The sequence below is a fragment of the Bifidobacterium sp. B4142 genome, assembly GCF_026537325.1.
GTDB lineage: Bacteria > Actinomycetota > Actinomycetes > Actinomycetales > Bifidobacteriaceae > Bombiscardovia.
The window spans coordinates 1-57,671 of sequence record NZ_JAFNMJ010000001.1; the positions used below are offsets into that span (position 1 = coordinate 1).

The following is a 57,671-nucleotide window of genomic DNA, read 5'->3' on the forward strand; positions in this document are numbered from 1 at the left end:
CACCATCATCCCCCTGGTCATCGCCTTCCTCCTCCTGCAGAAATACTGGCAATCCGGCCTCGCCGCAGGAGCCGTCAAAGAATAAACCAAAAATTCTATGGAATCGTTATATTGGATTCGTCACATGTAATCGTGCATCAATAGGGTGGACTGGAATGCTTGTCTGCCTGCTATTGGACGGTGGTGTGACGTTCAACCAGCCGATAGCCAGTTGTTAGTACGTGGACTTTTTCGCTGGAACCTTCGATGCGTGCGATGAGTTGTTGGACCGCTAGTTGGGCGTATTGCATGACATGAGGGTCAACCGTGCTCAGTGGCGGCGAGGAGTAATGGGACTCGCGTGTATTGTCAAAACCGATTACCTGTATTTGTTCCGGTACGGAAATATGGTGTTTGGACAAAGTAGACAGGGCGCCCAGCGCTAAGGCATCGTTGGCGCATATAATGCCTGACGGCATATCTCCTGTTTGTAGCAGCATCTCTGTAGCTCTTTCGCCTTCTGCTTCGATCAATTTACGGACGGGACGAATAATCGTCCAATCAGGTTGTATAGCGTGATCTTGCAGGGCTAATAGATATCCGTGCAGTCTCATATCTGTGTTTCTATCCCGCGTATGACGAAGTCGTTGGGGTATCGGATCAGGATCTTTGGCATCCTGTTCGTATGTTTCGAAAGATGCGCCAATCATTCCTACATGGCCATCAGAATGTTCGATAAGCCAATTCGTGGCGTAACGTGATGCGTCAACATTGGGCATCATAACTGCATCCAATTCACCGTCGCCCAAATAGTCGCCTGCCAATACGACAGGATAGTCCTGCTTAAGGTGACGGATGCGTCGCAAAATAGTGGCATCAGCGAAGAAAATCCACCCATCTGCGTTGAGTTGGTAGGTTTCTTTGATGGTCTCTTCAAAATTGTCGCCGAATACGCTTACGACCAGGCCGTACCCTTCTTGATGGGCATATTGTGCTACACAGTCACAGAATAAACTGCAGAACGGCTGATCAAACCGAGGAACAGTGATGCCGATCATCCGGCTATGCCCCGTTCTCAGCATCTGAGCGGGCCGATTGGAATGATATCCCAAGGTAGTTATGACAGACTGCACCCTTTTCTTGGTTTGTTCGCTCATTCGACCGGTTCCGTTAATTACATTGGAAACTGTCTGTTGAGATACCTGTGCTTTGTGAGCTACTTCGCGGATAGTCACCCGGTGCTTCGTCACTTCGTCTTCTCCCTACATGGTTGATGATTCGGTGATACTTCCACATTATCTAGAAAGTTCTTGAGGCGAATGATGTGTTGTTCAGAGTATAAGCACACGGGTTTTGTGTTCAAGGACAAAGCGCATTGCGGCAGATAATCTGACCGTCGTACTCGCGTCTGGACTGCTCAATCGATCAGGCCCTCGAGCTGGCGGCGGTTGATCAGAGAGGGAATGACGCCTTCGCGGGCGACGCTGAAGCCGGCGGCCAGATTGGCGATATGGGCGGCTTTGTCCAGGGAACATCCGTTGCACAGATAGGAGGCCAGAGCACTGATGAAGGCATCGCTGGCGCCGGTGTCGTCGATTGCTCGGGTTTCGTGGGCTGGGAAGTCCTTGTGTCCGCTGGCAGTGACCAGGGTGCAGCCGTGCTCGCCCAGGGTGATGATAACCTTGCCCACCCCGCCGTCGATGAACTGTTTCGCCTTATCAACCACGGGTTCTGGTCCATGTATCAGGGTGTTCAACTCGTTGAAATTCGGGATCAGGATGTCGATCGAAGACAGGAGGTCCTCGGGCAGGTGGTCGCAGGATGATGGCTTGACGATGGTGACAGCCTGGTGGCGCTTGGCTGTTCTGCAGGCCTCGGCGACAGTATCCATGGGGATCTCTGTCTGGATCAGGCAGTAGCCGGTGTTTCTGAAGATCTGGTCACGCTCGGTGATGTCACCCGGGGTCAGGGATTCGTTGGCGCCCGCCACCAAGGAGATCATCGACTCGCCCTTGCTGTCGACAAAGATGTAGGCTTTGCCCGTGTCCGCCCCGCTGATTCTGCGCACACCAGTGGTATCCACGTGGGCTTGCCTCATAGCTTTGTAAATGTAGTCTGCAGCGGGATCACTGCCGACATTGCCAATAAGGGAAACTTGATGCCGCAGCCTGGCCACGCCTACCGCCTGGTTGGTGGCCTTGCCCCCCGGTGTAGAGGCGAAATTTCTGGTCGTGGTGGTCATGCCCGCCTTAGGCAGACTAGGAGCGGTCAGGTAGGTGTCCACGTTGATGCTGCCCACCACCACGATCTTCTTGCATCGCTGGTCCGGGGGTCGGCCAATAGTCTTCTCGCCGTCCAGGGCAAAAACATGCTCGAAGGTCTCGCTCGAATCAGACTCATGCTCGATGGCGCGGATGATCCGTCGACACAGATAGGCGCCGAAATCGGCATTGCGCATGACGTAGGACGATATCTCTGGGCTGCCTGGGTAGCGCAGATGCACGTTGGTGTCGTTCATCAGGGAGACCAGGGAGAGATCCTGGGGCAGGTGGTAATGCATGGATTCAGCGAACTGGAGGAATTCCAGGGCATGGTGGTAGTGGGATGCCACGATTCCGGTGACGTGCCGGTTCTCCAGGACTTGGGTCAGGTCCTCGCCGATGGTTTCCAGGACCATGTCGGTGTGGTACTGGAGGTTATGGTCGAACAAGCAGCGTCGGTAGCCGTGCAGGAAGCTCTGGGTCCGCCTGCCTGGCGAGAGCAGGCAAGCGATGCTGGTGTGGTGGCGATTGATCAGCTCTTCAGTAAGACTGTAAGCAGCCTCCTCGTAGGGCATGAGCGCGGCCCGATCGTCCCCCAGGGGTCCAATGGTGAGTTCGGGGATCCTGCGTTCCTCGATTTTGCTTTTCAAGGCCAAGCTTGCGCGGTCGATCGGCTCCCATACCATGCCATCCACTCGATGTTCCAGAGCGGCCAGGATGTTTCGTTCCTCCTGGTCGTGATCGCCGTAGCTGTTGAAGACCAGGGTGCCGTACCCCGACTTTTGTGCCTGCTGGATGATCCCATCCAAGGTGGAATCCATGGAGATGGATGAGCTCAGCAGGACTCCGATTCTCCAGGTGGTGGTGTTGGGCTTGGAGGATCCGTAGGGCGTGTAGTGGTACTTCCTGACCAGTTCAAGGACCCTGTCGCGCGTGGCGGCGGTAATGCTCGCGTCCCTGTGATTTACGATCTTGGAGACCGTCGATGTGGATACGCCGGCAAGCTCAGCAATGTCCTTGATATTCATGGGGTTCCTGCCCTCCTCATCTCTGATGCTCCGGCGAATGGCTTCGTTGGCCTGTTGGGTCTAGCGAATCAAGCTTACCTGAGAGATCGTCGTCAGAGGTTTCGCATTTGACACCCCATGCAGCTGTTGATAGTCTCTGTCAATGAAAGTTGTTTACGAAAGTGGTTTCTCAAAGCGGTGATGCGGATCTGGCTGTGAGCGACGGCCGTCTGCAGAAATCGACATTCAAGGACCAAAGGCGGTACGAATTATGAGCGCGCGATCGTTGTGGAGAGGAATCACTGCTCAATTCTCGACAAAATCCTTGGTGCTGATACCCATTGCGGTGGGCATCAACCTCATCGGTGGGAGCCTGAGCTCCACCCTCAAACTGCCGCTCTTCCTGGATATGATTGGCACCACGGTTATCGCCTGCCTGTCCGGGCCTTGGGTGGCTGCCCTGTGCGGACTGCTGACTAATGTCTTCCTCGCCTTGGTAGCTAATCCGGTTTACCTGCCCTATGCGCTCTCCAGCGTTTTGTGCGGCCTGGTGATCGGATACATGGTCAAGGCCGGGCTCTTCAAACGGATATGGGGAGTCGTCCTGGTCTGGCTGGCCTGCGCCCTGGTCAACACGGTAACCGCCTCTCTGATCACCGTGCTCGTCTACGGGGGCGCCACCGGAGTCAATGGCACTTCGGTCCTCACAGCTGCGCTGGTGGTGGCTGTGAAGAACATCGTCATTTCAGTGCTCTCCTCCTCCATGCTGGAGAATCTGATCGACAAGGGCATCACCGTCCTGATCGCTTATGTGATTGTGCGTCGAATCCCCAAGCGCTTCCTGAGCCAGTACGCCTTGGACGGCAGCGATGACCAGTCCGATCTGGACGATTTGGATGACTTGGATGAGGATGAAGACGAGGATGAACGCGAAGCGACTGGAGCGTCCAGTCTGGCGAGTTCAGCACGGCCGGGGAAGATCGACGGCGCAGCAGAAGCTGATGGTGGCACATCGACAGGCGACTCAGTGGCCTTGGACTATGAACGCACCCAAAGGTCTGAACGCTGATGCCTGGTCCTGCATCGAACGGGATTCCTGATTCTCCCCTGGCCCGCATGCATCCCATGGCCAAGATTGCTGGAGTGTGTTCCTTGGGCCTTGCGACTTTGGTTTGGCCGGACTTTACCATGGGTCTGGGAATCGTCGTCATACTTTTCGTAGCAGCGGCTCTGGCCCGGGTGCTCAGGCCCTTCACTGGGGTTATGTTTGGGTTCGGCATTCCCATCACGCTCATGCTGCTGTTTATTCAGGGATGCTACAGCCCAAAAAACACCAAGGTCATTCTTGATCTGGGATTTGCCGAGCTGGGTCTTGAAGGCAGCCTCTACGCAGCCAAAATCGTAGTAACCCTTTTGGTTTTCCTAGGGTCTTTCTATCTGACCAATAAAACTACCTACATGGGTCGCCTGGTTGCGGCTCTGACACAAATAGGCGTGCCATCCAAGATCGGCTACCTGATCCTGGCCAGTCTGAATGTGGTTCCCCAGATGCAGCGCAGGATTGCGGTCATCGAGCAGTCGCAGCACGCGCGTGGCTTGGAGACCGGCGGCGGCTTGATTTCCCGGACGCGGGCCTTCCTGCCCCTGCTCGGACCGGTTGTTCTTTCCTCCCTGACGGATTCGCAGGAGCGCGGGATGACCTTGGAGACCCGCGGATTCGGTATCCGTAGGGTGCGGCAGACCAGCTATCTTGAGGTGGTTTGGCGGCGCAGCGACACCGTGATGACCATCCTGTTCACCGTTTTTCTGGTGCTTGCCCTGGTGCTCGGCTGCCTTTCTCGCACAGGTCTGGTCACCTTCGCAATCCAGTGGGGAGGTCGGGCATGACCGAGGTCATACGAGTGGAGGACTTCTCTTTCAGATACCGTGATGCCAATCGGACCGCTTTGAAGCGGGTGAGCTTCAGCGTGGAGCAGGGCAGCTTCTTCTGCATCGTCGGAGCCAACGGATCGGGAAAGTCGACCCTGTGCAACGCCCTGGTCGGTCTGATTCCTCACTATTTCGTAGGTAAATCCAAGGGGAGTGTCCAGATCGAGGACATCGACGTAGCTGCTTCGAGCATTGCCGATCTGTCCAGACATGTGGGCTTGGTCTTTCAGAACCCCTTCAATCAGCTCTCCTATACGGCCGGGACCGTAGCCGAGGAACTGGCCTTCGGGCTGGGCAACCATGGGGTTCCACGTGAAACCATGCATGCCAAGGTGGCTCGGGTGGCGGCCCTTATGCATATCGAGGATCTGCTCGACAAGAACCCTCTGGAACTCTCCGGTGGACAGGTGCAGCGGGTGGCCTTGGGCTCGACCTTGATCATGGAACCGGACATCCTGGTTCTGGATGAATGCACAGCCCAGCTGGACCCGCTAGGCAGCGAGGAGATCTTCGACATTGTCAAGCGGCTCAACCAGGAGGGGATCACCGTAGTCATGGTCGATCACGATATGGAGCGGGTCGCTCGATGCGCCGATCAGGTCATGGTTCTGGGGGCAGGCCGGGTTCGCTCCATAGGTACTCCCGGGGAGGTCTTCACTGATCCCGAGACCGCGAAGTGGGGGATTGACATACCGGATTACGTCAAACTCGGCAGGGGTTTGCAGGACGCTGGATTCGACCTGCCGGATCTGCCCGTACGCGAGGACCAGGCGGTACGCATGATTCGGGAGGCGTTGCGGTGAAGATCGATCTGGAGCATCTGGAGTACGTCTACCCGCATGGCCATCGTGCCCTGGACGGAGTGAATCTGACCCTCGAAGGTGATCAGCCTGTAGCGCTGATCGGTCAGAACGGCGCTGGCAAGACCACCCTGGCCAAACATCTGAACGGCATCCTTAGACCAACCAAGGGTCGCATCTTGATTGACGGCGTCGATCTGGCTACAGCGAACACGGCCCAGTGGGCCCGGAAGGTGGGGTACGTCTTTCAGAATCCCGACGATCAGCTCTTTCTGGACAGTGTGCGCAAGGAATTCGCGTTCGGTCCCCGGCAGCTTGGTTTCGATCAGGATCTGATAGCGCGACGTATGGAGCAGGTTGCTGGGTTGGTGGGTCTGGCGGACCGGTTGGACGATCATCCTTTCGATCTGAGCCCTACCGAGAAGAAATTCTGTGCCATCGGCTCCGTCCTCATGATGGATACGGGTACCGTAGTCTTCGACGAGCCCACATGCGGACAGGACAAGGCGGGCGATGATCGGCTGGCGGCCATCATCGCCCGTCTTCGGGGCCAAGGCAGACTCTGCATCACCATTTCCCACGACATGAAGTTTGTCGCCCGCAACTTCCCCAGGGTTGTGCTCATGCAGCATGGCCGGGTCCTGCTGGATGGCAGTCGCGAGGAGGTCTTCGCCCGGGACGATGTGCTTGAGCAGGCCTATGTGACGCCTCCGCCCATCACTCGGGTGGCCCGGCAAATCGGCTTGGATGGCCCGGTCTTCACCGTCTCTGCCTTTGTCGATGCAGCCTGGCGGGCCAAATCGGGGAGCAGGAATTTGAGTTTGGATACGACAAGAGCAAAAGGAGTGAAGCAATGACCAGACCACTGATCATCGACACGGACCCTGGCATCGATGATGCTGCGGCCATTACGATGCTGGTCGACGAGCCCAGCTTCGACATCAGGCTGATAGCCTCGGTGTCAGGCAATGTGGGCATCGGCCACACCACCAACAATGCCCTGAAGCTGCTGACCTTCCTGGGCAGGCGCATCCCCGTGGCCCGTGGCGCTGCGGCCCCGCTCATGCGTGACAACAGGTTCGCCACCGAAGCCCATGGCAAGTCAGGGATGGGGTCATTCGTCTTCCCTGAGCCTGACGCCAGCCTGCTGACCGAGAACAATGCGGTCCTGGAGGAGCGGCGGGTGCTTCTGGAGAGCGATGAGCCAGTCACCATCCTGACCCTGGGCCCTCTGACCAACATCGCCCTGCTGCTGGCCACCTTCCCGGAGGTCAAGGACCACATCGACCGGATCGTCATGATGGGAGGTTCCACCGGGCGCGGCAACATCGGAGTCTATGGCGAGTTCAACATCTCCGTCGATCCTGAAGCTGCCAAGATGGTCTTCCGCAGCGGGCTGCCTGTGACCATGGTTGGTCTGGACATCGGTCGCAAGGCCCATCTGGTCGCCGGAGATCTGGACGATCTGGACGCAGCCGGCGAAGTGGGCGGCATGGTCGCATCCCTCTTCCGGTCGTACGACGGTGGACACATCGAAGAGGGGATCAAGATGTACGACCCTTCGGCCGCCATGGTCCTGCTCCAGCCAGACCTGTTCACCATGCGCGAGGCCTTAGTAGACGTCGAAATCTCCAGCCCGCTCACCCTGGGCGCCACGGTGGTCGATTACGACGGCATCTTGAGCGACAAGGCCAACGCCAGCGTCTGCGTGGACGTGGATGTGGACGGATTCCGCTCCGCCTTTGTCGACAGGGTCGGCCGAGTTCGCCGTCAGTAGCTTCCGCATTGAGAAGAACCGAAAGGAAATTAAAGAAAAAATGAGCGAGTCAACTGTCTCCGAGGAGCAGAAGAACGGTATACCCGTTCCCGAGGAGGGGACTCCGGAGTTCGCGAAAATGAACAAGATGGCCCGAGTGGCCATCCCGGTGGTCCTGATCATCTTCACCCTGGGCGTGCTTCAGCAGCAGGCCTTCGGCATGATCTACGTGAACATCGGCAAGCAGCTGAACCAGACTAATCTGGCTCCGCTGATCACCTCGCTGCCGGGCATCATTCTGGGAATCGTCTGCGTCATCTACGGCTCCCTGGGCGATTTTGTCTCCCTGAAGAAGATGATGATCCTGGGTACGATCGTCTTCGTGCTGGGTTCGATTCTGGGGTGCTTCGGCACCTTCAGCATCTGGATCGTCATCGCGGCCCGCGTGGTGCAGTCGGCCGGCTGGCAGGTCTCCGGCTCCATCTTCCTGGTTCTGGTCTCCAAGTACGTGGAGAAGAAAAAGCGCGTCATCTGGTACGGCGTCTTTGTAGCGGTCTTCCGCTTCGCTGCCGCCCTGGGAGTCTTCCTTGCTGGCTACATGACCCTGCTTGACTGGCGCTGGCTCTTCGGCGTGGGCGTTGTGGCCGTCTTCTTCATTCCCGTTCTGGCCAAGAACCTGCCCGACCAGCATGCAGCTGGCGTCAAGATCGACGGAATCGGTTTTACGCTGATCGGACTGTTCGCCGCTTCGGTGACCATGTTCTTCACGGACATCAACTGGGGTTGGGGCATTGCCTGCATCGTGACCCTGGTGGCTTTCCTGGTCTATGTCAACAAGGCCAGCAATCCCTTCATCACTCCGAAGATGCTGACCAACCCGGCCTTCGCCATGACTATGACCGTCATCTTCGTCGGCTACTTCTTCAGCTACACCCTGAACGCGGGCGTCAATGCCATTGGTCTGAACGTGTACGGCATCGACTCCTCTAAGGTTTCCAACCTGCTGGTCTGGTCCATCATCCTGGCTGGCATCATGGGATTTGCTGCCGGTCCGATCATCCAGAAGATCGGACGCAAGGCTTCGGTCATCCTGGCTCTGGCCTGCATGGGCGGCGGCCTGATCGCCATCGCCTTCCTGATCCCCGCCGGCAAGATCTGGGCCCTGGCTGTGGCGCCCTGCATCTACTACTTCGGCACCTCCTTCTTCTACCAGCCCATCGTTGACACCGCGACCCTGACCGTGGCTCCTGAGGAGTCCGGCCGTGTGCTCGGCTTCAATGACCTGCTCCAGGCCATCACCGGCTCTATTGGCGTCGCCCTCTTCGGCCAGCTCATGGCCAACGGATCCATGGGTTCGGGCAGCTTGGCCGGCACTGCGCAAGGTCTGGCATCGACCTACGCCAACGTCTTCATGATCGGCGGCGTGATCATCCTGCTGGGCTTGGTGCTCTTCATCTGCTCAATGAAGATGATCTATAGCCACTCCCGCGTGGCCGCGGACGAGGATTGATCCCTCGAGCTGCTGATTGAGAGAGCCGGGTCTGGGGTTTGCCCCCCTGGGCCTGGCCTTTGTCGATATGGTGCAGAATCGAAGAAGATTCAACAAGGCGCATCGGCGGTTATCGATTAACGGCTCAAGCGGACTTGCCAGAAAGGACTGGCGATTGCTGAGTATGTAGTCGCAATCGTGTATAACGGTCTCATGGGACAGTCAGGCATGGCGGTGCCGACGGCACTATTTGACAAGGGCATTCGGTCCTTTGCCATGCCCTCCCATAATCAATTGAAAAAGCTGACGGACCATGGTCAAAGGGCCACGGACGGTCTTGCACAGAGGCTGCATCTGCATACCCCGGTCCATCATCATCACCATCATCATTTTGCCAGCCATATGGCTGTCCTGGAGCCTGCACATATCTGAATCTGAGGCCTGAATCTGAATGGCGGCTTCCGATTAACCGCAAAGGCCAAGCACCAGAACCATCACAGTCAGCAGTAAGAGCAGAATCCTTTATCTATCCGGCAGAATACAGGCTTCAGGCAGGTCCTGAACACGAAAGGAGAGACAGGCACATGAACGATACCGAAGGTTGGCGGACCAGATGAGCCCTGAACCGATCATTATCGATTGCGATCCCGGCTGCGATGATGCTCTGGCCATCATCCTCGCCTTGCATTCGCAGGAGTGCGACCTTAAGGCCCTATGCACGGTGGCGGGCAATGGGGCGATTGACAATACCACGCGCAATGCCTTGAACATTCTTGCCTTGTGTGATCGGTCGGACATCCCGGTATATCGGGGCTGCTCAAGGGCTTTGGACGATAGGCAGCCCGCGACCGTCGAGGCTTTCGGGGATGACGGATTGGGTGGGTATGCCCAGTCCATTGCCTCCGACAGCCATGAGCAGCCAAAAGATGCTGTCGCTTCTCTGGTGGAATATGTCAACAGCCATCCTGGTGAGATAACGCTCTTTGCTACAGGGCCCTGCACTAATATCGCCTGTGCCATCCGCAGCAGCGCCGAATTTGCCTCCAACCTCAAGCGCCTCATCATCATGGGCGGTGCGAAATATACAGGGAATGTAAGTCCTGTGGCGGAATACAATTTCTGGGCCGACCCGCAAGCAGCCCATGAAGTTCTGCAGGCAGGGACCGCGGATGTGACTGTAATCGGCCTTGACGTCACCAATAAGATTGCGCTCACCTGCGAGATGCGGGAGAGAATCCGTCTGGTCGGCACCAGATTGTCCCGGTTCCTGTATGACATCACCCGCGAGGGCTTGGATGATAACTGGCGGTCCAGGCATAAGGCTGTGGCGCCCATGCATGACGTGCTGACGGTCGCCTATATGCTTGATCCAAGCATACTTGAAGTAAGGCCGGCGAATATCGATGTCGTTGTCGATGGTTTGGCCAGAGGACAGTCGATTACCGATATCGATGGGCATTGGCATGAAGGTGAATGCAACGCGGGATATGCGGCCAGCGTTGATGCCGACCGGTTCTATCGTCTGCTGTTCACCACGATTTTTGACGAAGAGATTGAGTAAGCGAGGAAGGGAAAATTATGAAGAAAGCCAACAAGCGAAGCAAATTATCCTTGATGGTCCTGCTGCTGATACCAGTGGCCATCGCCATCAATATCGTCGGCGGCCAGCTTACTTCGGTGCTGAAGCTGCCACTGGACATGGATACCATCGGCGTCATACTGGTGGGGGCTCTGGTCGGGCCTATTCCAGCTGCAATAACGGGAGTCCTGACCAATCTGATAAACGGGATTTTCGATCCCACCCTGATCCCTTATGCAATCTGCGCCTTCTTCATCGGGCTGGCTGCCGGTCTTCTGGCCAAGTACAACATGATGACCAAGGTATGGAAGCTGATTGTTTCAGGCATCGTTCTCGGACTTGTCGGCACTATCACGGCTACGCCCATCACTGTCTTCTTCTTTGGCGGCGCATCAGGAGGTGGCGCCTCCATGATCGCTGCTGGGCTTATGGCGACTGGGCAGAAAATACTGACATCCGTATTGTCCGTATACATCGTCACCGAAAGCGCCGGTAAGATTCTATCGGTCTTCATCGCCTGGCTGATCGTCAAGGCTATTCCGGCCCGTTCCCTGATCAAGTATCCCTTTGGCGACAAATACATAAAGAAGAAGGTTGCAAAGACCATTGGGCAGGGGCCTTCCCAGGATTCCGCTGCTGATGCGCCTGCTTCCGCTGGTCTGCCGTCTTCGGAGGACTGAGTTGCATGCCTGGTCATAACGTCATTGCCAATCTGTATCCGCTTACGAAGTTTTACATGGCTGTGGTGCTCATGGCTGTGTCTTTCATGCTGCCAGGAATAGCGAGCAAGCTCATCTGCTTCTTGTTCATCAATGCTCTGGCAGCCGCGAGCGGAGTCTGGTCTGTTTTCATCAGAAGGGAGCTGGAAACGGTGGGCGTGCTTTTCCTCATCCTCTTTGTCATTCAAACGCTTTTCTACCCGGATGCAAGACGCATACTGTTCACCTTCTGGATCTTCAGCGTAAAGTACGAGGGCATCATGTTCGCCTTGAACCTGGGACTCATGCTCCTGTGCGCCGGTGGAAGCCTGATATGGTTCTTTGCCGTCACCAAGCAGAAGGATTTTGTGCTTTCTCTTGAAAAGGCGGGAATGAGTCCAAAGGCTTCCTACGTGGTGCTTTCCACCTTGCAGATAGTGCCAGTGCTCAGGAGGAAATCCAAGACCATCATGAATGCTCAGAGGGCCCGAGGAGTCGAGACTGAAGGCGGTGTGTTGACCCGCGCCAAGGTGTTTCTCCCGACCATGATTCCGCTGGTCCTCAGCTCGATCGCCGGTACTGAGGAACGCGCGCTCACGCTGGAGGCACGGGGGTTCTCGTCGAGCAGGACTCCTACTCATCTGGAGGACATTAAAGCCACTCCTGCAGATAAGGTGGCAGTGATCCTTATTACGGTTGCATTCGTCGCATTGATCGCCGGAAGGATGGCGCTTTGGCTTATATAGAACTCAAGGATGTGACCTATACCTACCCCTTGGCCGACCGCCCGAGTCTGAGCCATGTTGATCTGAAGATTGAAAAGGGCAGGTTCTATGCGGTCATCGGCGCGAACGGCTCCGGCAAGACCACGCTGTGCAACTTGATTCGTGGGTTCATTCCAGAGTTCTACCAGGGTGAGCTGCTTGGAGAAGTTATTTTCGATGGCAAGCCCTTGTCTGAGTATGACAGTGGAGACCTGGCCTGGCGCATCGGGTATATATTCCAGAATCCCTTCAATCAGATCACGGGGGCTCGTGACACCGTATTCGCAGAGATCGCCTACGGCTTGGAAAACATGGGACTGCCTGTCTGCCAAATCCGGGAACGCGTGAACTCGGTCATGGAGACCACTGGCATCGCCGATCTCAAAGATAAAAACCCCTTTGAGCTTTCCGGAGGCCAGCAGCAGAGGGTTGCCTTCGCCTCTGTGCTGGTTCTGGAGCCTGATGTTTTCGTGATCGATGAGCCGACTTCGCAGTTGGACCCCCGTGAGACCAAGCGTGTGTTTGACATCATCGACGGAATGAAGGCGATGGGGAAAACCATCATACTGGTCGAGCACAAGATGGAACTGGTCGCCAGATACTGCGACGAGGTCATAGTCCTGTCCAATGGCAAATTGGTATGCACTGGTGAAAAGCATGACATCCTGTCGCGTGTCGAACTGCTTGACGACGGTGTGATGTTGCCGCAAGCGGTTCTCCTGGCGGATACTCTGCGCAAGCAAGGCAGGCCAATCCAGGGCAATCCGATCACGTTGTCGGAAATACTGCCCCTGCTGTCCAAGCAAATCGGCTTTGCCGGAAAGGAGGGCTGAGCATTGCCCATTATTGAATTCCGAAATGTGACATTCGCCTATCCCAATGGGTACTCGGCTGTCGAGAACCTCAGCTTCTCCGTGGAAGCAGGTGCCAGGATCGCGATCCTAGGGCAGAACGGAGCCGGGAAGACTACCACAGTCAAAATGATGGACGGCCTCCTGCGCCCCTCATCCGGGAAGGTGCTGATTGACGGGGAAGATACCAGGGAGCACACTACGGCCCAGATGTCCAAAATCGCCGGGTACGTCTTTCAGAATCCCGATGATCAGATCTTCCACAACACTGTTGGCGAGGAGATAGCCTTCGGTCCGAAAATGCTCAAGCTTGATGCGGATACGGTGGAGGAGCAGAGCAAATGGGCCGCGACCATATGCGGGTTGGACGGGCAGATGGAAGAGAACCCCTATGATCTACCCCTGTCGGCCAGAAAGATCGTGACCATTGCCTCCGTTCTTGCCATGCGCACGAGAATCGTGATTTTAGATGAGCCTACCGCAGGGCAGGATTATCGGGGCCTGAACAGACTCGGTGCCATTCTGGAGGAATTGACCAATCGCGGTGTGACAGTGATCACCATTACCCATGACATGCAATTTGCAGCCGAGCATTTCAGCACCTTCTTCGTCATGGCGCATAAGAAGCTGCTGAGGACAGGTACGGCTAAGGAGATATTCCAGGATCAGGCCCTGCTTGATGAAAGCATGCTTGAGCGGCCTTTTGCCAGCGAGCTTGCCTTGCAGCTCGGTCTTGGAGCGGACATTTGTACTCGGGAAGAGCTGGCAAAGCGTCTGCTGGCTGGCGGTGGCATGAAACCGTAGGCGACTGAATTTTGGCTGTAGCCGCACTTATGCCGACCTGTCGCTTTCAGGGCGAGTTCCATCGATGTGGACAGATTGTGTCCGAATTATGGATAATAGTTGGTCGTATGCATATGGGTGCTCTAGCATCGTGGCCATGGAGAAAACGACATCACTGAAGCCTTGGCTGCCCAAGGGTGTCTTTTTCTATGTCGATGCCCGATGGCGTTGATGTTTTAGCCGGTTCTTCTTCTGATTCATATATTTACCTCAGTGTTTGAGGTTGCTCTTTTATCATCTGCGGACATGCTGCCATAGGAAATCCATATCCATGGCGTACTGAATTGGCACCAGGTGGGGTTTTGTTGCCGTTTTCAATCCGCAGTATTTGACCTAGGACGTGCCCTAATGACTATCAACGTAACTATGGAATCTCGCCGGTTCTCCAGCGACCTCGATGCCCTGGCCATCTACAGGCGGCTGTGCACCAGTTATCGGGAGGATCAGCTCTTCCTTCTGGAGTCTTTGAGCGGCCCCGATAAGGACCGGAATCGCTCAGTTATCGGGTTCGAGCCCCTGCTGACCCTGAGCGTGACGGACCATGTCATGACCATTGATCCTTCGGGCAATGCTCAGCTGACTGGGATGCTGGAGCCCTTTGGCCGGACTGAGCAGGGGGTGGTTCATCATCCGGCCCCCGACATCCAGGAGGTCTTTGCAGTGCTGCGGCGGCTGGAATCCTCCTTTGTCATCAGCGGCGACCACGAAGGCCCCTTCGGGATGGGCTGGTTTGGCTACTTCGGGTATGACACCATCTTCATGATCGAGGATCTGGAGGAGCGCATACCTAGGGACGCGGCCTTGCCAGTCATCTCGTTGACGCTTTATCGGGGAATCATCACTTTGGATCTGAAGGCCGGCGACCACTGCGCCACTTTGATTCATGTCGAAGGGGATACTGCCGAGTGTGACATTCCAGAGCGAGGATCTTCTGTATGGTCTGATGCACAGGCCCGGAATGCGGCAATGGAGAGCGATGAACCCGGGCATGGATCCGCGTCCTTGGAAAATGTCCTGGGGTTGCTCCAATCCGACGCATCGCCGGGGAAATCTCCTGAATCGGATGCTGCCCAGACCGGCATCCAGGGTGGCATTGGGCCGGACTATCCATACGAGGCCCGCGACACGATCGATCGGGACCGTTTCTATCAGTGGTTTGCCAAGGGCAAGGAGCACATAGCCCAGGGCGATGTCTATCAGCTCCAGCTCGGGCATGAGATCCAAGTGGATTCTCGTATCCCGCCCTTCCAGGTCTATCAGCGGTTGCGTCTGCAGGATCCGTCCCCCTATATGTACTACTTCGTGACTCCCCAGGGGGTGCATGTCATCGGCGCTAGCCCCGAGCTCTTTATCGGGCTGACTCCTGATGGTGACATAACCCTGCGGCCCATCGCCGGAACGGTCGGCAATCCCAGAGAGGGAGAGGCCCGCCAGGCGGCCATCAGGCAGCTGACTGGCGACTCCAAGGAACGGGCCGAGCACCTGATGCTGGTGGACCTGGGCCGCAACGACGTAGCCAGGTGCTGCACTCCTGAATCCTTGGAGGTGGACCGGCTGATGACTATCGAGGTCTACTCCCACGTCATTCACATGGTCTCGGATGTGGTCGGCCGGATCCGGCCTGGCTTGGACAAGTACGATGTCTTCTCGGCCGCCTTCCCTGCCGGCACCATGACGGGTACCCCCAAGGTGCGCGCCGTGGAGATCATTGAGGAGACCGAGGTCAGTTCGCGCGGGGTATATGCCGGAGCTGTGGGCTTCCTCGGATTTGACGGTCAGGTCCTGACCGCACTGTGCATACGGACAGCCTCCTACCATTCCGGCAGCTATCACCTGCGCGCCTCGGCCGGGATCGTCGAGGACTCCCAGCCTGAGAGCGAGTGGCAGGAGACCATGAAGAAAATGAGTTCGGCCTACCTGGCCATTACCGGAAAGGAGCTGGCCCATGAAAGTCTTGCTGGTTGATGCCTTCGACAGTTTCGTCTACGTGGTCAAGAATTACGTGGACTTGTTGGGCGCCGATACGACCATCGTCCGGGTGAACCATCTTGCGCACGTGGATCCGCTCGCCTTTGATGCAGTCATTCTGGGCCCCGGACCAGGGCGCCCGGAGGACTGCGGTTACCTAGAGCTTCTTGACCAGGTGGCAGGACGGAAGCCGGTCTTCGGCATCTGTCTGGGCATGCAGGCCATCGCGGTACACGCTGGAGCCCGTGTGGTCAGGGCCTCCAGTCGTCAGCATGGCAAGGTGAGCGGGATAAGCAACGACGGGAAAGGCTGCTTCAAGGGTCTGCCTGATACCTTCGATGTGACTAGATACCATTCCCTGGTTGCTGACGAGGCCTCGGTCAGTCAGGTCGCCGATCTGGAGATCAGCGCGCGCTCGCTTCTGGATGGCTATGTGATGGGTCTGAGGCGGGACAGGTCGCTCATGGAGGGCGTCCAGTTCCACCCCGAGAGCATCGGCAGTCAGTATGGTCACCAGGTGATCGCTAATTTCTTCCAGGAGTATTGCGGCTGATTTGACAGGGACTGTTTCATCAGGACCGAACCGGGTTGTTTTCTCCCGCAATCCGCCATTCAGCAAGCAAGGCCAGTGACCTCTCTGCGTAAGTCCGGCAAGATGCTGCGGCGGAGTCGATTCGGCAGCTCATGACTTGATGCTCACACGGTCAGGGAAACTTGTGCGACCGCTCTCTAAACTCACAGGTCAGGGAGGACAAAGGTGGATAGCCGCCCGAGTGTGAGGTTCGGCGGTCAGGACATCTCGCTGCGGCCCTGGCGCCAATAACCCATGAAAGAGACGTTGCGCCGGTCCATTCCTCGGTCTCTGACCAGCATGCGTCTCAGCTCGCGGACGGTGGCCGCCTCTCCGGCGATCCAGGCGTACAGGTCGTCGGCCCGAATGGAGGTATCGGCTTGGGCGGCATCGGCAGTCTCCCAGAGCAATTCTTTGTCGATATCGACCTCTGTGAATTCCTTGGAGGATTCAGCGGCTGCGGCCGTAGGCGGATGGATTGGCAGGTCCTCCAGTAGGTTGCGCATGGCTTCAGTGAGGGCGTGCCCATGCCCGGATTCGTCGCAGGTCGTCCAAATTATGCGGATTCCTTCATGCTCGGGCAGTGGAAGACGATCCTCTTCGGTCGGGACTTCAATCACTGCCGCCCCCTCTCCCTGCCAGTGGTCACGGATCAGGCTGTCCATTATGGCGGCGATGGCTGGTACCGCTGTCTCGTCGCCCACCAGGAGGAGATGTCTGGATTGGCCTGGGTGAAAGTCCATCCCAGCGACCGGTCCCCCGGCCTGTGAATTGGGGCCGATGATGATGGTCTGGTCGCCAGGTTTTGCAGCCTCTGCAAAGGCTCCAGCCGGTCCGGCATGGTCGTGGATGACGAAGTCTACATCGATTTGCTCGCTCTCGGGTCTGACCTCGCGAACCGTATAGGTGCGCAGGGGATTGCGGCGCTCTGCGGGCAGGGTCCTCCACTTTCGGTACCAAGCAAGCGGATCTTCAGGGGTCGCCTCGAAGAAGGAAGGGGACGGCACGGATCCGTCGGGAAGGGGCAGAAGGATTTTGATTCGCTCATCGTAGCCAGCGTCTGCAAAAATCCTCAGATCCGGTCCTTGGAAGACGATCCGCTTGAAGTGTGGCGAGAGCGTTTCCGCTCTAGCTACGGAGACACGGAAGGGGATCAAGGGTACAGGATGATTGTTGGCTTGGTGTTCCATGGCTGGTTCTCTTTCGGTTGGGATTTATGGGTTGGCCTTGGTGTCGGGTTGTCGTCGTTCAGGTTGTAGCGGTTTGAGACTTTGTGGTTTAAGGCTTTGCGGTTTGGGACGTCGGGGTAAGCGATGTGGGGGCGGGACGAGGGGCTTTACATCTTCGGATTGTTTGGTGTCGTCCTGCCGAGTCATCTCAGTGTACGTGTGCATTACAAGCCCCGCCAGAGTGAGCTGAAAGACTATGGAGGGGCGCTGGTGTCATCAACGGGGTGCCGGTGGATTCATCCTTCACCATGGTGGATGCGATGTCGAATACTTCCGTGACCAGGCTCTCGGTCATGACCTCGTCTGGAGCGCCCAAAGCGATTCTCCTGCCATCCTTGATGGCCAGGATCCAATCCGAATATCTGGCGGCCATGTTCAGGTCGTGGAGAACCATGACCACCGTGACGCCCTCCTGCCTGTTCAGGGTGCTCAGCAAGTCAAGTACCTCAAGCTGGTAGGCGATGTCGAGATAAGTGGTCGGTTCGTCTAGAAGGAGTATGTTGGTCTGCTGGGCGAGGGTCAAGGCAATCCAGGCGCGCTGGCGTTGGCCTCCGGACAGGCGGTCGATTGGGCACCCCGCCATATCGGTCAGTCCGGTCAGGGCGAGGGCCCGTTCCACCGCCTTTTCGTCCTTGGTCGTCCACCGCTCGACGAAGTGGTGGTGGGGGTATCGGCCGCGAGCGACCAGGTCGGCGATGGTGATGCCTGCGGGTGCCGACGGGTTCTGCGGCAGTAACCCCAGAATCGTTGCAACCTTGCGGGTGGGCATGCTGGTGATGGGTTCTCCGTCCAGCATGACGGTCCCCGAGGCTGGTTTCAGTATCCTGGCCATGGCCTTGAGGAAGGTTGATTTTCCGCACCCGTTGGGTCCGATGATGGACCCCATCGTGTGTGGGGGTATATCCAGACTCAGGTCCTCGATGACCGTACGTCCGCCATAGGTGAGGCGAAGGTGCGAGGCGGTCAGCCTATGCGTGCTGCTCCAAGCGTCGTATGCCGGAGATGATGTCATGATGGTCAGAGCTCCTGTCTGCGGGTCATGAGGACCATGATCAGGATGAAGACGGGTCCGCCCACAATGCTGGTGATGATGCCGACCGGCACCTGGGTTGTGGGCAGATGTTGGGCGACGATGTCCGACCCCAGAACCAGGCAACCTCCCACCAAGGCCGACTGGATAAGGGCCGATGCTCCCCGCCCAACCAGGACTGCGGCGATTGGGCCGGAGAGGAACGAAACAAAGGAGATGGGACCGGTGGTCGCCGTTGCGACAGCCAGGAGCAGCACACCCACGATAATCACCTCGAACTGGACACGGCTTACCCTGACTCCCAGTCCGGCGGCCATCTCCGGTCCCAGCTGCAGTGTGCTGACATTCCTGTCGAGTGCCAGCAGGAGCATGGCGCCGACCAGGGTTGTTGTTGCCAATATGGGTAGATCAGACCACTGGGCATCGGCCAGGCTGCCCGTCAACCATCGGGTTGCTGCCTGGATGTCCCATTGGTTGCTGCGAACCATCAGCCAGGAACCCAGAGCATTGAACCCTGCGGCCACTCCGATTCCGATCAGTATCAGCCGGGTCGGGTCGAACGAACCGCGCCAGGCCAGGGCCATGACCAGGAGGGCTGTCAGGAGACCGCCCATGACCGCCAGGCAGGCCAGGGGCATGCCCGACAGACCCAATACGACAATGCCGAAGATGGCGGCCGTGTTGGCTCCTGCCGTGATGCCGATGATATCCGGGCTGGCCATCATGTTGCGCAGGAGGTGTTGGAAACCAATTCCGGCCATGCCGAATGCGATGCCGGCGGCGCAGCCGATCAGTGCTCTGGGCATGCGGAGTTGGAGAATTACGAACCTGGTCCCTTCGTCTCCCTGCCCCAGAAGTGCTCCAATCAGGTCGTTCATGGAGTATGTGCGGTGCCCGAGAACCAGGTCAGACAGCGCGAGAGCAACCAGGAGCATCACAAGCAGGATGGTGACTGCCAGTGAACGAACGGTATGGGTCCGTCGTATCCGTTGCAGGTCGGTCATCGCATCGGGTCTATGCGAGTCATGAAGAAGGCAAGCATCCATGCCTATACCTCCGCGGTTCTTCTGCGCCCGGCCAGAATCACGAATACGGGAGCCCCAATCAGTGCCGTGACGATGCCGACCTCCACATCGGATGGACGGGTGATTATCCTGCCCACCACGTCGGCGCCAACCACCAGAAGGGGGCCGATGAGGATGCTCAGGGCCATGATCCGCCTGTAGTCGGGTCCTATGAGCAGTCGTGCCACATGGGGGACCACCAACCCGACGAAGCCAATCGGACCCGCCAGTGCCGTACAGGAGGCGCAGAGGAGTATCGCCGCAAGCCAGGCCAGGCTGCGGACACGTCCGACGTGCATACCCAGTCCTTCGGCCATCTGATCACCCAGGGTCAAGGCGTTGATTCCGGGCGTCAGGCAGAAGGCGAGTATCAGTCCAAGAGCGAGAAGAGGCAGGACCGGCATCATGAGGTCGAACCGGGCGCCGGAGATTCCGCCCACCTGCCAGAAGCGATAAGAGCTGATGACATTGACGCGCGGCAAAAGGATGGCGGAGGTAAGAGACCCCAGTACCGAACTGATCACGATACCGGCCAGGGTCAGCCGTAGCGGAGATGGACCGGATGGCCCCAGGGAGCCTATGGCCCAGACGACCAGTGCGGTCGTCGCACTGCCCAGCAGTCCCACCCAGACATACTCTGGGCCGGGGTCGATAGGGAGAAGAAGACTATGGAGCAGACGATCGCCAGGGCCGCCCCCGTATTGAAACCCAGAATCGACGGGTCCGCCAGTGGATTGCGTGATATGCCCTGCATCAGGGTCCCGGCCACCCCGAGCCCGGCACCGACCAGGAGGCCGAGGACGGTGCGGGGGATTCTCAGGCGGATGGCCGAGACTGCGATGTCATCCGAGGAGGCGGACAGTGCGTGGAGGATGTCGGAGGGGCTGACGGAACGGGATCCGAAAACCAGGGACAGGGCGCAGACCATGACCAGGCAGACCGCCAGAATCAGCCCGGACAAGACCATGGGTCCGTTTCCATTGCGATGCATGGTTGCTCGTCGACCGCATATATGCGCCACCTCTCCCTCTTTCATCCCCTCACCTGCGGCTTGATCAGACCTTGGCGGCAGCCTCGCCCAGGAGTTGGGCGTATGCGTCGGTCGTTTTCTGGATGGACAGGGCCGAGGGGTCAAGGGCATTGGCCATCTCGCTGTCATTGTCGATGACCACGACGGATCCGCGCTCAACTGCGGGAATCTTGGAGAGGAGGGGGTCCTTGCGCATCGCTTCAAGCAGGTCCGGGGTGCCGTAGGTAACGATGATGTCGACATCCTTGTACCTGTCGGCATGCTCGGAGGAGATCTCCTTGTAGAAGTTCTTGGTGCTCTTGGAGTCCTCCTTGATGGACTCCGGAGTCTCCATACCGAGGTCGTTCAGGAACTGAGGCCGGGCGTCGGAGGTGGTGTAGACGCTGAACTTAGAGAGCTTGGAGGCATCGAAATACATAACTGCCGCGGTCTTGCCCTTGATGGCCGGTTGGGTCTCTCCGGCCTTTGAGATGCGCTCCTCCAGGTCGGATATCAGCTGCTTGCCCTTTTCGGGTTCTCCGATGGCCTTGGCCGTGGACGTGATGACCTTGCGCCAGGGGTCGCCCCAGGCAACCTCTTGATAGGCGATTGTCGGCGCGATCTTGCTCAAGGTGTCATACTGTTTCTTGGTCATGCCGGAGAGCAGGCCGATGATCAGATCGGGCTTGGACGCGGCGATGGCCTCGACATCGATGCCGTCCGATTCGTCATGCAGCTTGGGGATATCCGCCTTGGCCACATGCATCTCATCCAGGGCATCCTTGGTCCAGGGCAGATACCCTCCATCCACGGTCTTGCCGAAGGAGTTTTTCTGGATGCTGACCGGCACGACCCCCAAAGCGATGAGGTTGTCGGGAGTGGCCCATCCGACGGTGGCGATGCGCTTGGGCTTGGAAGGGATCGAGGTGGTGCCGTAAACATGATCGATCTTGACGGGGAAGGAGCCCTGCCCTTCCGAGGCCTTTGACTGGCTGGACTGGTCTGTCTGCGAGCCCGATCCGCAGGCGCCCAGGAAGAAGAGGGCGCTTGCCAGCACCAGGATTACTGCGATAGCGCGCTTGAATCGAGCGAGGGAAAGAGTGGTCGAATGTGCATGTGGTTCCTTTGATCGTGCTGTCGAATTGGCATGGTGCACCAGAGCCAGCTACCAGATGTAGCATCGGCGCGACGGGAAGAAAAGAGTTGATTTCCCTGGTTGCGTGTGTTAAATGGCACACTGCGAAAACGATGAGAAAGCGAGGGTTGGGTCCAATCGGCCTCTCATGGCCTTCGGTGGAACCATCTAGCAAAGCCCTTGCTCTACGGATCCTGTCGGATATCAAGGTTCGGCAGACGCAGAATTTTGACTGTTCTAGGTCTCTCAGGACTTCGTCTTTCACGATGCCTTCCTTGGCAGCAGAAGGGCTCTGCTCGTTCCTTTATCTTTCTTTATTTTCGGTCTTTAGTCTGGCTCCTGCCACACGGAAATGAATAGGAGCTGACCATGCGTTACATATTGCGGACCGAGGGGCTGACCAAGGTCTTCGGCCACGGACAGCGGGCCGTCGATCAGGTGTCCCTGCATGTCCCCGAGGGCGGAGTCTACGGGCTCTTGGGGCCAAATGGGGCTGGTAAATCCACTACCTTGAAGATGGTCACAGGCATGCTGCACCCCACTGGCGGATCCATGATTCTTGACGGACATCCCTGGTCGCGCCGGGACCTCTACGACATCGGCGCCCTGATCGAGCAGCCGCCCATCTACCCCAATCTGACGGCCCGTCAGAACCTCAAGGTGCGCACAACCCTGTTTGGCCTGCCTGATGAGCGGATCGACCAGGCGCTCTCCATTGCCGGACTGAGCGACACAGGCTCCAAGAAAGCTGGGCAGTTCTCACTAGGCATGAAGCAGCGCCTGGGGATAGCCAACGCCATTCTGACCAAACCTCGTCTGCTGATCCTGGACGAGCCCACCAACGGGCTGGATCCGCTGGGCATCGAGGAGCTGAGGGGGATGATCCGCAGCTTCCCGCAGCAGGGGATGAGCGTGATCGTCTCAAGCCATATCCTCTCCGAGGTGTCGATCCTGGCGGATCATATCGGCATCATCGCGGACGGTCGCCTGGCCTACGAGAATGAGCTGCACGCCGGGGAGGACCTGGAGGGGCTGTTCATGGACGTGCTCAGGAGGTCACGATGAGCAACATGAATGCCAACCAATTCGTCCAGCAGGATACGGCTGAAAGAGTCAGAACCAGGGGCAACGGCATCCCCTTTGGCAGGATCCTGGCAGCGGAGATCATGAAGGGCCGGTCGGCTGCGCCCAGGCGGATGGCCTTGGCTTTCCCTCTGGTGCTCATTGTCATCGTGGCTTGCTTCGCGTTCGGGCTGCATGTCTGGATGCCCTCCTGGGTCAACTACTGGTATGTCCTGCTCCTCCCAGCCATGACTGCTCTGATAAGCGTCGCCGTGGCCAACATTGACAGCAAACAGCGGTGGAGGACCATTCTGGCCCTGCCTGCTGCGCCCGCTCTGATCTGGTGGGCCAAGATTGTCTACTGTCTGCTTCTGGTCGGCATCGCCACCCTGCTGGCTCTGGGTCTGTCAGCACTTATAGTCGCCGTTTCCGGGGTCGGGGGACCGTCTGTAGTCGACTTCGTAGTCAGTGCCCTGATGCTGGTCCTGGCCTGCTCCTGGATGATACCGGCGGGACTGGCGCTGACCGCCCGATTCGGCGTTCTGATCGGGTTCGGCCTGCCTTACATGGCGGACCTGCTGGTCTCGATCACCTTCTGGGGAAGTCAACGGCTATGGCCCTTCTTGCCGTCCGCCGCCATGATCAACCTGCCGGTGCCTTTCATGAAGGTCATGCCTGATGGCGTGCCCCTGGAGGCCGAAGACAACAGCCCGATCAAGGCTGCGCTGTCTGTCTTTGGCGGGCAGAGCCTGACGGCTTTGGTCGCCTGTCTGGTCTGGTTCCTGCTCCTGTCCGTCCTGACGGGAATCTGGTTCTCGCGGAAGGAGACCAACTGACATGACTGGAATGACAGTCGGCCGGGTCGCGGCCTCGGAAATCGTGCGATTGCATGGATCTGTGCTTATCGCCATCCATGTCGTCTGCGGACTGGCGGCTGGGTTCGTCTGTGGTGCCTACTTCGCTGCAACCCCCTATGATCCTGGTCTGGAGACCGATGCCTTCTTCCAGGTTCTGGGTGCCTTCATGCCCCTGATGGCCGCCATTGTTGTTGCCATAAACATCGAAACCGAGCGAGAGGCCGGCGACATGGCCAACCTTCTGGGGATTCCCAGCCGCCGTCTGGGCCTAGCAGCCAAGATCTTGGTGCTCTGGTTTCTGGGTCTGCTGGCTCTTGCCTTGGCGGCTCTGGCATACTGCCTACCCATGGCTCTGGTCGGCGGACTGGGCGCGCCAATCTCGGCTTTCGCGCTCGCCACCCTGGGCATGGCAGGTGGTTCCCTCTGCCTCTACCTTTTCTTCATCGCTCTGGCCCTGCGCTTCGGCAGAAACACGACCATCGCCATTGGGGTCCTCGGCACCGGAATATCCATCAGTTCCCTCGGTGGGCTCTTCAATGGCCTTTACGGCCGTACTTTATCCGGTGTCGAGAGCACTCCTGGAATCAGCCAGTGGATACCCTTCACCTGGCCTACCAGGTTCGGTTCCTTGGGGATCGAGCAGGCCCTGGCCTTGGCTATGCCGGGAGGGGAGGGTCTGCGTGCCTCAATCGGCGTGACGGCTCTGGACAATCTGGTCTCCTGCCTGGTCCTCACCCTGACCTTGGGCCTGGCCCTCCTGCTCTGGATCGGCAGGTTCGAGGATCGGCGCAAGGTCAGCGATTAGACTGGATTGCAGGGCATCCGGTCCGCGAGAAATCTGTCCTAGGAATCAGGCTTGCAAGACACCTGGCCCACAAGGCGTTCATTCTCGAAAGCGCCTGGGCCGAGTCGGCAAGCGCAGAAAAGGAGCCAATCGTGGTTGACGTGCACGCCGAAGGTTCCCCCGTGGACGATCAGCATCGGGCATCCATCCTGGTGGTGGACGACGATCCAAGGATCACCACCCTGCTGATGGCTGCCCTGTCCAAGGACGGCTATGCCGTGACCGTGGTCAACGAGTCGCGGAAGGTCATAAGCATGGACCTGTCCTCGGTCGACCTGATTCTCTGCGATGTCATGATGCCACACTTGGACGGCTTCGCCCTTTTGACTTCCATCAGGGAACGGGTATCCTGCCCGATCATCTTCCTGACGGCCAAGACCGACGAAGACAGCGCAGTCCTGGCCTATGGCCTGGGCGCCGACGATTACATACGCAAGCCTTTCGGCATTGCCGAACTTCGAGCCAAGGTCAGGGCGCGGCTGTCTCAAGGCAGTCGTCGCGGCCGCCTGCTCCTACATTTCGGCGCCTTGGACATGGACCTTCAGGCGCGGCAGATCAAGGTGGACGGGCGCAACGCCAATCTGACGGATGCGGAATACCGCATATGCGCCCTGCTGGCAGAGCATCCAGGTCGGGCCTACGCGCCCATGCAGATATGGGAGGCCTGCCTGGCTGCAGAGGATGACCCAGCCGCCGATGACACGGACAGCGATGCCACGGCTGCGGTCAGAGTGCATTTGAGCAATGCCCGGCGCAAGCTCAAGGCCCTGGGGGTGGACCCCATCAGGACCATCTGGTCGGTGGGTTACCAATGGGTGGCCTGACCGACGGCGTGCCCGAATCGCCCAGGGAGCAGAGCGTCGACGACAAGGGCCGGCCGAGCCGCAAGGGAATGCCCATCGTTGTGCTGATCATCAGATATTTTCTCTATGTGCTGCTGATTCTGGCTCTGTTGTTCGCCGGCATTTATATGGTCTGGATAAACCTGGGGGCTAGGGGTGACTTCTTCTGGGCCAACTATGGCGAGCAGCATCTGGAGAAGGTCGGGCAATCCATCGGCCGCTCAACCACTATTGACGAATCTGTGATTCCCTCCGCTTACTGGTATCGGACTTATGACCATCAGGGGCATCCTACGGGGGGAGATATGAAGGGCGGCATGGCCAGCGAGGCCGACCAGCTGGCGGCCGACCGTTGGAAGCACAGGGCATCTAAGTCATCGGAAGAGCAGATAAAGAAGACAGGAAGGCCCCTAGCTACTCGCGCGAAGTCGGATGCGACCTACGTCGTCTATGCCACAGCCGATGGGAGGCCATGCGTCCTGGCCTATCGGGTTCAGCCGCAGTGGGCATCCAGGCAGGACCGGGACCGCTATCCCAATCCCCAGAACCTTCTGCTCGCGTCTTGCGGGATGGCTTTGCTGCTCACCCTCTTGTTAGTCGGGCTGCGGGCGGCCCATGTCATATCGTCCAAGCTCAAGGTCTTCAACCAGGTGGCTGACGATATAGGGCGGCAGGATCTGGATGCCTCGCTGCCCCGCAGCAACGTGATGGAGATCAACCGGGTGCTGGGGTCCTTCGACAGGATGCGCGCCACACTGAAGGAATCCCTGGAGAAGACCTGGACGGCCCAGGAGTCCCAGCGTCGGCAGGTGGCGGCTCTGGCTCACGATCTGAAGACTCCGCTGACCATCATGCGAGGCAACGCAGACCTGCTGGGGGAGACCGGACTCAGCCAGGAGCAGCAGTCCTACCTGGACTCCATCGAGGATGCCATCCGCGAGATGGCCGACTATGCCCAGGCCATCAGTCAGGGCTCTGTGGGTACCGCTTCGGGGCGATCCGGGGTCACGACGGTCGCCTTGAGGGATATGGTCGACAACCAGGCCCAGGGTTACCTGAATGCCCGGGGTCTGCGGCTTGAGAGGGATGATCACCTAGGTTCCGCCACTGGTCAGATTTCTGGTGATGCTGCTGGTCTTGCCCGCGCGATTATGAACATCGTTGCCAACGCAGCTGACTATTCTCCGGACCAAGGCCTGGTGACGCTGACCTGGAGGCTGGAGAATGGACAGGAGGGCAGGCGAGCCTTGGTGGTGACCGTGCGTGACCAGGGTCCAGGATTCAGCAGCCGGGCTCTAGCCCATGCCACAGAATGGCTCTATCAGGCTGATAGCAGCCGGCACGGCTTTGGTGGTCACCATGGCATCGGCCTGGCTGCGGCCCGGTCAGCTGTGGAGAGTGCAGGGGGGCGCCTGACCTTCGGAAATGCTACCGATGGCGATGGCGCAGTAGTCACGGTATCTTTGCCGGTGCAGTGAATGAGGCGGGGGGTGAATATCGGTCACTGCAAACTCGATGTCGGACTAAAAATTGAACAGTGATAAAGATCTGGAAATAGTGTTAATCATGGATTGATAATTATAAAAACATCAATTTTTAGCGATTATTTTAGTAATCAATTACTAAAGTTTGCCATTCTTTAGTAAATCTGTATGATAAAGATAACAGAGATTATCAATTTATAGGGGCCTGCATGCAAAAATCAGATGGCGCTGAACAGAGCGATCTGTCTCTTGAGGAGGTTGTGCGTTCGATTCAGCGCAAGGGTTGCGAAGGCCAATCGATAGAAGTCAAAGCCGCCAGCCAGGGGACTCCGAAGGTGTATGACTCGCTGTCGTCGTTTTCCAACCAAAACGAGGGCGGCATCATCGTATTCGGGCTGGATGAAAGCCTTGGATTCGAGGTTGTTGGCGTCCACGACGCGCAGGAGCTGGAAAAGGCGGTAACGGCACAGGGCAAAGAGATGTATCCCGAGGTCAGACCAGTCTATAGCGAAAGCCTGATTGACGGTAAGACAGTGGTTTCGGCTTACGTCAATGGCAAACCTATGGGCGAGAGGCCTGTCTACCGCAAGACAGCAGGCATCAGCGCAGGCAGCTACACTCGGATCGGGGATGCTGATGCCCGCATGACGCCTACGCAGCTGTATGAGATCGAGACTTTCAAGGACGGTCGGCGCGACGATGTATCGGTAGACCCTCAGGCCGATTCCGATATGTTGAACTCAGAAAAACGTCATGATTTCATTAGTCGCGCACAGCGGGAACGCCCGCTCCTAGCCAGAAGGAATGAGGACGAGATCCTGGAGCTATCGGGTGTCTGCCGTCGTGGATCTCCTACTCTCGCAGGTTTGATGACCCTTGGCGAATATCCGCAGCAGGTGTATCCGAACCTCTGTATTACCGCCGTGGTTGTGCCGGGAGCCAAGGTCGGAACTGGTCTTGGGGGAGAGCGGTTCCTTGACAATCAGCGCTTTGAAGGGACCATTGACCGCATGCTTGAGGATGCTATGGCCTTTGTGCGGCGTAACAGCAGAACCAGGACGGTGATCAGGGATGGGGTGCGCACTGATATTCCTGAGTATCCAGAAACCGCAGTCAGGGAAATCCTGACCAATGCACTGATGCATCGTGACTATGGCCCATACTGCAACGGAACGCCGGTCAGATTGACGCTCTTTACTGATCGTCTTGAATGCTGGAATCCTGGTGGTGTATATGGCGGTCAGAGCATCAACGACTTGGGCTTTGCCAACAGTCAGACCAGGAACCCTACCCTGGTCAGTCTGCTGGAGATTGAGGGGGTTGCGGAGAATCGGCACTCAGGAATTCCGGCTATCCGCGAGGAGGCCAAACAGTGTGGATATAAGCCTGTAGAGTTTCAGGATCGGCAGGCTTCCTTCACTGTGCGCTTCTACTCTGTGCCGGAGCGTGCTGGTGCGGCGGAAGCAACCGTTCATTGGACTGGGGCCGCAGTATCTGATTCGGCGAAACGCGTCCAAGTCCATGCACTTGGTGGTTCTGATGCCTCGGGAGCAGCAAAGACGGGCAAGGGAATACGCGACAGGATTCTCGGTTTTTGTAAGGAACCCCGTTCGCTCGAGGATATCGCGCATGCGCTTGGGCTGGGCAAGTACTATGTCCGCAGGCGGTACATCGAGCCATTGCTCGAAGAAGATGCGCTCTCCATGACGCTTCCCGATAAGCCCCGGAGCAAGTACCAACGATATGTGTCCAGCGATGCCTCAGCTGAGATGTCTTTGTAAAAGAAGCCGTGAATGGCACTACCGTAAGAGCAGGTATTTCCGGGTGGTCATGATGAAGCATGGTTATAGCATGCTGATTGTTTTCTCAGTGCGAGTACGCTGACCTGCTTGAATCCCGCTCTACCAGGGTCGGCTCAATCAACACGGAGCCGTGCGCATGCCGGGAGTTGCTGAACTCGTCCATCAAAAGGGTAGCGGCCTTGCGGCCCATGTCGACTCCTGGCGCGGCGACTACTGATAAGGGGACCTTGGGATAGCTGTCCGTGCGGGCGCCTTCGGTGCCGATAACTTTAATGTCGTCGGGTACGCGATATCTGTGCTTCTCCTGCAGGGCATTGATGATTCCCGCCCCAAGAACATCGCTGCCGGTGACGATGCCGTCAGGGACTGTCGTCGACGGGAGCTGGCTGATTTCATCGCCGACCGCATAGCCGTCTTCTATCATGATTCCGTGCGAATCGATGATTGACAACTTGGCCTGGGACTGCTCTCGCATGGCCCGCTGAACCCCCGTATAGCGGTCGTATATGGACTGGTAGTCGAAGGAGTGAGAGACGAAGGCGATGTGTTGGCATCCAGCTTCCAACAAATGCCTGGTCGCCATCTGCCCTACGGCGAGGTTGTCCTCCATGACGCTGCAGTTTTTGGTTTTGCTGCTGGGCTCCACATGATCGACCAGTACCACAGGCAACTTGACCGAGGCAGCCCATTCCAGATCGGCAGTGCAGTCCACTACGCTGCAGAGAATAACTCCCTTGACGCCTAGGGAGTAGAAGAGTTTGAGCAGGCTGGTCTGGCGTTCCGAATCGGAATAGGCATTGGTGCCGATCAGCTGCATGTCCTTGTCCTCGCAGATTTCCTGGGCCCCCTCGAACACGGAGGTAAACAGGGAATGCTCGATGTCGGTCATGATGATGCCGATGGTGGACTGTCCGGTCAGAGCTGCGGCTCCGCGAGCTGGGCGGGGCACATAGCCGAGTTCGTCTATTGCTGCGCTTATGCGTTTTTTCAGAGTCTGCGAGACGCGGTCGGGATAGTTCAGATAATTGGAGACTGTGCCCAGCGAGACCCCGGCTTTCTGGGCGATGTCTGCAACACCGACCTTGCCTCTGCCTGCCGGGACGGCTGCGTCTTGTGCGGACGACATGGTGTCGGATTCCTTCCTGCTGACCGTGGTTATCGCGTAAAACCAGCCTAACGCCTACTTGACAGTATAAAGGCACGTTGTCTGAAGGTCAGGATTGAAATTTTCAAAAAGTGAGTTAGTATTAATCTACGAAAAGGCAGTCTTTAGCCTTATTTGCGAAATGAAAAATAAAAAATGAACGGTACTGGGCTTCGATATGCAAGGTCGCGCCCGGCGCTCGCCTCAATGACAGAGGAGAAAATATGGCAGACAGCACTTCTGCGGCGGACAAGGGGCTGGGAGGCTATGGCTCTCTGGCTGTTGCCGCCGGCATCGGATCAATGCTGGGATCAGGCATCATCGTGGGCCTCTCATCGACCATCACGGTATGGCAGCAGGGTTTTGGGCTGAGCAACGGGCAGGTGGGAGTCCTGTCGGGGGCCCTGACCTTCGCCATCGCCTTCGGTTCCCTCTTCGGAGGCCGTATCGCTGACGTTGTCGGGAGGGCCCGCTTTTTCAATTGGATTAACCTGCTCTATGCGGTGGGGGCCGCCATCGTTGTGTTCTCGGGCTCATACGCCATGCTTCTTGCAGGTGTAGTCATTGCAGGTGTAGCCTCAGGCGCTGATCTGCCGGTGTCGATGACCGTCGTCTCCCATGATGCTCCCAATGATTCGCTGGCGGCTCGTCTGGTATCCACCACCCAGGTTTACTGGCAGGTCGGCGTGTTCATCTCCTTCATCTGCGCTTTCCTGGTTTCCAGGATGCAAGGGGCTGCAGGAGGCCGTGCGGTTTTCGTCATTCTGGCTGTTTTTGCAGTGATCGCCTGGCTCTGGCGCACATGCTCGCCCACCTTCCGTGCCTTCCATGAGGCTGCAGATCGTCGTGACGCAGCTGAGCCCGGGGTTGAGACCGGGACCAAGGTCTCGGTGATCAAGGTGATGATGGGCGCGAACAAGAAAATGTATCTGAGCTTTTTCGCTGCAATCCTGATCTTCTATGTGGGCTGGAATCTGCTGGCCAACACCTGGGGCCAGTTCCAGACATTCATGCTGGTCAACGCCCATGCCTCTCAGACCCTGGCCACCGGACTGGGCATCATCCTCAACTTCGTGACCCTCGTTCTCAACATCGTTTTCGCTTCGATCGCCGGAGGCAAATACCGTAACAAGGCCTTCGTGGCAGGCATCATCATCACATTCATCGCCATGGTTGCTCTCTCCTTGGGTGGTACCAACCTGTGGATCATCGTTGGCGCCACCGCCTTCATGAACCTGGGCAGCCCTCTGGCCGGCGAGGCACTGTACAAGGTCTGGACCCAGGAGTCCTTCCCCATTGAGATCCGCGCCTCCATTCAGGGCTTCATCAACGGCTTCTCACGTCTCTGCTGTGGCCTGTTAGCCCTGGTTACGCCTGCCCTGGTTGTACCTTCGACCATCCGAACCACCATGTGGGGCTTCGCAGTGGTGGTGGTCATCGAGGCCATCGCCGGAACCATCATGATCAGGCTCCAGGCACGGTATGGCACCGATGAGGAACGCCGGGAACGGTCTCAGCGGTAACGCACACATACAAGACAAGGAGGTCACATTATATGAATACGAATCAGATAATCGCCATTAGCGCCCCTGAGGTGGAGCACTACCATGGTGACGTGCTGGGAATCGGCAGCCACATGCCTAGGCTCTCCTGGACATACACGGACCAGCCACCCCAAGGGGCGAAAGTGGCGGTCAAGCTGACCAGGCGGATGCCGGGCGGAGATCCCGTACAGCAGGAAGCCAAGGTTGATGCTGGCGACAATGTGCTCCTGGATTGGCCCTTTGAACCCCTGCGCTCGCGGGAGAGAGCAAAGGTGACTCTTGCCATGATCAATGCCGACGGAGCTCCTCTCGGGGCGCCATCGCCGGAGCGTCGCTTTGATGTCGGGTTGGATGTGACCGACCGTATCGCCGACTTCGTCGGTCCCTCCTGGTCAGAGGCCGAGACGGACCATCGTCATCTGCCCCTGGTGCATGCGGAGTTCGAGCTACCTGCAGTGCCTAGGTCCGCCAGACTTTATCTGTCTGCTCTGGGTCTGGTCCAGGCTGAAATCAACGGCGCTCGGGTCGGTTCCGACGAGCTTACGCCTGGCTGGACCGTTTATGGCCGCCGTCTGGAGTGCTGGACCTATGATGTGACCGAGCAGCTGTCGCAGGGTGCCAATGCCATGGGCTTCTGGCTCGGCGATGGCTGGTACCGTGGCCGACTGGGGTTCGACGGCGGCATGGCCAACTTCTATGGCGACAGGATAGGAGTGTTCGCCCAGTTGGAGGTGGAGGGCGAAGACGGCTCGATTACCCATATCTACTCAAACTCCTGGGATCGCACCTGGAAGACCACTCTGGGGCCGATCGTGTGCTCGGACTTGTATGAGGGAGAGATTTACGATGCCAGGTTGGAGGAGCCGGGCTGGTCCAGTCCTGGTTTCGACGATTCGGCATGGCGGCCAGTGGCTGAGATTCCTTATGATCCGGCGAAGATTGAGAATCCAGAGCTCCAGGCCGTACGTATGCAAGGGCGGAACCAGCCGGTGTCCATTACCCGTACCGGAGGGTCGGGGAAGTCCTCCTCCTGGCTGATCGACTTCGGTCAGAACTGCAGTCAGCGGATGCGCCTGCACATGCATGGGTTGGCAGAGGGTGCTCAGATCTCCATCCGCCATGCCGAGGTGCTGGAGAAGGACGGTACCCTGGCCACACGGACTCTGCGCCGAGGGCAGGAGCATGATCAATACATCTCGAATGGACAGGATGCCTGGTGGGAACCTCGCTTTGCCATGCACGCCTTCCGCTACGCCAGCATTGAGGGGTGGCCCGGAGAACTGACCGCCGAGGATATCGACTGCCGGGTCTATCACTCCACAATGGAGCGGACCGGCTGGTTCGACAGCTCCAACCCGCTTCTGAACAAGCTCCACGACAACGTTCTGTGGTCAATGCGTTCTAATTTCCTCTCCATTCCCACCGATTGCCCCCAGCGGGACGAGCGCATGGGGTGGACCGGAGACATCGACCTTTTCGCGCCGACGGCAGCTTACCTCTACGATGTTCAGGCCTTCCTCTCCTCTTGGTTGAAGGATGTGCGCATCGAGCAGGAGGCTCGCGGCACCATACCGTTCTTCGTGCCCTTTGTGCCGCTGGGCGTCTGGGCCAAGCCGTCAGCCATCGCCATCTGGGGAGATGCAGCTGTGGCGGTTCCTTGGACTCTCTATATGGAGGGCGGGGACCGGCATGTTCTGGATGAATCCTGGGACTTGGTGCGAGGATGGATAGACGAAGTGCGCGCCTACCTGTCGCCGGACGGAGTTTGGGATCGTCGGCCGGACTATGTGCTTGGTCAGTTGGGAGACTGGCTGGATCCCAGCGCTCCGCCGGATGACCCTGCCCAGGCTATGACCCAGAAGGAGCTGGTGGCCACTGCCTACCTCGCCCGTTCGGTTGACTATGCCTCCCGCATTGCCCAGGCTCTGGGGAAGCAGACAGAAACAGCCGACTACCGCTCCTTGTATGAGCTGATGGTTACCGGCTATCGGAACCGGTTTGTGGCAGGCGATAGTTCAGATATGCGCATGACCTCCGATACTCAGTGTGCCTATGCGATTTCGATTGCTTTCGGATTGTTCGATGCCGAGCCTGAGCTCAAGCAGGCTGCCGGCCAACGGTTGGCGGAACTGGTGCGCGAGTCAGGTGGCAAGGTCTCCACTGGTTTCGCCGGTACCCCATTCGTCCTGCCAGCTTTGAGCGAGACCGGGCACGATCCTGAAGCATTCTCTCTGCTGTTGTCGACCGAATGCCCCTCCTGGCTCTACCAGGTGAAGATGGGGGCGACGACTACCTGGGAGCGTTGGGATTCCATGGAACCTGACGGATCCATCAATCCGGGCGGCATGACCTCGTTCAACCACTATGCGCTGGGGTCCGTGGCTGAGTGGATGCATGAGCGGATTGGCGGTTTGAGAGCTCTCGAACCGGGGTGGAGCCTCTTCGAGGTCGATCCTCGAATTGGTGGCGGGATGACGAAAGCATCCACGCGCCATCTGACGCCTCATGGCATGGCTGGATCGTCCTGGCGGCTTGAAGATGGCCAAGTCCGGCTTCGGCTGGTCGTGCCTGCTGGTTCTGTGGCACGGGTGCTGGTTGGCTCTCCCGTGGGCCAAGGGGAACGTGTCAGCAAGGATTACTCTGCTGGAACCTACGATCTGGTGGTCGAACGCTGACTACTGCTAAGTCGGCCAGATCCTGACTTTTTGGATTTGGCCGACTAGGGATGGGACGTACGGCAGTGCTGCCGTGCCCGTTCCTCAAAAGAGCAACGAAGCTCAAATGGAGCATGGCGCTCCCTGTAAAGGATTGGAGTATATGAAATGGCGGATACAGTTGAGCAGGTTCCTGAGGCAACGCTGCCATCAGACGCGATCGCGCCGGATACGGGCCGTCCACTGACTAGAGCGGAGAAGATCCGCTTCGGGATAGGCTTCTGTTTGTTTTCAGTGATATGGATGACTGCCGGCACCTCTGGCTCCCAGGTGCTCTTGCCGCAACGGTTTACAAATCTTGGCGTCGGCGTTCCTGAGGCCATACTGGGCACGATGAATTCAGTCGGTTGTGTATTCGCCTTGGTATCCAATGTGATCTTCGGCGCCCTGTCTGATATGTCGCACTCGCGGCTAGGCAAGCGCACACCATGGGTGGTGGCCGGAGGAGTTGTCACAGCCTTGGGCTACCTCTACACCTCACAAGCAGTTACCATTCCTACCATCGTGGCCGGCTGGTGCCTAGTACAGGTGGGAGTCAACATGATGATTGCGCCGGCTGTCGCGGTGCTCTCTGACCGAATCCCCGAGTCCACTCGCGGGACTTTCTCTGCCTTCTACGGTGGTGGTGGCATCGTCGGCCAGTCCTTAGGCACATTGATTGGCGCCCGATTCATTGGACACATGCAGGTAGGTTTCATCGTCGGCATCTGCCTGTTCGCGGTGACAGGCATCCTTACTGTCATCATTTGGCCGCGTGAGCATTCTGCTGCCGGAGGTTCTGCAGCGACGGCGGTGAGCGGTCATGAAAGTGGCCAGAAGCAAAGTCTATGGCACCGGTTGCGGGTTTCGTTCACGCCACCGACAAAGGGAAGCCGTGATTTCTATCTAGCGCTCAGCGGCAGGCTCTTCATGATGGTGGGCTCGTCCATGGTCGCTACTTATCAGCTTTATATTCTGCAAAAGTATTGCGGGCTCTCCGTTGCGGCATCGGCCAGTGCAATTTCCACGATGTCCGTCATCTCGATGGTGGTCACTTTCTTCGCTTCAATAATCTCTGGTCCCATCTCGGACAAGCTTCGCCGCCGCAAGGTCATCGTGGTAGTTAGCTCCTGCATCCTTGCCCTGGGCATCGCTCTGCCGTGGGTGTTTCCTACAGCAGTGGGCATGATGTGCTATGCGGGCATCGCTGGTTTGGGTAATGGCATCTACACTTCAGTAGACCAGGCCCTGAATGTTGATGTGCTGCCGAACAAGAACGAAGCCGGCAAGGATCTTGGCATCCTGAACCTGGCCAATACTCTGGGACAGGTTATCGCCCCGGTACTGGTCTCGGTCTTGGCGATCCGCGCGGGGTATGTGTCCATATTCCCCGTTGCCATCGTCATGGTGCTCATTGGGGCCGCTGTCATCATGCTGATCCGTTCGGTCAAATAGGGTCGTCTGTCTTCGGGCGTATCGGCGTGGAGAGTCGGCTGATACGCCCTGAAGCAAAGAACTTGACGAGTATGGCCTGATTTATGTATATTTTTTGATCAACTTGGTAAACATCCACGCAGCGTTTTGGACTGGCCGACTCTGATTTCTTTCAACAGGCCCCCGAAGCGTTGACTACTCCGTGGCATAAGCAGGAGAGTGGCATGACTGGGTTGACCAGCGACTCCAAGCATGAACAATCAACAGATACCGGTGTGATCCCGGCTGCGGGGCAGGATCCTGAGCGGAGGCTTGCCACGAATGACCCCGACCTCAAGGATCCTTCTACAGTAGGCGTCGATCAGGTTGCCCTTGCCCTGAACGTGGATCCTGACCAGGGTCTGGCCGAGGCCGAAGCGATGCGCCGACTGGAACAATTCGGCCCCAACGAGCTTGCTGGAGCACCTTCCGTTCCCGCGTGGCGGAAGTTCCTCCAACAGTTCAAGGACCCCTTGGTCTATCTGCTTCTGGCAGCCACGGCCATTTCGTTGGTGGCCTGGGTGGTGGAACGCTCACATCCGGCATCAGGAGGCGGGGAGCCCCTGCCCTTTGATGCCATCGTCATCATGATCATCCTCATCCTTAATGCCGCCCTGGGGTACGCTCAGGAGGCTAAGGCCGAGCGGGCTGTGGATGCTCTGGCGAGCATGACGGCCCCGCACGCCTCGGTGCTGCGAGGCGGCCGGGTGGTCAGCCTGGAGACCAGCAGGATCGTGCCTGGTGATGTAGTAGTCCTGGCTGAAGGCGATTCGGTCGGCGCCGACGGAAGACTGTTCCAGGCCGCAGGTCTGCGCGTGGCCGAGGCATCGCTGACCGGCGAGTCGCTGCCGGTGGGCAAGCGGCCCGGTCGGCTGGACCAGCCCAAGGCTCTGGGCGACAGAACCAACATGGTCTTCAACGGCACCGCAGTGGCCCAGGGGAACGGGCGCATGATCGTCACCTCTACTGGTATGGACACCCAGGTCGGGAAGATCGCCGACATGCTGGCTGATACCCAAGAGGAACCCACGCCCCTACAGAAGGAGATGGCCCGCGTCTCCAAGCTCCTCGGACTGGCCGTCTGCTTGATTGCCGCCCTGGTTTTGGCTGCTTTGGCCCTGATGGAAGGCTTTCAGACAACCCAGGATCTGATTGATTCCCTGCTCATGGCCGTATCTCTGGCCGTAGCTGCTGTGCCGGAGGGGCTGACGGCCATCCTGACTGTGGTTCTCGCCCTGGGCGTGCAGCGCATGGCCAAGCATCATGCCATCGTCAAGAAGCTCAGCTCGGTGGAGACCCTGGGATCGGCATCAGTCATCTGCTCCGACAAGACAGGAACTCTTACACGCAATGAAATGACCGTTGAACGGGTGGTCGTCCCCTCGGGGCAGGTCAGGCTCACTGGCACCGGGTACGCTCCGGAGGGAACCATGCAGCCGGTCGAGGCCAGTGGGTCAGATGATCAACAACTGACAGATACCATTGGTTCATCTCTGGCTGAGGCAGTGGAAGAGACCCTGATGGTCGGGGCCATCGCCAACGATGGAGACCTGCATTGGCAGCCGGTCGAGGCCGAACCTGATTCCCAGGCCCAGTCTGGATCCGGGCAGGGTCACTGGCAGAGCGTCGGCGATCCCACGGAGGTCTCTCTGATTGTCGCCGCTCGCAAAGTCGGCGCTGATGCCAAGGCTGACGGCTACCGTCGTTTGGCTGAGATTCCTTTCACGTCCGAGCGCAAGCTCATGTCGGTCCTGGCCGCTCCGCGTGACGGCAGCGAAGGGCAATCGCGCCTCTTCTGCAAGGGTGCTCCCGATGTGCTGCTCGGCCGGTGCGACCGGATTCTCGAAGACGGCCAGGTCAGGCCTATGACTAGCGCTGACCGGGAGAGGATACTCGCCCAGGTCAGCCATCTGTCCGGCGATGCCTACAGGACTCTAGGACAGGCTTTCCGGCCTGTATCCGGTCAGGAACTGTCGTCCCTGACCGAAGATGACGAGGGGGAGGAGAGGCCGTCAAGCACGATTGGGACAGGCCAGACGGACCGTTTGTCTAAGGAGACTCAGCGTGCTTCCGCAGTTCTCCTGTCTGCGGACAAGGTATTCCAGGAGAGCGCCCATTTGGAAAGCGATTTGATCTGGGCGGGCATGGTCGGCATCATCGATCCGCCTCGGACTGAGGTCCGCCAGGCTGTGGCTCAGGCTCACAGTGCCGGCATCAGAACGATCATGATCACTGGCGACCATCCACTCACTGCGGCCAGGATCGCGGGTGACCTGGGCATCATCGAGCCCGGCGGCCCCGCCTGCACCGGCGAGCAGCTGGATGCCATGGACGCGGACCAGCTTCGGGAGACCACCTCCAAGGTCTCCGTCTACGCTCGCGTGGCCCCCGAGCACAAGCTGAAGATCGTCGAATCGCTTCAGGACCAGGACAAGGTCGTGGCCATGACCGGCGACGGCGTCAACGACGCCCCCGCTGTAAAGGCTGCGGACATCGGCGTGGCCATGGGCATCACCGGGACCGAGGTCACCAAGGAGTCGGCCAAGATGATCCTGGCGGACGACAATTTCGCCACCATCGTCCAGGCTGTACGAGAGGGCCGGGGCATATTCGACAACATCCGCAAGTTCCTGCGCTACCTGCTCAGCTCTAACATGGGCGAGGTTTTCACGGTCTTCGGGGGCGTGGTCTTTGCAGGTCTTCTGGGCATATCGCAGCCCGGCGCGGCGGGCGTGACCGTGCCGCTCCTGGCCACTCAGCTGCTCTGGATCAACCTTCTGACCGATGCGGCTCCCGCCCTGGCCATGGGAGTGGACCCGCAGAGCGACGATCTGATGGGCCGTCCGCCCCGGTCCGTCGACGACCGGGTGATTGACCGGAACATGTGGGCCGACATCGTCTATATCGGCCTGGTCATGGCCCTGGTGACCCTGATTGGCATGGACATGCATTTGAGTGGCGGTCTTTTCACTGACAGGTCGGTCCAGGCGATCGGCCATGAGGCGCAGATGCGTGAGGCGCGAACCATGGGCTTCACGATCCTGGTCTTCGCCCAGCTGTTCAACGCGCTGGCCTCCCGTTCCTCCCGGAGATCGGCTTTCCTGGGCCTGTTCGGCAATCTCTGGCTCTGGGGCGCCATCGGCGTCTCCATCCTTTTGCAGATGGCTGTGGTCTACCTGCCTTTCCTGGGCGAGGCCTTCGGGACTGTCCCCCTCCGGCCCCAGGCCTGGCTGGAATGCATCGTGCTGGCCTCTCTGGTCCTGGTCGCCTCTGAGCTGCGCAAACTGGTCATGTGGGCAGTCAGACGACTGCGGGCGTGACCCTTTCGCCCTCCCGGTTCCCTGTGTAGTGCTGCCGATCGGGGGGGGGGGGTAATCCGCTTTGACGCTATACGGCTGTTGGTACGCTCGATATCAGCCTAGGAAGGCCGCCCAGGCTGATTGCCTTGACTGCTTTGTGACGAAAGTGCCCTCCCCTCAGGCAGAGGAGGGCCTCTGCGCTGCTCAGTGCTGCTGCATCTGCGCTGTCGACGGTTTTGGCGCCCTTGCAGTCGCCAAGGTCTTGCATATCGAATTATTCAGGAGTGGTGGGTGCTATTTGACTCAAACTGTGGTTTGTCGAAAATCTTATCTTGAAGCCTAGGTATGCATCTTGGTGGCATTGATTGTGTTTGTTGTGTGGTTGTTTGCTGGCGGTGTGTGGTTGGTCCGGCTGGGGTCTGGTTGTGGTTTGTAGGGTTGTTGGGTGTGGTGGCGGCTCCGTCGTGTTGGGGGTGGCGGGGCCGCCTGTTGGCCTGGGTCCTGTTGGGGGTGTGGCCCGGGCTGCTTACTCGTGTGAAGTGTGTGTTTGGGTTTGTTGTCGTCGGTTTTTGGCGGCTGCGGCGGCTCCTGCGGCGAGCAGTCCTGTGGCGAGCAGGAGGAGCATGCCGTTTCCTCCGGTCAGGGGCAGGCTGGCGATGGACAGGTACCGGTAGGTGTTGCTTGTGTCGGTTTGCTGCTGTCTGCCGTCCTGGGTCCAGTCGATGGCTGCGGGGACGGGGCCTGGCGTGTAGGCGGGCGTGGTGGCGTTCCAGGTGCCGTCGGGGTTGGGCGTCAGGTTTTTGCCGGCGGCGGAGCAGACGCCTTGTTGCCGGGTTTGGTCGAAGCAGATGCTGGTGGCTTGTGGTTTTCCGGGGAAGCCGACCGGTCCTGGCCGGCTGGCCGGCCAGGCTTCAGCGGGTTCGCGTCCCAGTTGGCCGCTGCTGTTGCTTCCCCAGGTGTAGAGGCTGCCGTCGGAGCCTAATGCTGCGGAATGGTTGAAGCCCAGGCTGGCCTGCGTCCAGGTGAACCCGTCGGGAGCGCCTGCGGGCCTGCCGACCAGGACTGGCCTGTTCTGGCTGGTGGTGGTGCCGTCGCCCAGCTGGCCGTCGCCGTTGCTTCCCCAGGTGTACAGGCTGTCGTCGGAGCCGATGGCTGCGGAATACCACCTGCCTAGGCTGGCTTGTTTCCAGGTGAACCCGTCTGGCGCGCCTTGGGGCTTGCCGACCTGGGTCGGCGTGCGCTTGTCGACCTGGGTGCCGTCGCCCAGCTGGCCGTACTGGTTCCATCCCCAGGTGTAGAGCTGGCCGTCCGAGCCGAACGCTGAGGAATGAGAGTTGCCTAGGCTGACCTGCGTCCAGGTGAACCCGTCGGGAGCGCCTTGGGGCTTGCCGATCTGGACTGGCGTGCTGCGGCTGGTGGTGGTGCCGTCGCCCAGCTGGCCGTTGAAGTTGTACCCCCAGGTGTACAGGTTGCCGTCGGATCCGATGGCCGCGGAATGCTGGTCGCCCAGGCTGGCCTGCTTCCAGGCGAACCCGTCGGGAGCGCCTTGGGGCTTGCCGACCTTGACTGGCGTGCTCCGGCTGGTGGTGGTGCCGTCGCCCAGCTGGCCGTACTGGTTCCATCCCCAGGTGTAGAGCTGGCCGTCGGATCCGATGGCCGCGGAATGCTGGTCGCCCAGGCTGACCTGCTTCCAGGTGAACCCGTCGGGAGCGCCTGCGGGCTTGCCGACCTTGACTGGCGTGCTCCGGCTGGTGGTGGTGCCGTCGCCCAGCTGGCCGCTGCTGTTGTTTCCCCAGGTGTAGAGCTGGCCGTCGGATCCGATGGCCGCAGAATGAAAGCCGCCTAGGCTGACCTGTTTCCAGGTGAACCCTGCTGGCGCGCCTTGGGGCTTGCCGATCTGGACTGGCGTGCTGCGGCTGCTGGTGGTGCCGTCGCCCAGCTGGCCCTTGCTGTTGTATCCCCAGGTGTAGAGGTTGCCGTCCGAGGCGATGCCTGCGGAATGAAAGCTCCCGAAGCTGGTCTGGCTGAATCTGACGCCGCGCGGCGTGGGCGGGGTCAGGGTGACCTTGGTGCCGCCGGCCTCGGGCCCTTGGGCGGGGCTGATGGTCCAGTGCTGCGTGTCCGTCCTGGTCCACCGGGCGGTCAGGGTGATGCTGTGGGTGACGGGCTGGCTGAAGTCGTAGGCCACATTGTCTTGGAACCAGCCGTCGAACAGGCAGCCGTCGGCTTTCGGGTCCGGCTGGGGGCGTTCCGCCTGCCCGTCCTGGGTGACGGCCTGGCTGGGGGGCATGCCCGTGGGTGCGGGGCAGGAGCTGTCCTTGGAGGTGAAGCCGACCTGGTGTTCGGGGGCGATGAACGTGTATTGCAGGTGCGCGTCCGGCTGGGGCCCGTTCCTGTTCCAGACGACCCTCACGTCCACGGCCCCCGGGGCATGCGCGGGCGTGGACGCCTGCCAGGTGCCGTCAGGGTTAGGCGTGATCCCACCCATGGTCCTGGCCTGGCCGAACAGGACATCAGTGGGCGTGGCGGCGCCAGGGAAGACGACCACGCCCGGCCTGCCCTGTGGCGTGGCTTCGGTGACGTCACGTCCGAGCTGGCCAGGGTTGTTCTCGCCCCAGGTGTACAGGTTGCCGTCCGAGCCGAACGCTGCGGAATGATACCTGCCTAGGATCGCGTATTTCCAGGTGAACCCGGCGGGTGCGCCTTGGGGTTTGCCGACCAGGGTCGGCGTGCTCCTGTCGGTGGTGGTGCCGTCGCCCAGCTGCCCGTACTGGTTCCATCCCCAGGTGTAGAGCTGGCCGTCCGAGCCGAACGCTGAGGAATGAGAGTTGCCTAGGCTGGCTTGTTCCCAGGTGAACCCGGCGGGCGCGCCTGCGGGGTTAACGACCTGGACCGGCCTGTAGCTGTCGGTGGTGGTGCCGTCGCCCAGCTGCCCGTTGAAGTTCAATCCGCAAGCATAGAGGCGGCCATCGGAGCCCATGGCCGCAGAGTGCCAGCCGCCTAGGCTGGCTTGTGTCCAGGTGAACCCGTCGGATGCGCCTTGGGGCTTGTCGACCACGCCCGGCCTGTTTCGGTCGGTGGTGGTGCCGTCGCCCAGCTGACCATTGCTGTTCCACCCCCAGGTGTAGAGGTTGTTGTCCGAGCCTATGGCCCCGGAATGGCGGCCGCCCAGGCTGACTTGTTTCCATGTGAATCCGTCGGGTGCGCCTTGGGGTTTGCCGACCAGGGTCGGCGTGTTCCGGTCGGTGTTGGTGCCGTCGCCCAGCTGGCCGTAATAGTTCCATCCCCAGGTGTACAGGTTGCCGTCCGAGCCGATGCCTGCGGAATGATACCAGCCAATGTCGACTTGTTTCCATGTGAACCCGTCGGATGCGCCTTGGGGCTTTTCAACTTGGACTGGCCTTGTCCGGTCGGTGTTGGTGCCGTCGCCCAGCTGGCCGTAGTTGTTGCTTCCCCAGGCGTAGAGCTGCCCGTCCGAGCCCATGGCCACAGAGTAATAGTCGCCTAGGCTGACTTGTGTCCATGTGAATCCGTCGGATGCGCCTTGGGGCTTTTCAACTTGGACTGGCCTTGTCCGGTCGGTGTTGGTGCCGTCGCCCAGCTGGCCTTCGCTGTTTCTTCCCCAGGTGTAGAGGCTGCCGTCGGAGCCGATGGCCGCGGAATGCATGTAGCCTAGGCTGGCCTGGCTGAATTTGATGCCGCGCTGTGCGGGCGGGGTGAGGGTGAACTTGGCGCCTCCGGCTGCGGGCCCTTGGGTGGGGCTGATGGCCCAGTGCTGGGTGTCTGCCTTGGTCCATCGGGCGGTGAGGGTGATGCTGCTGGTGACGGGCTGGGTGAAGTCGTAGGCGATGTCGCCTTGGAACCAGCCGTCGAACAGGTATCCGCCCCTGGACGGGTCGGGGCTGGGCCGGCTGGCCTGGCCCCCGTCGGGGATGGTCTGCTGGTCGACGCTGCCGCCGCCTGCCGTGTCGAAGCTGACCGTCCAGGCTGCGGAGGACCGGGCCTGAGCTGTGGCAGCATCGCCGGAAGTGCCGCGCGTGGGTGATGCAGGTGTCGGGGTCGTGTGGCTCAGGGGCGAGGACGTGGCCAGCGGGGATGATGACGGGGCTGCGGTCAGCGTGCTGCCAGCGGCATCGAACTGTCGGCTATCCGCGCGGGGGGGCTTGTATTCTTCCTGCCTGGCGTTTCCCAGGGTGGCGGGTGTGGCTGCTTCCGATGGGCTGCTGAATCCTCCGGCCAGGGCAGGAGCGCAAGACAGGGCCAGGAGGATGGCCAGAGCGGCGGCCGCCAAGCTCGGACGCTGACGCATAATAGAAAAACCCTCTTTTCCGCAGAGTCGCAACCATGCCCTGGACCCCCCTGGCCGGGCTGTGGCCGCGCGCCGGGGACAGCCCGGCCGTGCCTATCACCGTACCACGCGCACCAACACTCTCCCAGTCCGAGGGTGTCGCCAGGGCGAGCGAAGTGCCGTGCCCTCCTTGCACCCGCATTCAATAGAGCCATGGCCGCTAAAAGTGCACCTCTGCAGCCGTCGTCGGCAACGATCAGTGCAAATCGCTGAACAACGCTGCTGCCGCAGGCTCCGGCTTGCCTGATGCCGCGCAATTCAGCTACGAGGACCTTCCTGAGTACCAGATAAAAAATTGTAAAGGGTATCAGCAAGGACTATGCCAGAGGCACTTGGTCTTCGTAGGCCATCAGCGGCGGCATCTACGGTCTGCCCATGGACCCCGGCCCAATGGCTCTGTTCTGCAACAAGGAGGTTCTCGACAGGGCGGGAGTGGGGGAGCCTCCGAGGACCTGGGATGAATATTGCGAAGCTGCTAGGAAGATCAATGCAGCTGGTTCGTACATCGAGGCCGACGCGGGCGATGCAGGCTTCTTCAAATCCATGATCTGGGCATTCGGAGGCCACCCCTATAGCGCCTCAGACGATGGGCGGAATGTCACCATCAACCTGACAGGCGACAAGGGGACCCAGAGGTTCATCGACTACTTCGGCACCTCTTTCTTCTACCAGCCCATCGTCGACACCGCGACTTTGACTGTGGAGCCCGAGGAGTCCGGACGCGTATTGGGATTCAATGATCTTCTGCAGGCCATCACCGGCTCCATCGGCGTTTCGCTCTTCGGCCAGCTGATGGCCAACGGTTCCATGGGTTCGGGCAGCCTGGCCGGCACCAAGGCCGGTCTGGCCTCCACCTACGCCAACGTCTTCATGATCGGCGGCGTGATCATCCTCGCTGGCATGGTGCTCTTCATCTGCTCCATGAAGATGATCTACAGCCACTCTCGCGTGGCTGAGGACGAGGACTGACCTTCCGAACTGCTGATTAAAAGAACCGGACCCAGGATTTGCCCCTGAGCCCTGTCCGTGTAAACAGGAGTGCATGAATTCCTTGGTAGGCAGGGACTGGCCAGGCAAAGGCATTCATCACTCACTATTCACGCAGTTTGGAACTGCCGCTTGCCGGGGCCAATGCCGTGCTCGGGAGGGTGGATTCGCCTGTTGCCTGGCTAGGCATAGCAGCACGCATGTTGCGTAATCGATAGCTGCGGATTGCCCAAGGTCGGATGGTATGCACGTCAGGCGATTTCAATGATCAAAGTGCCCAGGTCGAGTGTGATGTCCTACAGGGAGTCAACGGCCGCCGCCCGTCCTTCTGCTCTACTGATGCCAGCATTCTCAAGCCTTGCACGCATCCAGACTCTGCTCTGGCCTTTCCCTTCTGGAGGGCGGTTGAATGGCTCAGTGCAGGCGGAGGCGAACATAAGAATCAAGCAGATGTCGGGAAAAGCGAGGCTCATACATCCGTACGTCGGTATTGCGAGATGTGGAGGATTGTGCGATAGGGCGCACGTTGAAGGGGCATCGGGACTGTACGAGCAAGAATTTGGTTTGGTTGGCTTTCGTCCCCTGGCAAGGTCTCGTGAGAGTAATTGCTGGCGACCGGCATGACCTGGCTCATGCATGGGGGCGACTCAACCGTTCCGCAATGCTAGGAGATGCTCTACCGGCATTGAAGCGCTTGGGGCCAGGGTGCATGAATTGCAGGGGCAGACGGGTTTCTTGAACCGGAAGATAGTGGATATGAGCAGAATTTTGATGAAGAAGCGACTCAGCCGTTTTTAACAACTGTGGCTAAAGGGGGCTTTGCAGAAAGCCATCCAGGCAATGGGCATGAAAACGATAGATTACGGCTATCCGGTACTGAGCGATATTGAAGAATTGCCTGTGTGCGGGGCTGAATCGTGAGTTGGCCATAACAGATGCCTAGAAAGGCATAGGTCTGCTCGTATTTCTCAAGCTTGTGCGTCTGGGCAATGTCATGAACCTCGATCGGATAATGGAACGCTGAAACTCTTAAGGCAATAAGAGGTGACGGTGTCACAAAATCAGTGTGCGATCGTTCCTGGCCTATCTAGCGGAACCCACCGCGTTTGAAAGGACTAGACCTGGTTTTCTCCCAATCCTCTGAATCTTCCGAAGAATTCAGAGAGCCTGTCGATCACCTGCTGTTTCTTTTCGCCATGACCGCCTTGCGGGATGAACCTGGACACAGGTGGAAGAATGGTAGCGATCGTTGTGCCGCCGGTCTGCAGTGTCCCATTGCGGAATGCCTCGTCCATGAACCGTTCAGTCGGCTGGGGTTTGAGTCCTTCCTCCCTGATGATGGTCTGTAATTCCTCATCGCGTCTATGGTCGATGAACTCCCGCCACTGGTCATCCACGGTTCCCTTCATTGAAACCGTGTTGACGAAGTCGTCAATCAGGTCCTTCTTGTTGCGCAGGGAGGGGCTTGCCGAGACAGCCTTGTTGATCTCCGTGCGGATCTCCTTGTCCTCGCCGTTGCCATGCTTCTGACGGTACTGCTCCACCAGCATCAGGATATAGTCGACATTGATCTCAACCTGTTTGACCAGTTCGATCTCGAAGGTCAGATCATCATTGATGTTCTCCTTGTCGGCCTCCCCGGCCTTCCGGTACTCGGCATACAGATCCAGGTAGATGCTGCGATAATCCTGGCTCTGGCGCTCGGACAGGATCTCGTTGCCTGCGAAGTCATCGAAGCTGTTGAGGATGTTCTGCAACCTGAGGATGTTCCCGAAGAGGGTTATGAAGTCCTTCTGTGCCTGTTCTCCAGAGATGGGTTGACCGATGGGGTAGGAATCAAGCAGTTCGGCAACCTTGTCTGCATACTCCTTGTGGTACTGCCGGTAGGGTTTGAGCAGGACGATCCCGCATGCTTCCTTGTTCCCGAACAGTTCCAGAGCCTCATTGGTCTCCTGCTCCAGGTTTCTGAAGGAGACGATGTTGCCGTAGGTCTTGACCGAGTTGAGGATGCGGTTGGTCCTTGAGAAGGCTTGGAGGAGTCCGTGCATCCTCAGGTTCTTGTCCACGAACAGGGTGTTCAGGGTTTTCGCATCGAACCCCGTCAGGAACATGTTGACCACGATCACCATGTCGATCTCACGGTTCTTGAGCCGCATGGAGAGATCCTTGTAGTAGTTCTGGAACTTCTCGGCACTGGTGTCGTAGCTGGTCCCGAACATATGGTTGTAATCGTCGATCACATCTTCGAGGAAGTCCCGATCATCCTTATGCAGGTCCTGGGTGCTGAAATCCTCGTCATCCAGTATTCCGTCAGTCTGTGGTCCGTTGGGGGCGTAGGAGTATATGAGACCGATCTTCAGTCTTTCATCGGGGACCAGATCGGCCTGCTGATGTTGGAACTCGATATAGTACCGCTTGGCGGCTTCAATCGAGGCGGTGGCAAAGAGGGCGTTGAATCCATGCACGCGGCGAGATTGCTTGACTTCCTCGACCTTGCGCCGTGATGAGATCACATCACGGACGTTGGTAACAACCGATTGCTGGTAGGAGTCGAGTCTCCGGGTCTTCTGCGCAAAATGACCAAGAGTGTATTTAACGATCTGGTAGATGCGGCGGTCAGACAAGAGGGCCTTTTCGGTATCGATGCCATGGACGGTGGCAGTGGAGTCGATAGTGTTGTTCTCACCCAGGCTGTCTACATAGTCGATGCGGAAGGGGAGAACGTTCTTGTCGTTGATGGCATCCACGATCGTGTAGGTGTGCAGCTTGTCCCCAAAGGCCTGTTCAGTGGTCCTGAGTTTGGGATTCTTGCCGCTGCCGGCGTTCCTTGCGAAGATGGGTGTTCCTGTGAAACCAAAGAGGTTATAGCGCTTGAAGGAGCGGGTGATCATGGTATGCATGTCACCGAACTGGGATCGGTGGCACTCGTCGAAGATGATGACCACATGCTTCTCATATACAGGGTGGCCGGGGTTGGCATGAATGAAGGTGGACAGCTTTTGGATGGTGGTGATGATGATCCGTGCCCCGGGATCTTCCAGCTGCCGCTTCAGCACCCTGGTTGAGGTGTTGGAATTGGCGGCACCCTTCTGGAAGCGGTCATACTCACGCATGGTCTGGTAGTCCAGGTCCTTGCGGTCGACCACGAAGAGAACCTTGTCGACATCCTCCATTTGGGTTGCTAGCTGTGCGGTCTTGAAGCTGGTCAGGGTCTTGCCTGATCCGGTCGTGTGCCAGATGTATCCGCCCGCCTTGACCGTGCCCAGTTGATGGGCGTTGGTGGAGACGAGGATGCGCTGGAGGATGCGTTCGGTGGCCACAATCTGGTAGGGACGCATCACCATCAGGGTATCGTCTGCCGTCAGCACGCAGTACCGGGTCAGGATGTTCAGAATCGTGTGCTTGGCGAAGAAGGTCCTGGTGAAGGCCATCAGGTCCATGATCGGCTTGTTGGCGGCATCGGCCCACCAACTGGTGAACTCGAAGCTGTTGGATGCCTGGCTCCCTACGGTCTTCCGCTGCTTGACGGTTTCGTCGATATGCTGCTGGCGGGTGGTGTTGGAGTAGTACTTGGTCAGGGTGCCATTGCTGATGACAAAGAGCTGGATGTACTCGAAAAGCCCGGAGTCCGCCCAGAAGGAGTCGCGCTGGTAACGGTCGATCTGGTTGAAGGCCTCGCGCAGGTCCACGCCGCGTCGCTTCAGTTCCACATGAACCATGGGCAGACCGTTGACCAGGATGGTCACGTCATAGCGGTTGGAATACCTGGCCGTGCCTCCCTCGGTCCTGCCTGGCACCACATACTGGTTGATGACCTGAAGACTGTTGTTGTGTATATCCTTCTTGTCAATCAGCATGACGTTCTTGGTGGAGCCGTCATCACGGCGGAGCACCTGAACGCTGTCCCGTTGAATGCGGATGGTCTTCTCCCTGATGCCTTCATTGCTGTCAGCGATGCTGTGCTTGAAGAATCGTCCCCATTCCTCATCAGTGAAGGTCATATGGTTGAGCTCTTCGAGCTGGGCACGTAGGTTGTCAATCAGATCGGCCTCGGCATGGATGGGCAGATACTCATAAGCCTGGGATTCCAGCAGTGAGATAAGGAACTTTTCCAGGTCAGCCTCCGACTGGTATTCCGTCTGTTCGGATTCGGGAGCCTTATATTCGGCAACCACCGTACTCTCGGATGACAGGGCAACTGGGTTGAATGTGTGGGCTGCTGCTTCACGCATGGTCCAGCTCCTTGAAGGTCAACAAACGGTCCCGGTAGTACTCGTACTGCTTATGGCGCGCTTCGATTTCAGCAGGCAGACCAGACGAGATATTTACTGTCGATGTGCGGAATTTGTCTAGAGATGCAGCAATTATGTCCTGTTTCTTACGTGAGGGAAGCGCAAAAGCAATATTGTTAAGACGTTTGACGGCAAGTCCTGGCTGTGCTGATTTTGTCTTGTATTGATTTAAATTCATCTGTTTTAGCATCTGAAAAGCCCAGGTCATGTTCATATCAATTTTTGGAGTTGCAATAACGGCATGTTCTGTTGCATAGAATTTCCCGGAAACCAAATGAATATTTCCGCATAAGGCTCCTTGTCTGCCGATCAGCAATGCAATTCCTTCATGGTTATATTTGCTTGAGTAACCACGGAGTCCATTCCCTCCGAAGCAAGGGTATTTGTTCGATACATCACTGGATTTGTGAATCTGATTCGCTGATATATGATTACCGGCGGACAAATTGAATGCGTCGCCTAGCTTCAATCGGCTCTTTGTATCTTTTCCTAGTAATTCCTTCGCAAAGTACTGATATTGCGCTGACCGAGCTTCCAGTTCTGCTTCCAGTTCTGCTTCCAGTTCTGCTTCCAGTGAGGTGAATGAGTCAAGGATCCGTACAATCTCTTCTTGTACTTTCAATGGCGGGATAGGAATGCGGTATTTCATTACTTGCTGCTTGCTGCCGCGTGGCATCTTACCGCCTTTAGTATGTTGTTGGTCGAACAAAAAGAAATGATCGGAGGACAACAAGTAGTAAAGGAATTGAGGCTGCAATTGTTTAGTAAAATTCTCTTTAATATGTATAGCTAATACGTCTCCGCTGCAGCCTCCTGTTCTGTCAGCAAGCCAGATTTTCTTCAGATATGGGCGAATATTGCCGATCAGAAGGTCATCTGTTGTAAATCTGGTTAACCGTTGTGAGTTGGGCAGATGTTTGGCCTCTGTCTTTCCGGCTTTGTTTGGCAGTAGATTGTCAACTCCCACGAAAGAAGTTTCGTCTAATTCGGATGCAGATATTCGCGTTGATGAGTATTCGGTACAATCGCTTAATGCTACATAGCGTACGCCATCAGGACACAGTTCTTGTATCAGGTCATTGATTCTGCTCATGCAAAATAGTCTTCGTCGATGCGGACAATCTTCAGAGTCTTCTTAGTTTCGACGCCTACACCGTACTTGATCATCAACTGGGCTAGCTGTTGACCGTCGATTAGGATGATTCGAGATGGAACGTCTCGGGCATAGTCAGTGGCCCCCTGGCTGAAGACCCCCGTGGTGATGAAGAGGCCGCCGTCGGCCTTGCCGCTCAGAGCCCCTACGAAGCTCTGCACTTCCGGCCTTCTGACGGACGTCTGAGGACCATATCGTTTAGCCTGAACGTAGATTTTGTTCAGGCCAAGTGCATCCTGGTCGATGATTCCGTCAATGCCCCCGTCGTTGGTCAGCTGGGTAACGGTCCCCCTCCCGTGGGCTCCGCCGTAGCCCATAGCGAGCAGGAGGTCCACGACAATCTGTTCAAAGAAAGCCGGCTCCCCTCCCTGCATGAGGGACAGCAGCTCTGCCGATACCTCACTGTTGATCCGATCCATGCCTTCCTCGACTTGTTCATTGGGATCGAGAGTCGTGTCCGTATCCAGTTGGCCGACGGTGGAGGATGAAGTGTCCTTTAAGGTTCCTGTCGAATTCTTGCGTACCCACCATTGGTCATCTGGTTTGGCCAACTGCCGTAAGTCCTTTTCTGTGATTTCCCCTGGATAACGGGCTAGGAGGTCTCTGCCAATTGGGGTGATCCGGTACTGGCCACGCTGTGGCCGCTCAATGGCATCGACACGATTGAGGTAGGAGATGGCCCAGGCAATGCGGTTTTCAGCAACCGGCTGTCCTGAAGGAAGGGTTTTGAGGCGCTGTTCTTCTGTGAGTCCAACGATATTTGCCACTTGATCTTTAAGCTCATGCACCTGCAAGGTGTCGCCCTTTGAAAGGCACTGAAGCACGAAGCGGATGAATTGCTCCCAGGTGGGTATGTTGTTCATTTTGTATCCTCCAGATTTGTAATAATAATATTGATTTGTTCGCGCAGCTCTTGCTCGCGCTTGACAATGCCCTCAATGCGTTGGTTCAGCTCGTGGATGTCGATCTTTTCGTCGGTGTCCTCGGGTTGCACGTAGCTGGAGACGGCGATGTTGTATTCGTTCTCGCCTATTTCAGAGTTCTGTACCAGCTTGGCTCTATGGTCTACATCCTGGCGCTGGGTGAACCAGTCCAGAATCTGCTGGCGGTTATCGGCATCAAGCTGGTTCTTGTTCCCCGAGTGGATGAACTGGTCGGATGCGTCGATGAAGAGTACGGCGTTGTCCTTTTTGGACTTCTTGAGCACGATGATGCAGGTAGCAATCGTGGTGCCGAAGAAGAGGTTGGGTGGCAGTTGGATCACCGCATCGACATAGTTGTTGTCGATCAGGTACTTGCGGATCTTTCGCTCGGCCCCGCCACGGTAGAGCACACCAGGAAATTCGACGATGGCCGCCGTCCCGTTCACAGCCAACCAGGAGAGGATATGCATGGTGAAGGCCAGGTCGGCCTTGGAAGGAGGAGCCAGCACCCCGGCCGGAGAGAACCGCTCATCATTGATGAGCAGTGGGTTGTTCTTACCCTCCCAGTGGATGGAGTAGGGAGGGTTGGAGACGATGGCTTCGAATGGTTCCACATCACCGTGTGCCGGAGACGTCAGGGTGTCTCCATGAGCGATGTCGAACTGCTCATAGTTGATGTCGTGCAGAAACATGTTGATGCGGGCCAGGTTGTAAGTGGTCAGGTTAATTTCTTGCCCGTAGAACCCACCCACCTTCTCCTTGCCCAGGACCTTGTCGAACTGGAGCAGGAGGGAACCTGAACCACAGGCCGGGTCATATACCTTATCAACACGGGTCTTGCCCACTACAGCGATCCTGGTCAGCAGCTCGGAGACCTCCTGGGGGGTGAAAAACTCACCACCAGATTTGCCGGCCTGTGAAGCATACATGGTCATCAGGTACTCGTAGGCATCGCCGAAGGTGTCGATCTGTGTGCCCTCGCTGATTCCCAGCTGCATGTCCCCTATGGCATCCAGCAGGCGGACCAGTCTCTTATTACGGTCTGCAACCGTCGAGCCGAGCTTGTTACTGTTGACGTCAAGATCGTCGAAGAGTCCCTTGAGGTCGTCCTCACTAGCCGTGCCCACGGCTGACCCTTCGATGTGTTTGAACACGCGCTCCAAGGTCTCGTTTAGGTTCACGTCATGCGGTGCCTGGGCACGCACGTTGGTGAACAGCTCAGAGGGCAGTATATAGAAGCCCTTTTCCTGCACGGTATCATCCCGTCCCAGTTCCGCCTGGTCGTCGGGGAGCCGGGAGTAATCAAAGCCGGGGTCTCCCGCTTCTTGCTCCCCCTGGTTTATATAGGTGGTCAGGTTCTCCGAAATGAACCTGTAGAAGAGCAGACCCAGCACGTAGGATTTGAAATCCCACCCGTCGACGGAACCCCGCAGTTCGGTGGCTATTCGCCATATGGTCTTGTGGAGCTCGGCACGCTGCTCTTCTCGGGTGGTGGATTGCATCGATTTCCTCCTGCTGTGGGGTGGAAGCCGCTCTTCTGCTCCTGGCCGCTCGGCCGACAGATGAGCGGTCCTTCTCATGTTCAGTATATGCATCCGCCGTTTGCCTCAAATCGGGCATGTCCGCACAGGCCGGATGCCTGACCCTGCTCGTTTGCATTCCTGAGATAGGGAATAAACGGGTCTCAGCATTCTATGGATGTCCTTTCGCATTGGTGCGTCGTTGAGTTGTTCTCTCCTCAGTCCTGGCTCAAACCCGATTTGATTCTCTTGAATTCCCATGATTCCAGTGCGTGCAGCCGTGAGGCGGAGAGATGGGGAGGGTGGTCCTCTCCCCTGGGAGCACATACGGGTCCCGGCCTGTAACTAAAAGCCGATGGAAAGGGGCCGCTACGCAGTTCCAAAAGAATCTGCCCCTGGCCTACTATGTGATGCGATCAAGTAAATCCAACCCTGATCAGTAGTTGACCGCTTGACGGGCTTTTCCTTGGGTGCTGTCGGTCATACCCACATCTTTCGCTTTCTTCTCCCGAGTGTTTTTCGGCTTGGGAAGGCAGGCCTTTGGCTGGGCATGCCTCTGGTCGTTCATCGGCGCTGCGATGCGCACATGTTCTCTATATGCAACGTATGGCCTATTCCGGTCGAATGATTCGTGTGCGGCCGGAACGCAAACCTTGCACTTGTATGGCAGACACGAGCGCCGGCAGCGAGCTGCCCCCCCCCCCCCCCCTGCTGGTATGACGTGCCGGCGGGGCGGGATGAACAGGGATCGGCCTAATGGAGGCCTCAGGAGGGCTATGAACTGTACAGGCGTTTGTGCGACCTGATTGAGGGGGCATCCATCATGTGGATATCCTGGTCATGGTGCCTTTAAAGTGGCCGCCTCCAAGCCGATGTTGTGCTTCGTCCTGGCTCCAAGACGCTCTCAGTAGACGGGCCGGTCGGATCCTTCTGTGGTGGGGTCAGCTATTCCCAGGCTGTCATTCGCGCCGATGGCCGGGTCCTTGACGATACGCAGGATCAGGTCGGCTGCGCTCTTCCTGGATCCGGATACCCCCTTGAAGGTCTCGTCCCGCTTTGTGGTGACATATCGGACCTCGTCGCGGTTCGTCAGCCAGCACAGGCGGAGGGTGGTGTGGTCGAGGCCTGATTCTCTCAGAAGGCGGTCGGAGGCTGCGGCGGTGGGCAGACCCCTGCCGACCATCTCCGCGTTCCATCTGCCAAAGGCGCCCGGGACCTCGCCATAGATGCCGGCGACGTTGGCGAAGATGACGCGGCCCACCTTATTGGCCTTCATGGAGGCTATCACGTTGCGGGTCATGGCGTTGTCGGGGTCGTGGTCGACGACGTCCACGAAAACCAGGTCCTGTCCCTTCATGACGGCATCGATGTCTCTCCGGTTTTCCAGGTCGACCTCGGCCACGGTCACACGGGGGTTGGCCCCGAGCCTGCGGAGACGGTCGATCTTTCTCAGTCCCAGGGTGAGTGTGACATTTTTGAATTCCGGTTCGGACAGGATGCGGTCTTCGACGATGCGGGCTATCTGTCCGTATGCTGCAAGAATAAGCATGTTCATGGTTTTTCTTTCCTCGTCACTCTTCTTTGTTCGGCCCGGGGCCAGTGTTGAAAGGCAATGACCAGATGCCACAGCCTGCCTGTCCCTCGCAGACTCAGCTTTGCCGTGCCGTTGATCGGCGCAGCCTACTTTCCTAGCATGACTGCCTGCAAGCGTTGAGCCTGGTCCTTGCTCTGGGCGATGCCGACGAGATTGAGCCCGAACCGTTTGGCCACGCGGTCCAAGGTGCCGTAAGTGGAGTTGATGGCCCTGGTCTGGTCGCTGTCCGACCCCTGTACGATCAGGTAGAGGTCGGCTCCTTTGAGATCGTCGTTGACATCGACGTGGTCGATGAAGGTCTTCAGGTATCCGGACATGTTGGACCAGTAGACGGGCGTGCCGATGACAATCACATCCGCTCCTTTGAGCTGTTCCCAGACACGGTTGAAATCCCCGTCGCCCTGCCCGACCTGAGGGATGTGGTGTTCAGCCAGGTTGACCTGTTTGTAGTCCTGACCTCCCATCAGTTCCTTGGCCAGGGAGGAGGTGTTCCCGTCGACATTCCGGCTGGCGTTGAGGAAGACCTTCTTGGTTGCGGCTCCTATGTGCCGCGGTTTGGCGTATGCCCGCCCGGCTTTATCCCCGCCCAGCATGGCGGCTCCTTCCTGGGTCCTGACCCTGGTCTGGTCCAGTGCCGAAGATGGTTCCAAGGCCGCATAGCAGATCAAAGCCCCGAGTCCCAGACCCAGCAGCAGGGCCACCGCCAGTGTGGCTAGGGCCTTCCAACGATTCTTCGCCATTTGTGAGCCTTTCTCCCTGGATGGTTGAATGGTATTGCTTCAACTCGGCTTGAAGGCAAATCGCCTTACACTGGCAGCTGAAGGAGTCCATGGCATCACTAGCAAACCGGTCATATGGGTTCTGCAGGGCAGGTTGTCGTCTCCGGCTGAGGTCAGGAGACCACATGGTGGGAGACTGGGGCAGGGCGTGGCGGAGGTTGATCGGCAGCCTCCATATCCGTGCAAGATACATCCGAATATCATGGTCAACTGTTTCTGTCTTCTGATGAACCAGGCTGTCGGCTACATTGTTGTTCTCATTATTTATATGCCGCTGCTGTCCGCTGGCTGACCGCGCAGTGGTTCTCTATGGCACATGCAGGTCTCCATACCCTACCCCCCCCCCCCCCTCATGATTAGTGCTCGGACATAACTAAATTTTTGCTGGTTTATTAGATTGTGGCCATATCCGGCAGTTGGATTGGTCTGCGGGTAATCCGACCTTCCATGGTCGATAGACCCCCGTCGGCCGGGTGGCGTTGCGCCATAGCCCGCGCAACACACCTGAGGGGCTGGCTCAGAAGACGTGCCATGGCCCGCACGTTGCGTCAAAGTTTATTCGTGTGTTTGCCCCTCTCAGCCAGGCGGGCCGTCTGCATGAAGTCCAACTCTGATTCCAGGGCATGCGCTGCGTCCTCCCTGCGGTCCTGGCATATCCGGCCATGGCCTTTGACGGTCGTGCCATCGAACAGTCACAGGCGCTCCGCAGCACCCGCTCATCCATTTCCCCGATCAGACAAGCGTGGCAGGCCCCTCGGAACCCGCCAAACGCAGTCAATGAACAAGGGGTGGGGGTTCTGGTGCGCTCTTCGCCTGTGTGAGCAGACGCAAAACCCGTATTCTTGGCTTGCAGCCTGCCGCGAGGGCGATGCGGCAAGACCGGTTTCCCCTCAGGAGGGCCATTCTTATGGCTTGCTTTGAGGGGGTGTTGTGAGTGAAGGCGTAAAGCAGGACCGAGACCAGCAGGATGCAAATCCGCTAAAGATCCGACTGTGATTGAGCAACCAGGCATGAAGGCCGGCATGCTCAAAAAGCTGTAGGCTCCAGCCTTTGTCTGCATACAGACTGTGACGGCTAAGCTAGAAGGCTCGGAGCATTCATGATGGTCACCAGCGCTTTCATAGGCGCCACTTCCCTGGCCAAGGCCAAGCAACAGTTATAGCAGGGGAGAATGCAATAGCCTCCCGCCGCAAACGGCGACATGACAACACCATGGGCTACATATTGCTCGCCGATTCTGCTTAAAGTGCATAACCGGCACCCTATACTCCTAAAGTGCCCCGTGGGACTCGAACTCACAACCTACGACTTAGGATATTGGGGACGAGTAAGCGGAGAATGACATGGGCGGAAATCGAACTGATGACCATGATTATTGGCTTCAGCCTTATGGGGCCTGTACGATAACTTGTTATTGACGCACCGTAGTGATTCGTCGGTCATGCCGGCTTTTTTATGTGTATGGCAAGGAGAGCCGGCATGGAGTTTCTGAAACACAGGCAACCGCCGTCTGAGCGGGTGGGGCGCGTGGATGATCGGGTGTCTTCATTGCGGGCTCATGATGATACTTCTGCGACCGTGGAGCACCGGTAATATCTGGTTACGCAGTTTGCTCTTTACATTGGAAAGAACCCGAGGACGTGCAGACCCAGGACATCATATCCTGGGTGACCAGGGGGTCTCCACGAGTTTAATCAGATCCGACGTCAACTCCCTTAGATCCTTCTATGGTTGTTTGCATAAGGAAGAGGTAATAACGAACAATCCCATGGAGGGCGTTCCCACAGTCAAGCGAAGAAGGAAGAAGCAGAAGCCCGTCCCGCAGGCGGCTGTTGACCGGAGATTGAACCATGTTGATTCCCGGGTGCGGCTCCTGATCAGGCTGTTCTGTGAAGCGGGGCTGCAAAGATCCGAGGCCATAGCCGCCAGGACGGGTGACCTCATGGAGGACCTGGCCGGCATGAGCCTGCTGGTCCATGGCAAGGGCGGCAATGACAGGATGCTGCCCCTGAGTGATGGGGCTGGCCCGGGAGCTGTCAGCTCCTTCATGCGGGTAATTCTTTCCGGGCGGGCATAAAGGCCATATCTGCTCCGACACGGCCTACGCGCTGGTCAAGAAGGGGACAGGGTAGCCGCCTCACTTCTTCAGACGACCGTTCGCCTCGGACATGTGGGAGGCTACGGGGGATGTGGTCAAGGTGCAGTCGCTCCTTGGCCACGAGTCTCTGGCGACGACACAGGCCTATGTCTATGACAGCACCGACGATCTCAGGCAGGCGGTCGATGACATGCTCTCATACCGGAGCCATAAAGGGGGCGCGTGTGGTGCAGCCCGAGAAGATTCTGGAGGCCTATGGGCTGCCCATACCCCTGATCGACAGGATACTGGCCAGCAGCAAGGGTGGATACCATCAGGATCGGCTATTCAGCTGAACTGCAATGAAACACCCAAGCATGTTTGTTCCCTAAACGTGCGGTATACCATACTGAAAGTGGCAAAGACTGTCCGCACGACCAGATTAGATGGCTCCTGCCGGCGCATCCTTCACATCACCATATCAACCAATCTCATGAGCCTAGCCTTTCTTGCAAGCAGGTTTACCGTGATTTGTGATGGGGCCATTCTTCTATCTGTCTTGCCAGGATTGGTCTTCCTTGTCATTCTGGTTGGGAGCCTGTCTCCTGGGTGGATGGGCATTTTGCCGGCGCGGGACGTTGGACGGGATGCGCCCGTAGACCCACCAAAGGTCGTTGCTCTGCTGGCGAGGTTGGGTGGCGTACCCCCCCCCCCCACCGCGGTCTTCGGGATGTTGCCCTGGGTCTTCGTTCTCGCAGTGCTTTGGACACCTTTCGTCGAAGGTGTGCAGATTTCCGCAGGGCTCACGAGGTGCTCTTCTCTATTGCTGTTGGGGAATATCTGAAGCATCTTTGGGATGAATGAATCATGCCGATATGGTGACAAGGCACCTTACACTATAGGATAGTACATTTATGGTCATGAGTGACAAGATCAAAGATGATGGGTTTCGACTTCGGCGCGAAATTCTCGGACAAATGGTTCTTGACTGT

General features: G+C 58.1%; 40 protein-coding genes and 3 pseudogenes. 27 read left to right on the forward strand and 16 right to left on the reverse strand.

All coding sequences use genetic code 11. The annotated features are described in order from the left end of the window. Window positions 1-85 (forward strand): annotated as a pseudogene (locus J3U06_RS00005) (carbohydrate ABC transporter permease); the annotation flags it as partial. Window positions 86-170: 85 nt separating this feature from the next. Here the strand turns inward: J3U06_RS00005 and J3U06_RS00010 are convergent. Both J3U06_RS00010 and J3U06_RS00015 read right to left on the reverse strand, forming a co-directional pair. After that, window positions 171-1,229, reverse strand: coding sequence for a LacI family DNA-binding transcriptional regulator (locus J3U06_RS00010; RefSeq protein ID WP_324123880.1), 1,059 nt, complete (start codon window positions 1,227-1,229; stop codon window positions 171-173). Between the two features lie 167 nt (window positions 1,230-1,396). Continuing rightward, window positions 1,397-3,268 carry a PfkB family carbohydrate kinase gene (locus J3U06_RS00015; protein ID WP_267399143.1) on the reverse strand — a complete coding sequence of 624 codons (1,872 nt, stop codon included), beginning with the start codon at window positions 3,266-3,268 and terminating at the stop codon, window positions 1,397-1,399. Window positions 3,269-3,518: 250 nt separating this feature from the next. Here J3U06_RS00015 and J3U06_RS00020 point away from each other — a divergent pair. The 13 genes and pseudogenes from J3U06_RS00020 to J3U06_RS00080 all read left to right on the forward strand — a co-directional run. After that, window positions 3,519-4,169 (forward strand): annotated as a pseudogene (locus tag J3U06_RS00020) (ECF transporter S component); the annotation flags it as partial. A gap of 146 nt (window positions 4,170-4,315) precedes the next feature. Then, window positions 4,316-5,134: an energy-coupling factor transporter transmembrane component T gene (locus J3U06_RS00025; protein ID WP_267399146.1), complete on the forward strand. Its 819-nt coding sequence runs from the start codon at window positions 4,316-4,318 to the stop codon at window positions 5,132-5,134. Further along, on the forward strand, window positions 5,131-5,979 hold the full coding sequence (locus J3U06_RS00030; protein WP_267443940.1) for an energy-coupling factor ABC transporter ATP-binding protein: 849 nt from the start codon (window positions 5,131-5,133) through the stop codon (window positions 5,977-5,979). Before J3U06_RS00025 ends, J3U06_RS00030 begins: the two co-directional genes overlap by 4 nt. Continuing rightward, the gene (locus J3U06_RS00035; RefSeq protein ID WP_267443941.1) at window positions 5,976-6,833 is read left to right on the forward strand and encodes an energy-coupling factor ABC transporter ATP-binding protein; all 858 of its coding nucleotides are present in this window, start codon (window positions 5,976-5,978) and stop codon (window positions 6,831-6,833) included. Before J3U06_RS00030 ends, J3U06_RS00035 begins: the two co-directional genes overlap by 4 nt. Then, entirely contained in the window at window positions 6,830-7,753 is a 924-nt protein-coding gene (locus tag J3U06_RS00040) for a nucleoside hydrolase (protein ID WP_267399149.1), read from the forward strand. Before J3U06_RS00035 ends, J3U06_RS00040 begins: the two co-directional genes overlap by 4 nt. Window positions 7,754-7,793: 40 nt before the next feature. Then, window positions 7,794-9,242 carry an MFS transporter gene (locus J3U06_RS00045; protein ID WP_267443942.1) on the forward strand — a complete coding sequence of 483 codons (1,449 nt, stop codon included), beginning with the start codon at window positions 7,794-7,796 and terminating at the stop codon, window positions 9,240-9,242. Window positions 9,243-9,834: 592 nt separating this feature from the next. Further along, the gene (locus J3U06_RS00050; protein WP_267443943.1) at window positions 9,835-10,782 is read left to right on the forward strand and encodes a nucleoside hydrolase; all 948 of its coding nucleotides are present in this window, start codon (window positions 9,835-9,837) and stop codon (window positions 10,780-10,782) included. A 17-nt stretch (window positions 10,783-10,799) separates the two neighbouring features. Then, entirely contained in the window at window positions 10,800-11,480 is a 681-nt protein-coding gene (locus tag J3U06_RS00055) for an ECF transporter S component (protein WP_267443944.1), read from the forward strand. 5 nt (window positions 11,481-11,485) lie between these two features. Next, complete coding sequence (locus J3U06_RS00060) at window positions 11,486-12,244, forward strand: energy-coupling factor transporter transmembrane component T family protein (RefSeq protein WP_267443945.1); 759 nt, start codon at window positions 11,486-11,488, stop codon at window positions 12,242-12,244. After that, window positions 12,232-13,095, forward strand: a complete 864-nt coding sequence (locus J3U06_RS00065; protein WP_267443946.1) for an energy-coupling factor ABC transporter ATP-binding protein — start codon at window positions 12,232-12,234, stop codon at window positions 13,093-13,095. The genes J3U06_RS00060 and J3U06_RS00065 overlap by 13 nt, the downstream gene beginning before the upstream one ends. 3 nt (window positions 13,096-13,098) lie before the next feature. Next, complete coding sequence (locus J3U06_RS00070) at window positions 13,099-13,917, forward strand: energy-coupling factor ABC transporter ATP-binding protein (RefSeq protein WP_267443947.1); 819 nt, start codon at window positions 13,099-13,101, stop codon at window positions 13,915-13,917. Between the two features lie 387 nt (window positions 13,918-14,304). Continuing rightward, window positions 14,305-15,921, forward strand: a complete 1,617-nt coding sequence (locus J3U06_RS00075; protein ID WP_267443948.1) for an anthranilate synthase component I family protein — start codon at window positions 14,305-14,307, stop codon at window positions 15,919-15,921. Beyond that, window positions 15,902-16,477, forward strand: a complete 576-nt coding sequence (locus J3U06_RS00080; protein WP_267399156.1) for an anthranilate synthase component II — start codon at window positions 15,902-15,904, stop codon at window positions 16,475-16,477. The genes J3U06_RS00075 and J3U06_RS00080 overlap by 20 nt, the downstream gene beginning before the upstream one ends. A gap of 236 nt (window positions 16,478-16,713) precedes the next feature. Here the strand turns inward: J3U06_RS00080 and J3U06_RS00085 are convergent, their stop codons facing one another. From J3U06_RS00085 to J3U06_RS00110, 6 genes are all read right to left on the reverse strand, one after another. After that, window positions 16,714-17,685: a siderophore-interacting protein gene (locus tag J3U06_RS00085; protein WP_267399157.1), complete on the reverse strand. Its 972-nt coding sequence runs from the start codon at window positions 17,683-17,685 to the stop codon at window positions 16,714-16,716. A gap of 187 nt (window positions 17,686-17,872) precedes the next feature. After that, entirely contained in the window at window positions 17,873-18,736 is an 864-nt protein-coding gene (locus J3U06_RS00090) for an ABC transporter ATP-binding protein (RefSeq protein ID WP_267443949.1), read from the reverse strand. A 5-nt stretch (window positions 18,737-18,741) separates the two neighbouring features. Continuing rightward, window positions 18,742-19,758: a FecCD family ABC transporter permease gene (locus tag J3U06_RS00095; protein WP_267443950.1), complete on the reverse strand. Its 1,017-nt coding sequence runs from the start codon at window positions 19,756-19,758 to the stop codon at window positions 18,742-18,744. 44 nt (window positions 19,759-19,802) lie between these two features. Next, window positions 19,803-20,444 (reverse strand): FecCD family ABC transporter permease, encoded by a 642-nt coding sequence (locus J3U06_RS00100; protein ID WP_267399160.1) that lies wholly within the window; start codon window positions 20,442-20,444, stop codon window positions 19,803-19,805. Continuing rightward, on the reverse strand, window positions 20,396-20,785 hold the full coding sequence (locus J3U06_RS00105) for an iron chelate uptake ABC transporter family permease subunit (protein WP_267443951.1): 390 nt from the start codon (window positions 20,783-20,785) through the stop codon (window positions 20,396-20,398). The genes J3U06_RS00100 and J3U06_RS00105 overlap by 49 nt, the downstream gene beginning before the upstream one ends. A gap of 88 nt (window positions 20,786-20,873) precedes the next feature. Then, window positions 20,874-21,884, reverse strand: a complete 1,011-nt coding sequence (locus J3U06_RS00110) for an iron-siderophore ABC transporter substrate-binding protein (RefSeq protein WP_267443952.1) — start codon at window positions 21,882-21,884, stop codon at window positions 20,874-20,876. Window positions 21,885-22,331: 447 nt separating this feature from the next. On the opposite strand from J3U06_RS00110, the gene J3U06_RS00115 reads away from it, so the two are divergent. The 6 genes from J3U06_RS00115 to J3U06_RS00140 all read left to right on the forward strand — a co-directional run bounded on the left by J3U06_RS00115 (window position 22,332) and on the right by J3U06_RS00140 (window position 28,832). After that, the gene (locus J3U06_RS00115; RefSeq protein WP_267443953.1) at window positions 22,332-23,027 is read left to right on the forward strand and encodes a lantibiotic protection ABC transporter ATP-binding protein; all 696 of its coding nucleotides are present in this window, start codon (window positions 22,332-22,334) and stop codon (window positions 23,025-23,027) included. Beyond that, window positions 23,024-23,860 (forward strand): hypothetical protein, encoded by an 837-nt coding sequence (locus J3U06_RS00120; RefSeq protein WP_267443954.1) that lies wholly within the window; start codon window positions 23,024-23,026, stop codon window positions 23,858-23,860. Before J3U06_RS00115 ends, J3U06_RS00120 begins: the two co-directional genes overlap by 4 nt. A gap of 1 nt (window position 23,861) precedes the next feature. Beyond that, a complete protein-coding gene (locus J3U06_RS00125) occupies window positions 23,862-24,686 on the forward strand; it encodes an ABC transporter permease (RefSeq protein WP_267443955.1) in 825 nt (274 codons plus the stop codon). A 131-nt stretch (window positions 24,687-24,817) separates the two neighbouring features. After that, window positions 24,818-25,549, forward strand: coding sequence for a response regulator transcription factor (locus J3U06_RS00130; protein WP_267443956.1), 732 nt, complete (start codon window positions 24,818-24,820; stop codon window positions 25,547-25,549). Next, complete coding sequence (locus J3U06_RS00135; RefSeq protein WP_267399176.1) at window positions 25,537-27,045, forward strand: sensor histidine kinase; 1,509 nt, start codon at window positions 25,537-25,539, stop codon at window positions 27,043-27,045. Before J3U06_RS00130 ends, J3U06_RS00135 begins: the two co-directional genes overlap by 13 nt. A 215-nt stretch (window positions 27,046-27,260) precedes the next feature. Then, window positions 27,261-28,832, forward strand: coding sequence for an ATP-binding protein (locus tag J3U06_RS00140; RefSeq protein ID WP_267443957.1), 1,572 nt, complete (start codon window positions 27,261-27,263; stop codon window positions 28,830-28,832). Between the two features lie 85 nt (window positions 28,833-28,917). Here the strand turns inward: J3U06_RS00140 and J3U06_RS00145 are convergent, their stop codons facing one another. Further along, the gene (locus J3U06_RS00145) at window positions 28,918-29,979 is read right to left on the reverse strand and encodes a LacI family DNA-binding transcriptional regulator (RefSeq protein WP_267399178.1); all 1,062 of its coding nucleotides are present in this window, start codon (window positions 29,977-29,979) and stop codon (window positions 28,918-28,920) included. A 242-nt stretch (window positions 29,980-30,221) separates the two neighbouring features. On the opposite strand from J3U06_RS00145, the gene J3U06_RS00150 reads away from it, so the two are divergent. The 4 genes from J3U06_RS00150 to J3U06_RS00165 all read left to right on the forward strand — a co-directional run bounded on the left by J3U06_RS00150 (window position 30,222) and on the right by J3U06_RS00165 (window position 39,027). Continuing rightward, window positions 30,222-31,520 carry an MFS transporter gene (locus J3U06_RS00150; protein WP_267443958.1) on the forward strand — a complete coding sequence of 433 codons (1,299 nt, stop codon included), beginning with the start codon at window positions 30,222-30,224 and terminating at the stop codon, window positions 31,518-31,520. A gap of 32 nt (window positions 31,521-31,552) precedes the next feature. After that, window positions 31,553-34,216 (forward strand): alpha-L-rhamnosidase, encoded by a 2,664-nt coding sequence (locus J3U06_RS00155; protein ID WP_267443959.1) that lies wholly within the window; start codon window positions 31,553-31,555, stop codon window positions 34,214-34,216. A gap of 147 nt (window positions 34,217-34,363) precedes the next feature. Further along, the gene (locus tag J3U06_RS00160; RefSeq protein ID WP_267443960.1) at window positions 34,364-35,689 is read left to right on the forward strand and encodes an MFS transporter; all 1,326 of its coding nucleotides are present in this window, start codon (window positions 34,364-34,366) and stop codon (window positions 35,687-35,689) included. Between the two features lie 203 nt (window positions 35,690-35,892). Continuing rightward, complete coding sequence (locus J3U06_RS00165; RefSeq protein ID WP_267443961.1) at window positions 35,893-39,027, forward strand: cation-translocating P-type ATPase; 3,135 nt, start codon at window positions 35,893-35,895, stop codon at window positions 39,025-39,027. Window positions 39,028-39,532: 505 nt separating this feature from the next. On the opposite strand, the gene J3U06_RS00170 is transcribed toward J3U06_RS00165, so the two are convergent. After that, window positions 39,533-43,315 carry an InlB B-repeat-containing protein gene (locus tag J3U06_RS00170; RefSeq protein WP_267443962.1) on the reverse strand — a complete coding sequence of 1,261 codons (3,783 nt, stop codon included), beginning with the start codon at window positions 43,313-43,315 and terminating at the stop codon, window positions 39,533-39,535. 399 nt (window positions 43,316-43,714) lie between these two features. On the opposite strand from J3U06_RS00170, the gene J3U06_RS09340 reads away from it, so the two are divergent. After that, window positions 43,715-44,323 (forward strand): extracellular solute-binding protein, encoded by a 609-nt coding sequence (locus tag J3U06_RS09340; protein ID WP_416378920.1) that lies wholly within the window; start codon window positions 43,715-43,717, stop codon window positions 44,321-44,323. A gap of 1,133 nt (window positions 44,324-45,456) precedes the next feature. Here J3U06_RS09340 and J3U06_RS00180 read toward each other — a convergent pair. The 6 genes from J3U06_RS00180 to J3U06_RS00205 form a co-directional block, all read right to left on the reverse strand. Further along, window positions 45,457-48,573 carry a type I restriction endonuclease subunit R gene (locus J3U06_RS00180; RefSeq protein ID WP_267443964.1) on the reverse strand — a complete coding sequence of 1,039 codons (3,117 nt, stop codon included), beginning with the start codon at window positions 48,571-48,573 and terminating at the stop codon, window positions 45,457-45,459. Next, entirely contained in the window at window positions 48,566-49,726 is a 1,161-nt protein-coding gene (locus J3U06_RS00185) for a restriction endonuclease subunit S (RefSeq protein WP_267443965.1), read from the reverse strand. The genes J3U06_RS00180 and J3U06_RS00185 overlap by 8 nt, the downstream gene beginning before the upstream one ends. Then, entirely contained in the window at window positions 49,723-50,649 is a 927-nt protein-coding gene (locus tag J3U06_RS00190) for a restriction endonuclease (protein ID WP_267443966.1), read from the reverse strand. Before J3U06_RS00190 ends, J3U06_RS00185 begins: the two co-directional genes overlap by 4 nt. Then, window positions 50,646-52,211 (reverse strand): type I restriction-modification system subunit M, encoded by a 1,566-nt coding sequence (locus tag J3U06_RS00195; protein ID WP_267443967.1) that lies wholly within the window; start codon window positions 52,209-52,211, stop codon window positions 50,646-50,648. The genes J3U06_RS00190 and J3U06_RS00195 overlap by 4 nt, the downstream gene beginning before the upstream one ends. Window positions 52,212-53,133: 922 nt before the next feature. Beyond that, window positions 53,134-53,784, reverse strand: coding sequence for an NAD(P)H-binding protein (locus tag J3U06_RS00200; RefSeq protein WP_267443968.1), 651 nt, complete (start codon window positions 53,782-53,784; stop codon window positions 53,134-53,136). 125 nt (window positions 53,785-53,909) lie between these two features. Beyond that, complete coding sequence (locus tag J3U06_RS00205) at window positions 53,910-54,563, reverse strand: flavodoxin family protein (protein ID WP_267443969.1); 654 nt, start codon at window positions 54,561-54,563, stop codon at window positions 53,910-53,912. Between the two features lie 1,807 nt (window positions 54,564-56,370). Between J3U06_RS00205 and J3U06_RS00210 the strand changes: the two genes are divergently transcribed. Both J3U06_RS00210 and J3U06_RS09345 read left to right on the forward strand, forming a co-directional pair. After that, entirely contained in the window at window positions 56,371-56,679 is a 309-nt protein-coding gene (locus tag J3U06_RS00210; RefSeq protein WP_267443970.1) for a hypothetical protein, read from the forward strand. Window positions 56,680-56,749: 70 nt separating this feature from the next. Continuing rightward, window positions 56,750-56,842, forward strand: a pseudogene (locus J3U06_RS09345) (integrase); the annotation flags it as partial. Between the last annotated feature and the right edge of the window lie 829 nt (window positions 56,843-57,671).

Bases quoted from the DNA above. Each gene is read 5' to 3' on its own strand.
- J3U06_RS00155 (WP_267443959.1), top strand. From the start codon at position 31,553: ATGAATACGAATCAGATAATCGCCATTAGCGCCCCTGAGGTGGAGCAC.
- J3U06_RS00040 (WP_267399149.1), top strand. From the start codon at position 6,830: ATGACCAGACCACTGATCATCGACACGGACCCTGGCATCGATGATGCT.
- J3U06_RS00160 (WP_267443960.1), top strand. From the start codon at position 34,364: ATGGCGGATACAGTTGAGCAGGTTCCTGAGGCAACGCTGCCATCAGAC.
- J3U06_RS00045 (WP_267443942.1), top strand. From the start codon at position 7,794: ATGAGCGAGTCAACTGTCTCCGAGGAGCAGAAGAACGGTATACCCGTT.
- J3U06_RS00015 (WP_267399143.1), bottom strand. From the start codon at position 3,268: ATGAATATCAAGGACATTGCTGAGCTTGCCGGCGTATCCACATCGACG.
- J3U06_RS00090 (WP_267443949.1), bottom strand. From the start codon at position 18,736: ATGACATCATCTCCGGCATACGACGCTTGGAGCAGCACGCATAGGCTG.
- J3U06_RS00145 (WP_267399178.1), bottom strand. From the start codon at position 29,979: ATGTCGTCCGCACAAGACGCAGCCGTCCCGGCAGGCAGAGGCAAGGTC.
- J3U06_RS00195 (WP_267443967.1), bottom strand. From the start codon at position 52,211: ATGCAATCCACCACCCGAGAAGAGCAGCGTGCCGAGCTCCACAAGACC.
- J3U06_RS00025 (WP_267399146.1), top strand. From the start codon at position 4,316: ATGCCTGGTCCTGCATCGAACGGGATTCCTGATTCTCCCCTGGCCCGC.
- J3U06_RS00095 (WP_267443950.1), bottom strand. From the start codon at position 19,758: ATGACCGACCTGCAACGGATACGACGGACCCATACCGTTCGTTCACTG.
- J3U06_RS00030 (WP_267443940.1), top strand. From the start codon at position 5,131: ATGACCGAGGTCATACGAGTGGAGGACTTCTCTTTCAGATACCGTGAT.
- J3U06_RS00105 (WP_267443951.1), bottom strand. From the start codon at position 20,785: ATGGTCTTGTCCGGGCTGATTCTGGCGGTCTGCCTGGTCATGGTCTGC.
- J3U06_RS00055 (WP_267443944.1), top strand. From the start codon at position 10,800: ATGAAGAAAGCCAACAAGCGAAGCAAATTATCCTTGATGGTCCTGCTG.
- J3U06_RS00185 (WP_267443965.1), bottom strand. From the start codon at position 49,726: ATGAGCAGAATCAATGACCTGATACAAGAACTGTGTCCTGATGGCGTA.
- J3U06_RS00170 (WP_267443962.1), bottom strand. From the start codon at position 43,315: ATGCGTCAGCGTCCGAGCTTGGCGGCCGCCGCTCTGGCCATCCTCCTG.
- J3U06_RS00060 (WP_267443945.1), top strand. From the start codon at position 11,486: ATGCCTGGTCATAACGTCATTGCCAATCTGTATCCGCTTACGAAGTTT.
- J3U06_RS00200 (WP_267443968.1), bottom strand. From the start codon at position 53,784: ATGAACATGCTTATTCTTGCAGCATACGGACAGATAGCCCGCATCGTC.
- J3U06_RS00140 (WP_267443957.1), top strand. From the start codon at position 27,261: ATGCAAAAATCAGATGGCGCTGAACAGAGCGATCTGTCTCTTGAGGAG.
- J3U06_RS00125 (WP_267443955.1), top strand. From the start codon at position 23,862: ATGACTGGAATGACAGTCGGCCGGGTCGCGGCCTCGGAAATCGTGCGA.
- J3U06_RS00180 (WP_267443964.1), bottom strand. From the start codon at position 48,573: ATGCGTGAAGCAGCAGCCCACACATTCAACCCAGTTGCCCTGTCATCC.
- J3U06_RS00165 (WP_267443961.1), top strand. From the start codon at position 35,893: ATGACTGGGTTGACCAGCGACTCCAAGCATGAACAATCAACAGATACC.
- J3U06_RS00135 (WP_267399176.1), top strand. From the start codon at position 25,537: ATGGGTGGCCTGACCGACGGCGTGCCCGAATCGCCCAGGGAGCAGAGC.
- J3U06_RS00205 (WP_267443969.1), bottom strand. From the start codon at position 54,563: ATGGCGAAGAATCGTTGGAAGGCCCTAGCCACACTGGCGGTGGCCCTG.
- J3U06_RS00120 (WP_267443954.1), top strand. From the start codon at position 23,024: ATGAGCAACATGAATGCCAACCAATTCGTCCAGCAGGATACGGCTGAA.
- J3U06_RS00075 (WP_267443948.1), top strand. From the start codon at position 14,305: ATGACTATCAACGTAACTATGGAATCTCGCCGGTTCTCCAGCGACCTC.
- J3U06_RS00210 (WP_267443970.1), top strand. From the start codon at position 56,371: ATGGAGGGCGTTCCCACAGTCAAGCGAAGAAGGAAGAAGCAGAAGCCC.
- J3U06_RS00050 (WP_267443943.1), top strand. From the start codon at position 9,835: ATGAGCCCTGAACCGATCATTATCGATTGCGATCCCGGCTGCGATGAT.
- J3U06_RS00080 (WP_267399156.1), top strand. From the start codon at position 15,902: ATGAAAGTCTTGCTGGTTGATGCCTTCGACAGTTTCGTCTACGTGGTC.
- J3U06_RS00150 (WP_267443958.1), top strand. From the start codon at position 30,222: ATGGCAGACAGCACTTCTGCGGCGGACAAGGGGCTGGGAGGCTATGGC.
- J3U06_RS00115 (WP_267443953.1), top strand. From the start codon at position 22,332: ATGCGTTACATATTGCGGACCGAGGGGCTGACCAAGGTCTTCGGCCAC.
- J3U06_RS00085 (WP_267399157.1), bottom strand. From the start codon at position 17,685: ATGGAACACCAAGCCAACAATCATCCTGTACCCTTGATCCCCTTCCGT.
- J3U06_RS00190 (WP_267443966.1), bottom strand. From the start codon at position 50,649: ATGAACAACATACCCACCTGGGAGCAATTCATCCGCTTCGTGCTTCAG.